The sequence below is a fragment of the Hymenobacter sp. UYP22 genome, assembly GCF_040547285.1.
Classification (GTDB): Bacteria; Bacteroidota; Bacteroidia; order Cytophagales; family Hymenobacteraceae; genus Hymenobacter.
In genome coordinates, this window is sequence record NZ_JBEPPK010000016.1 from 56277 (window position 1) to 113947 (window position 57671).

Consider the following 57671-nt stretch of genomic DNA (forward strand, 5'->3'; position numbering starts at 1 on the left):
CGCTGCTGGCCGCCATTGTCACGGACGTGGGCAAGGAGCGGCCCGGGCAGGCCATGGGCCTGAACGTGTTCGCCCTGTTCGTGGGCTTCGGCATGGGCAGCTGGCTGTTCGGCGAAGCCCTGCGCACGGGCTTGCCCGCCGCGCTTCTGTATTTCACCGTTTTCGAAGCGGGACTGGCCCTGGCGGCGGTCCGCTTGTTCCGCACTGAAACCCGGGCGCCGGCACCGGCTTGACCGAAGCTCCAACCAGTCTTCTCTAATTTACTACTTCCTCATTCCCTCCCCATGTTCGCATTCAACGCCTCTAAATCCGTCCTGTTGGGCGCCCTGTTTACCCTGAGCCTAGCCACGTCCGCCTGCGGTCAGCAAACGCCTTCGCAGGCAGCGCCGGCGGCTAAAACACCCGCCCAGCTAGTGGGCTACACCACCGCCACGCTGCCCATCGAAGGCATGTCCTGCGGCTCGTGCGTCTCCAACGTGAAGCAGACCCTCAAGGGCCTCGACGGCATCTCGACGGTGGCCGTGAGCCTGGAGCAGCGCACGGCCACGGTGGCCTACGACCCCAAAAAGGTCAAGCCCGAGCAGATTCAGGCCGCCGTCAACGCCAAGGGCTACAAGGCCGGCGCGCTGACCACCGTCACCGGCAAATGAGCTTAGAAGATTTCCTGCACGAGTCGGCCGCGTCGCTGGCCGGCGGCCTGGGCTTCTCCGCTCTGCTGGCCGTGGTGGCCGGCGTGGTGGCCTGCAGCGTGTGCCCGTGCTCGCTGCCCGTGGGCCTCGGGCTGGCGGGCCTGGTGAGCACGAACTCGGAAACGGCCAGCAAGCGCAGCGGGTTGCCCGTGGCGGTGGCCTTCTTCCTGGGCATCGTGGTGAGTTTGACGGTGCTCGGGGCCGTGGCCGGCCGGCTGGGCGTCATCCTGACCGAGTCCTTTGGGCGGTACTGGGCCCTGGCCATGGCGGGCATTTCGCTGCTGGCCGCGGTTGTGGCTTTCTACGGGCCCTACCTGAAACCCCACCAGCTGCAAACCCTGCGCAAACCGGGGCTAAGCGGCACGTTCGTGTACGGCTTCATCTTTAGCCTGGGCACCTCGGCCGCGCCGCTGCTGCTGCTGCTGGCCGTGGCGGCGGGGCAGGCCAGCGTGGGGCGGGGGCTGCTGCTGGCCCTGGCCTTTGGCATCGGCCGGGGCCTACCGTTTCTGCTGGCCGGCGTGTTTGCCAAGTCGCTGACGGCGCTGGCGCAGTCGACCCGCTGGCGGCGGGGCATCCAGCTGGTGAGCGGCATCGCCCTGCTGTTTGTGAGCGGCTACTACGTGCGGGTGTTCGTCAACTTGCTCGACAACTAAGCCAGCTGACTATTAAGATAGGGGCGGTGGGGAAGCGAAATCCTGCAACTCCCCTGCTTAATTCTGCACCATCTGCGCGCACGCCCCCGCCGGGCGCGCTGTTACTTACTTGAAACGGCCGCTGCTGGCTCCACCTTCTTCTCTCTTATGAACACGCTTCAATTCAAAACCAACATCAACTGCGCCAACTGCGTCCGCGCGGTGACGCCGACCCTGAACGGGGAGCCCGCCATTGCTTCCTGGCAAGTGGACACGGAGAACCCCAACAAGGTGCTAACCGTGACCACCGACCTAAGCGAGGCGCAGGTCCTGGCGCTTGTGGCCGACGCCGGGTTCCAGGCCGAGAAAGCCTAACCGACGCAACGCTTTTACTTAACGGCGCCCGGTCCGTTCTCCCGCTAACATCATCCGCTGGGCCGGGCTGTTGCGTTTTAACCACCCAGCCAGGAAAGGCAAAGCGTTGATGTTCAGTGCTGCGGTGCTGCTCTCTGGCGGTGTCCTGTTCGGCTTTACCAGCCCGACCGCTGCCGACTGCCCCCTGAAAGGCACCCCCGAGTGCCCCTTGGTGAAAAACTGCCCGGACAAGGGCACGGCCTGCACGTTGGCAGGTGTGCCCGCTTGCTGCACCAAAAAATAGGTAGCTAGTCATTCGCTTGAAATAGGCTTGAGCCGTGTCGTCCATGCAGTTGCGCGGCGCCGGCTCAGGCTTTTTTTTGGCCTTGTGAAAAATATTTTCCTTATGTCGTAAACTTGCGACATAATATGTCGTATATTTACGACATAGTTACTGACCTCTTTATGACAACCGCGAAAACCACGGCCTTTACGACTGAGCAACAGCAGCTGGCCCGCGTGGCCAAAGCCCTGGCTCACCCCGCCCGGGTGGCCATCATTCAGTTGCTGGCCAGTAAGCAAACCTGCATTTCCGGGGACATTGCGGCGGAGTTGCCGCTCTCGCGCACCACCGTCTTTCAGCACCTGCAGGAGCTGAAAGCCCTGGACCTGATTCGCGGGGAAATTGATGGCCTCACCGTCTGTTACTGTTTGAATACCGAACTGCTGCGCCAGGTGCACCAGCAATTCACGGCCTTTTTCATCGAGGCCACGACGAGCGCGGCCTGCGGGCCGGCCGACGCCTGTGGCTGCTAACCATATCCTTCACCAAACCGCTCCAACCCATGAAAATCTCCGAAATGAAGCAGTCCCTGGCCGGACTCGACGCCGTTAACTTCCGCCTGCCCACCGGCGATTACCTGCCATCCCACTTCCACGTGACGGAAGTAGGCTTAGTGAGCAAGCATTTCATCGACTGCGGCGGCGTAGAACGTCGGGAAACCGTGGCCAACTTTCAGCTGTGGGAAGCCGGCGACTACGACCACCGACTGGCCCCACAGAAATTCCTGCACATTCTGAAGCTCTCGGAGAAGATTCTCGGCAGCGAGGACCTGGACATCGAGGTAGAATACCAGCAGGACACCATTGGCAAATTCGGCCTTGCGTTCGACGGCACGGACTTCGTGCTGACGCCCAAACAGACGGCCTGCCTGGCACAGGATGCCTGCGGCATTGCGGAACACCAGATTGCGCTCCCGCAACTGCAAACCGCCTGCTGCACCCCAGGCGGCGGGTGCTGCTAACCGCTCTTAACGGCGCTACCCTACAGGGCAGCGCCGTTTTGCTTAAATCCCCGCATTTCTTCTTCGTTTCTGATGACAATTGCCTTTTTCTCCGACGTGCACGGCAACCTGCCGGCGCTGGAAGCGGTGCTGGCCGATATGGAGCAGCGCCGCCCCGACATGATTTTTTGTTTGGGCGACTTGGTGGGCTACGCCCCCTGGCCCAACGAGGTGGTGAACGAGGTGAGGCGGCGCGGCATCCCGACGCTGGCCGGCAACTACGACCAGGGCATCGGGCTGGCCAGCGAGAACTGCGGCTGCGCCTACAAAACCGATGTGGAAAAGGGACTGGGTGCGCAGAGCATTGCGTACACGAATCACATCGTCGGCCCGGACGAGCGGCGCTACCTACGCTACCTGCCCAAGCACATGCGGCTGGACTTTCAGGAGGAGCCCTACACGCTGAGCCTGCTGATGGTGCACGGCTCCCCACGCAAAATTAACGAGTACCTGTTCGAGGACCGGCCCGAGGCCAGCTTCCTGCGGGTGCTGGCCGATGCCAACGCCGACATCCTGCTATTTGGGCACACCCACAAGCCCTATCACCGCACGTTTGCCTACGAGCACGAGGGTGAAACCCGCTACCGCCACGCGCTCAACATCGGCTCGGTGGGCAAGCCCAAGGATGGCGACCCGCGCGCAGCCTACCAGCTGGTACACTTGGACGAGAACACCCAACTGACGGACCCCAACAGCGTGCGCTCGGAGTTGATTCGCGTGGAGTACGATGTGGAGAAAGCAGCCCGGGCCGTGGAGGCCTCGCCGCTGCCCAACGAATACGCGGACATGCTCCGTAACGCCTATTAAACGGATTCTGCCATGACGATTATTCCGATGACGGACGCGCACTGGCCGGCGGTAAAGGCCATTTACGAAGCTGGCATTGCGACGGGAAATGCCACGTTTGAAACGCAGGCACCGGCCTGGGAAGCATGGGATACCGCCCACCTGGGCCATAGCCGGCTGGTGGCGGTGGACGAGGCTGGCACGGTGCTGGGCTGGGCGGCGCTCTCGCCGGTATCGAGCCGCTGCGTGTACGGCGGGGTGGCCGAAATCAGCATCTACATCGGGGCCGAGGCGCGGGGCCAAGGCGTGGGCCGGCAGCTGCTGCAGGCCCTGATTGCGGATTCGGAAGCTCATGGCATCTGGACGCTGCAGGCCGGCACGTTTGAAGAGAATAAAGCCAGCATCGGCCTGCACACGCAGGCGGGGTTCCGGGTGATTGGGCACCGCGAACGAATCGGCCAGCACCACGGCGTGTGGCGCAACACGGTGCAGATGGAGCGGCGCAGCCCGACCGTCGGCATCGCTTAATACAACTGCTTTTTATGACGACTTTGAATCAACATTTGCCCGCCGCGCCGGCTCCGGCCGCGCTGGCGGAAAAGAAACTCTCGGGCCTAGACCGGGGGCTGACCCTGTGGATATTCCTGGCCATGGCGCTGGGCGTGGCCCTGGGCTATATGGTGCCGGGCATCAACGGGGCTATCAACTACTTCTCGGTGGGCACGGTGAACGTGCCGCTGGCCGTAGGGCTGATTCTGATGATGTACCCGCCACTGGCCAAGGTGAAGTATGAGCAGCTGCCGACGGTGTTCAAGAACACGCGCATCATTGGCCTCTCGCTGTTCCTGAACTGGATACTCGGCCCGCTGCTGATGTTCTTTCTGGCTATCTGGCTGCTGCCCGACAAGCCCGAGTACATGATGGGCCTGATTCTCATTGGCATTGCCCGCTGCATTGCCATGGTGCTGGTATGGAACGACCTGGCCGACGGCTCGCGGGAATACGCGGCCGGGCTGGTGGCGCTGAACTCCATTTTTCAGGTGCTGTTTTACTCGGTGCTGGCCTGGCTGTTTATCACGGTGTTGCCGCCCTACTTCGGGCTGAAAGGCTACGCGGTGAACATCGGTATTTGGGACATTGCGCAGAGCGTGCTGGTGTACCTGGGCATTCCGTTCGCGGCGGGTTTTCTCTCGCGCTTGGTTCTGCGCCGGCTGAAAGGCAACGAGTGGTACGAAACGGTTTTTATTCCCGCGATTAGCCCGATTACGCTGGTGGCACTGCTGCTGACCATCGTGGTCATGTTCAGCCTAAAGGGGGAGGCCATCGTGCAGGTGCCGCTGGACGTGCTGCGCATTGCGTTGCCGCTGGCCCTGTACTTCGGCATCATGTTCGTGCTCAGCTTCGCGGCGGGCAAGTACCTGGGGGCCGATTACGCCGAGAATGCCAGCATTGCCTTTACGGCGACGGGCAACAACTTTGAGTTGGCCATTGCGGTGGCCATTGGCGTGTTCGGGCTCAACTCGGGGCAGGCGTTTGCGGGCGTAATCGGGCCGCTGATTGAAGTGCCGGCACTAATTGCACTGGTCAACCTAGCCTTCTGGTTTCGGCGCCGCTGGTACGACGGGAACAGCGTGGCTGCGCAGGCGTAATGGGGGCAGACTATCCAAACAATAAAGCGCCTTACCTCACGAGTCAGGCGCTTTTTTGCGTCCATGCGGCCGCATGGTAACCGCTGCCTAAGAAGCCTACTTTTTAACGGCTTCCGCAGCAGCCGGGGTCACCACGGCGGCCGTGGTTGGCTTTTTGGCGCAGCAGCTGGCCCCGGGCTTCTCGTCCTTCGAGCACTGCATGGTGGCTTCTTTAACCGCTTTTTTGTTCTTTTTGCCGGGTTTGCCGTCATGGGCCGCGGCGCTGCTGATGGTGGCAAACAGGGTCAGGGCAAGCAGGAGATTTTTCATGAGATGGAAAGGTAAAGGAGTGAGTAGGCGAAGGAAAGGCATCTAGCAGCAGCCGCAGGCCCCTGTGCCCTGCTCCTGAATGGGCGGGCAAGGCACCGTGCCGTAGGAGCAGAACACGCAGCAGTCGCCGGCCAGGGGCTTGAGCACGGTGTGGCAGCTGGTGCATTCGTAAAACCACTGGCAGGCGTCGGTGGGCATCTGCTCAGCTTGGGCATGCTGGCAAACCGGACAGGTAAGCACCGACGTCAGCGTGACCAAGGGGGTAGGGGCAGAAGGCGTGAGGGAAATCATAGCCGGGAGCATTTAGCGGGAAGGATTCAGCACCGAATAGCCGGTGCCGTTGATGGCCTTTTCAATCTGGGCCACGGGCGTCACGGCGGCATTATAGCGCACCTGGGCCGTGCCCTGGTCATAGGACACGCGCACGCTCTGCACGCCCGGCAGCTGCTGCACGTCGTGCTCCACGTGGCGGGCGCAGGCCTCGCAGGTCATTCCCCCGATGCGGTAGGAGCTCGTTTGCCACACCGGCGCCGTATTGGTGGCTGTCACCGGTTTGAGTGCCGCCGACGGGTAGAACCGCGCACTGTAGTAGGGAAAGGTCAACAGCAGGCCGGCCAGCACCGTCACGCTGGCCAGAAAGCCGCGTGACTGCATCAAGGAAGGTTTAGCCGGCACGGGGCAGCCACAGTCATCGTCTGCCACGGGCGCGGGCTTGAGTTGTTGGTACCAAGCAAAACTGAGCACGCCCACCGTCAGGGCCACCAGGTAAGGACGCAGGGGCTCCAGCCACGAGAAAGTGGAGGCGACGCCGCCCAGCCCACCAATGATGGCCAGAAGCGGGGTGATGCAGCACAGCGAGGCGGCCAGCGCCGCCAGCACGCCCGTGCTGGCCAGGGACTTGGAGGAAGTGAAAGCGGGCTGGTTCATACGGCAGCGGCAGTCAAGGCGGGTGAAACGGATGATAGCAGCGACTGCACCAATGGCTGATGCGCGGGGGTCAGCGAGTAAAACACGGTCTGGCCCACTTTGCGGGCCTGAATCACCCCGCCGTCCTTGAGCTTGCGCAGGTGCTGGGAGATGGCCGACACATTCATCTGCAGCACATCGGCCAGGTCGCACACGCACAGCTGCTGGTCGAGCAGCAGAAACAGCATCTTCAACCGCACCTCGTTGCCGGCCAGCGCGAGCACGGCCGCCATGGCTTCGATGCCCGGCGCAGCTGCAGCCAGACGCTGCTTGCTGTGTTCAATGTGGGCGGCGTCAGCAAAGACGCGGATGCAGGAAGCAGCCATAACTTTGAGTTTATACAAAGTTATTGTTTTCTTATTTAAGCAAACGCTTAAATAATTAGCGTAAGACAAAGATGAGGTATAGTGAGTAGTTGACTGTCCGTTATTGAATAGCTGCTTCAGCGTGCAAGGAAGACTCAAGACTACTTCCACAACCGGCCGCATTGAAAAACCGGACTACCCTTACGGGTCAGAATTCTTCCTTGGTTTATCCAACAAGGCACCGGCTCCCAACTACTTTACTTGCCGGTGCGCACTGGCAATTGCGGCAGTACGGTCCTCGCTCATGCCGGCCGTGGCGGCAAACTCTGGCCACCGTGCCACCTGTTGCAGCACGTCGTCTATCAGCTCGTCGGCCCCGCGGATGTTCATCTCCCGGGCCACGGCCCGCAGGTCGGCGCGGGTGAAGCCGTCCCGCTTGCCGTTCAGGGCCATCTGGTGCTGGCTGGTCCAGCGGTTACCGGGCTGGTAGGCATAGGCCACGTCGTAGGCCGGGGCTAGCTGCCACTGCCCGGCGGCGTCCATCAAAAACGAGATGTTCTTGGTGTGGTCGTCCTGGTTGCGGGCCACCACGTTGAACACCATCCGCCGGTAGAACTGCTCGGCCGCCGTGTAGGGCAGGCGCAGGTCGCGCATGACCTGAAAGGCCTGCTCGTAGGAGTAGGCGGCGGGCTGGTTGTAGTCGTAGTGGGCCAGCGCGCACAAGGTCTGCGCGTGGAGTTTTTCGCCCGCGGCCGTGCGGTCGAAGCGCCGGGTCATGAAGTGGGCCCGCGGCCCTTCCTCGTAGAGGCGGCACTCGCTCATCTGCAGGCCGCTGGCGGTGGCCATGAGGTAGTAGGCGTACTCCAGCCGCCCGAAATCCTGGGGGTCGGCCAGGGCCTGGTCGCGCACGCCATCCAGCTTGAGCAGCCAGTAGCCAAAGCCGGGCGGGGCCTTTACCTGGCCCGAGCGTACCTCGCCGCTGTTTTCGTTGAAGGCAATGATGGCCTTGGGCCGGGCGCCACCGGCCGAGGTGCCTACGGCCAGCAGGGCCGCCAGGCTGTCGGCGGCCTCGTCGCGCAGGTTGACGTGGAAGGCCTCGCGCTGGCCCACGACCTGCTGCGCCAGCTCGACCAGGGCGGCCACTTCCACAGGCTCGGCCCCCGCCCCGGCCACGTTGCCCACCTGGGGCTCGAATTCCAGGGCGCCCATGCCGCGGTTGGCGATGTAGCACAGGCGCTCCACCGGCGAGAAGTCTGCGGCGGCGCGGCCCTGCGTGGCCAGCCAGGCGTCGATGAGCTGGTTGCCGAACCGGTCCGGCAGCGCATCGGCCAGCAGCCCGGGCAGGCCGTGGTAGGTGTCGGGGTTGAGGCGGGGAAAGGAATACACCTGGCCGGCGCGGGCCGTCAGCGGCATCTGCAGCGGCGCCACATTCAGACCGGACTTCACAAAGCCGGGGTCATAGGCAAACGTGGCCAGCGACCGGGCCGCATCCCAGCGCACGGCGCCGACCAACTGGCCCCACAAGCGAACAAAAGCGAGGTCTACCATTCAGCGGGTGGGGGCGGCGTGGATGAAGCCGGCGAGGCGTTGCGGCGCTGCTTTTTGGCGAGGCGGGCCAGCGCCAGGGGGTTGATTTCCGCTTTGGTCACCAGCGTATCCAGCAAGTCTAACTGCTCCAGCGTGCGTAGCAGCTGCACAAAGGTGAGCAGCGAGGTAGGACGGCCATGCTCAATTTGGCTCAGGGTGGCCCGGTCGATGCCCGCGGCCTCGGCCACCGCTTGTTGGGACTGGTTGCGATTGAGCCGAATCTGGCGCAGGCTGCTGCCCAGTTCGCGCAGGATGGCCAAGTCGGAAAGAGAGTACCAATTCATGTTGTACAGACGCAACAAACAGGGCCAAATATACCATGTTTGTTGCGTTTGTACAACATATAAGAATCGCCTGCGGCACGGAATTATCCGTAGTTTATTTACCGGCCCTTCCCAATTGCTTAGTACCGCGGCCACTACAAAATCACATAGGTTCCTTGGCTGCCACTGGTTTTATACCTGGCGTGTTTGGCTTCGGCCCTACGGAAACGGAGAACTAGGCCCCGGTTCGCTACAGGAGGCGGGCATTAACGGCGAATAGCTTTGCCAAGGCCGGTGTTACATTCCGGATGAGGGCGTGGGCAGGATTTCCTGCTACCGGGTCGTGGACGCAAGGACACTGATTGTCAAGCGGAACCTTTGCCGCCAGCAAGGCCCCCGTGTGCGTGCTACGGGTGGCAATGGCTTGTTCCAATGTAGTCAGGGCCATGATATCGACAGATAGGCCGCCTTCTCCGCTGCGCATCTTGAAAGCGGCGCTGGTAGGCCGGCGGACACCGTCCGGCATTACTTTAAAAAACTGGGGCTGTAAGATGATTCTTCGGAGTAATTCATCCTCGGAGGTTATCTGATGCACACTCATGTATTGCTTGCTGGGCGCGGAGGATCAATAAAATGCCGCAAGGCAGCAAAGAGGCTAGTGTAAGTGCCAATGAGAGCGCCTTGCGCCGTGAAAAGCAGGTAGTCCTCGGTTCCATCGGGGTGTACCTCGATTTCCATCGAGGCATTGTCTCGGTCCAGTTCCACCTGTATGCCACCATCGCGCATGGGAAATACATGCACGCTTACGGCCGGCGCGTAGACCAACTGCAGCGAGAGGGAATTTAAGAGCTGGCGGGCACGGGCCAGGGCGCGCTCCTCGGTGGGCAAGGCCCCGTACGAATCCCAATTAGGCGACAGGTTGCGGAACGTCTCCAGCTGCGCCAAGAGCTTCGGGATAACCAGGCCCAAGCCGGTTACTGGGTTTCGCTTGGTCTTGATGGCCAGTAACTCAAGGGTCTCGAACAGGGAGAATTTGTTGCTGATACCCCGCGCATTTTTTCGGCTGGCCTGCTCGTTGCGAACAAATTCGTCCGCGTCCATCGACCACATGTCAATGCCTTTCACCGACCGGCGGTCAGAGCGGGCAATTGACTTGCGAATCGTCATTACTTGTGGTTCCATAGCGCTTCTTATACTGCTACTGCACGAAATTCGTACGAGGCTAATTTCAATATCATCGTTAGGACGAGAAAGACGTTTTCTACGCCGTACTCGTCGTCGTCCATCAAGCCATGGGCCACGCGGTTACGCAAGTTATAGCCGGCTTTCTCACTGAGGAAAAACTTGATAAAGAACCGATCCTCTTCTTCAAGCTTCCCTTTCAAGTCGGCCAGCAATTCGTCCAACAGCTTTTCCATGGTCACCTCCGAGCCCTCGCGCATCTTAAAAGTCGGCATATTCAACCGTACGCAGATGTAGCGCAGCAGGTACTCGACTTTCAACGTCAGTGAATCCGTGCTGGCAATGAAGTCGGGTTCATAGTCAGGGTCCTGCCGCCACGCTTCCAGTTCTTGGAAGAGCAGGCGAATGCCCGACATGATCAGGCGCAAAGGGGAAGTCTGGGTTTGCTGCCCGCTCGATTCCACCATACGGGGCTCACCCAGCCAACTGCGCTGCAAGAACGCTTCAATGGCGGTATCCGTCAGCTTTCCAGCTTTAAACGCTTCCAGCATCAGTTTAACCAACGTCTGGGTAGAGAGCTGGGCCAGCAGGCTGTAGGTATTCAAAAACTGAAACTGCTCCTTCTCTTCTTCCGTGTAAAACGTTTGTACCGTGTTGCCGTGCTTGTCCTCCAGGCTTTTAGGCAGCATGTCCATAAAAGAGTCGCGCTGGGCCTGGGCGGCCTCGCTCACCTTATCCAAGCTGTGGAACATGGGCGTCAGGCACAGCTCCGTCAGAATGCCCTCGGCATCTTTGGTACGCACCACTTCATCAATGTACTCCATCAACGCCCGGGTGGCCTCGTCCGGCATTTGGGTGCGGGTCTGCGTCAAGGCAAAGCGCGTCCGCAGGCGCTGATATTCCTGCTCCAGGCGCTGGCTATTAGGCTGGTCTTTCACTTGCCGGTAGATGCGCAGGGCTCGTTCCGTAAAGGTGACGGCTGTCATGTTGTGCTGTGCCTCCGCTTCCTGGGCCAGCGCTTCCAGCTGCTGCGCCTGAAACGTCAACCACCGCTCCCGTTCGCGGCGGGCTTTGACGGCCAGTTCCGCCGCCTCGGCCGCCAGCTCAATGGCGCCATGCCGGTAAGTTTGCGCCAGTTGATGCACCCCATGCCAATCTTGTTCGAGCAAGGCATCGGCCTGCGCCGGACTGTTCAGCGAGCGGTAATACTCGGTAAACAACCGGGTGATGGAGGCCAAGACCAGCAAGGTAGAACGGCTCTCCAACGGCCAGGAAGTGTGCAGGTCCACCAAGTAGTCGACGATTGCGCGCAGCAGCTCTGCAACGCCCGCGTCGTTTTTTCGCGTGTTGGCCAGTTGAAAGGCTTTCCGCAACACCTCAATCGCATGCAGGGCATAATGGGCCCGCTCCCCGGCCACGCGGTGTTTGTCGATATAACTGCTTCCTAATCGAAAGAGCGTAGCCGCCAAGTCCCGAACTTCCTCATTAGTGCGGAGTTGCTTGCGCAAATACAGAAACAAACCGTATTCGCTCTTCAGATAAAGGTTGGGGGAAGCCCGATACCGCTGCTGCACATACGCATACTCGGCCGCGCCATACCCGCTCGTATCCGGCCAGCCGAACTCGTGCTCCACGCCCTGCTCGTCTTTTCGGGTACCACTGATCTGATAGCCTACCCCTTTGTCAAGTTGTTTACTGGCGGCTACTACTTCCTGTTCTATTCGGGCTGACCGGGCGTTTTCGAGGTCCCCAGCCCCCGTAAGCTGCACAGCCATTTCGCCCAGTCGCGAGGTAATCGCGTGATGGTCCTTGACATCTTCGCTGGCAGTATCGAGGTAATTCAGGTAATTCTGAAGGTCTTGCATGTAGTGGCTTTACCGGTGCTTCCTAAACAAGGCGGCGGGAAGATTGGCTCCCATTACAGGACGTTGCGCGCAATCTTGCGCATGGCCGACGGCGTGTCGCCAAACTTGCACAGGGCCTCACAGTGCTGGCTGAGTTCGGAGAACAGAATGTAGTGGATGGTTGCGCCAGCGGCCCGAATGGCCGGGCGTGAGAGTTGGGCCTGTACCTCCTTCTCGCGGGCGTCGGGCACCACTAAATACAAGGCTGTTTCGTGTTCGGGCATGGAAAACGCCAAATCCGTCAGCCGCAGAATGCCGCTGTAGATGCTGGTGCTTTTCTCGACCTCAAAGGCGGCTACCACCCGATTGGTACCGGGTGCAAACCACACCACATCAATGAGGCGAATAGTGGTGGCCACGTCGGCCGGTACCGGCAGCTCGGGGTGCTGGTCGAGGCAGAGAAATGACAGCTTCTGGCCGTGACACAAGCGGTTACGGTCGTTGATGGCCGTGGTCACGTCGCAGCCCAGGGCCTTGCCGATGCGCAGCAGGTGGTGCTGCATCTGGGTGTGCTGGTTTTGCTCCTGGGCCTCGGTCTGCACCTCCTGGTGGCGCTTGCGGGCTTGCTGCTGGTACTTATCGCGGTCCTCGTCGCTGGCAAACTGCTGGTCGCCGGCAATCATCTTCTTCACGCCCACGTCGAAGAGCAAGCCCGCCAGCGCCCCGTAGTCCAGGCTCAGGTGCTGACGGTGCTCCTGGTTCAGGTCGCGTAGCCGCTCGCGCATGCGCAGGTACTCCGCCCAGGAGCCCAGCTTGATTTTCTCCCCGAACAGGGCGTTGAAGCCGTTGACGATGGCCGTGTTGCAGGGCGGCATCAAGGTGGGGTGCAAAAAATACAGGATGCTGGCTACGGCCGGGCCCAGCCCCTTGATTTTGCGGCGGTCCAGCAAGTCTATTTCGCGTAGTAACTGCTGCTCGGTGGTGGCGGCCAGACAGCTTTCCAGAAATTGCCCGAAGGCGCGCTTATTGTCCTCGTGCTCGTAGATGTCGGGAATGCGCAGCTTGGGCTTCCAGTAGAAGGGGTGGGCCGCGCCCTGAAACACCTGCTTTTGCTCGCTGATGACGCTGAGCACAAATTCAAGCGACGTGCCCTTGAAATCGTTGCCGAAGCTACCGGCCTTGATGTCCTTGACCACCTGCTGTACCCCGCGCCGGATGGAGCGAAACGCCTTTAACCGTTCCTCGTTGTTGATAAACCAGGTATTGTAAACGGATTCGGAATCGGCTTTGTACGATTGAATAAGGGGCGGTAGGGCAGCAGACATAAAAAGGAAGTAGAACCAATACAGTAGCTAAGTTGCACAGAAGTCCGGGCCCAATCATCATGCTTCCGGCGCGGGTCCCGGCATTTCGCGAAATGGCGGCTACATCTGGTGTCCGGGCATGTCCATCCCGGGCATTGCATCCATTGGCATACCCGGCCGCATCGACAGGTCCCCGTACTGCGCTGCCAGGTAATATCCCACGGCCAGCAGGAGCAGGGAGAGCAAGGCTACCGCAGCCTTGCGGGATGCCGATATATGCTGACCGCCCATGTTGTGGTGGCCAGTAGCGTGCTGACCGCCCGGCGCTGAAGCATCAGCTGCTACGCGCATGTGCGCGGCAGAGGCTGCGGTGTGAGCTGTGATGGCGGGGTCGGTGGCGCGCTCGGGTGGTGGCCCCCCTTTGCCAAGAGCACGCTCGGTGCCCATGCCGTGCTTAAGCTGGTTTTTCACGAGCCACCAGTTAATGGGGTAAGCCGTGAGGGCTCCTACCAGGGTGGCCAGTGACATAATTCCCCAGAAGCGTACGGAGGCAGGCTCCATAGCCGTCATGTCGCGGGTCATCAGGATAACCATAGTTGGAATCATGCCAGCCATGACCGCATTCATGGACACCCATTCGGGGTAAAAAGAGGCCCGCATGGCCTTGCTATAACTCCCCCCCAGCATGTCTTTCATAAACAAGGCCTGGAAAATAAGTAAGCCAAACAAGAAGCCGGCGGCGTACTCCACCCAGATGTCAATGCCCATGGGCAAGCGCAGCCAGCTGGTAATGATGGCTGCCGCAATGATGCCGGTGGCGTCGCCGGCTAAGCAGTGGATAGTGGAGCCGACGGTTTGCTTCCACAGCGGGGCTACAAACTGCTCGTGGGTGCCGGGGGCCGGCTCGCGGCAGGAAAACCAGTAGATGAGCAGGCCCACCGGCCCGGTGTAGAGCGTCACCAGCACCCAGCCCCATTTCATCACCTTCATTTCCGGGGTGCGGGTAAACAGGTCCCAGGCCACGTAGGCTACGGAAAGGGCGGTTAAAGTAAACCAAATCCACAGCAGGTACTGCGGAAACAGTGGCTCCGACATTGGGTGCATCAGGGGAGGGGAGTAAGTAAAACGGAAAGGAAGTAAAAGACCAAAAAGAAGAATCTTCAGCGGAGCGGCTGGCGCAGCCTAGCCTCCATGGCGGCTGTCAGTGGGTCAGCATACGCGCCGTATGCATTTACCAGCACGCCCCGCAGGTCCAGTCCGATGGCCCTGATGGCGTAAAGGATGGATTGGTCAGCTGGGTCGGAGGGCCCTTCAAAGCGAAACACCGCGTCGACCTGAAACTGCTCGGGCCGGAGCTGCAGGTCGTGGGCCGCGCAGTACAGGCAGTCGGGCCGCAGGTTAAAGTCTTCGGTGTAGCCGCGGCTGCGCAGCTGCTGCAGGGCGGAAGAGAGCGTGTCGGAAGGTTCCATAAGGGTAAGGAAGGAAAACGTACGTCCAGCAGGAGCACGTGGCTTACTGTGGCCAGCGGATACCCAGCTGCCAGCATTCGGCATAATCCAGCGCCATATGCAATAAAAAGCCCACGGCCCACGGGCGGGTTATTGGAGGAAGCAGCACGAACCCATAGATGCCCATCGCCCAGTACGTATGTAGGGGGTGGTAATTGATGCTGCACCGGGTAGGGTCAAACATAGGCGTGGCCAGCACATGGTCTATGTCTAGCAACAGGGCTGCGGCCAAGATAAGCCAGGCCCGGCGCCAGCGCGGCCGGTAGAACAGCAGGGCCACAATACCAGGCACCAGCAGGTGGAGAAGTGCGTGCACCATACGCAGCAAACGGCAAGGAAAAAGAGCGACCCCGTGGGAGCCGCTCTGAGAATGGCAGCTACGCTACCAGTTAGTAGGATTTGTTGGCCAGCAGCCAATCCTGCAACTCCTTAATTTCCATTTGCTGGTCCGTGATGATCTTCCGGGCCATGGCCTTAGGGGTGGCTTCCCGACCCAACTCAATCTCATCCTCGCTCATTTCCAGCGCGCTGGTGTGGTGGTCAATCATGAGCTGGGCAAAGTCCTGGTCCGCGTCGCCGGTGAGCACGCGCAGGTCATTGTTTTTATCCATCATCTCCATGACCATCATGGCGCGGTCCATGAACTCCATCACCATGGGAGCATGGGCCGGATGGCCGGCCAGGAAGGCATTGAACTGCGTGATTTCGGCCTGCTGGGCGGTAATTACGCGCTGAGCAATGGCTTTCATGGTTGCGTTGTCCCCGTCACTGAGTTCCTTCTGGGCCATTTTGATGGCGCCCATGTGGTGCATGACCATCATCTTGGCGTAGTCATTGTCGGGATCCATGGTGGCCGTCATCATATCCATCTCCTTGCTCATATCGTGCATGATAGACATGAAGGCGTTTTTGTCATGAGCCTGCACCTTCAGGCCATCGGCTTCATCTTTGTTACACGAAGTCAGGGCACCGAAGGCAAGTACTGAAGCAAACAGGGTAAAGCGGAGCGAACGTGGCATACTACAGGGTTGAATGGTAGGCAAAGGCAACAGAGGTTGTTACCCTAGCTAAACGATGCAACAGCCTCCCTGTTTGCCCACAATTCGGCCGAAAACCTTGTAAAGTTTCCAGTCCCACGCCTCTAAGAGAGAGTTTCCAGGCCGAGACGACCCGCGCTGCCGGGCCCTAGGGCCTGAAAATCGGAGGGGGACATACCCGTGACCTGGCGGAACTGGTTGGTCAGGTGGGCCGCGCTGCTATAACCCAATTGTTTCGCGACGCTGCTCACGTTCGCGTCCTGGTAGCTGAGCAGTTCCTTGGCGCGCTCCACCTTTTGGCGTATGATGTACTTCTCCAGCGTCAGGCCCTCGCGCACCGAGAACTGGTGTGACAAGTACGCGTAGGCCCGGCCGACCCGCTCGCTGATGAAGTGAGAATAGGTGTGAAATGGCTGCAGCTCAACCGGGGTGTAGTGAATCAGCTCTACCACCAGGGCCTTCACCTGCTCCACCAGCTGATCGCGTGGGTCCTCCACCAGGGCAAAGCCGTAGGCCTGCAGGGCTTGCTGCACCACGGGCTCCTGTAGGGGACTGCCATCCGCCATGCGCACATTAGCTGCCCCCAGGGCCACGTCGTCCACCACCAGCCCGGCCTTCTCCAGCTCGCGCTGCACCACCCGCAGGCAGCGGGGGCACACCATGTTGCGGATGGAAAGGCGAACCGCCCCGGCCGCGGGGGGCGGTAGGGTGGAAGTGGCGGACTGCGTCATGATGTTCATTTTACGACCAGGCTTCCCCGCAGCATGTGCATGCCGCAGGTGAAAGCAAAGGTACCGGCTTGCTGGGGCAAAAACTCAATGGCCGTAGTTTTAAACGGAGCCAGGTCGCGCCGGATGTTGAAGTCGGGCAGCAGCAGCTCCTCGGAGCAGCTGTTTTCCTCATCGCGGTAAAAGTTAAGCTGCACGGGCTTGCCGCGCTCCACCTCAATGACGTCGGGCGAGTAGCCGCCCTTCACCATGATGTCGACCTGCTGGATGCCCGCCGACGAGGAAACGGCCGCCGCCACCCGGTGCGGGGCCAGAAAGAAAAACCAGCCGACAAAGGCCAGCAGGCCCACGCCTGCCAGGGTGACGATTAGCTGAGTAGTATCCATAGGGGAACGTACAAAAAGGAAAGAAAAGGCCGCCTTATGCGGTCCGCTTATAAGCGCGCAGGCGCAGCGAGTTGGTCAGCACCGACACCGAGCTCAGGGCCATGGCCCCGGCGGCCAGCATGGGCGAGAGCAGCCAGCCGGTGAGCGGGAAGAGCAGGCCGGCCGCAATAGGAATGCCCAGCGTGTTGTAGATGAAGGCGAAAAAGAGGTTCTGCTTAATTGTGCGCATGGTTTGGCGCGAGAGGTCAATGGCCGTGACCACGCCCTGCAAATCCGAGCGCATGAGCGTGATGCCGGCCGCTTCCATGGCCACGTCGGTGCCGCCGCCCATGGCCAGGCCGATGTCGGCCTGGGCCAGGGCGGGCGCGTCGTTGATACCGTCCCCGACCATGGCCACCACGCGGCCTTCGGCTTGCAACTCTTTCACCTTGCCGGCCTTATCGGCGGGCAGCACCTCGGCAAAGTAGCGCTTGATGCCTACCTGTTCGGCTACCTTGGCGGCGGTTTGTGGGTTGTCGCCGGTCATCATCACCACCTCAATGCCTTTTTGCTGCAAATGGCGAATCGCGGCCACCGACGTGTCGCGTACGGTATCGGCTACCCCAATCAGGGCCACCACCTGCCCGCCCATCGCGGCGTAGAGCACGGTCTTGGCTTGGTCCAGCAGCTGCGCGGCGGCCTGCTCGGCCGCGGCCGTCATCGGCACCTGGTGCTCGACGAGCAAGCGGCGGTTGCCCAGCAAAATAGCCTGCCCGTCCACCGTGGCACTGGCCCCACGGCCTTCCAAAGCCTGAAACGCGGTGGCCGACAGCGCTGCGGCGCCCTGGGCATCGGCGTAGCGCACTACGGCCTCGGCCAGGGGATGCTCGCTCTGCCGCTCCACGGCGGCCAGCAGGGGCAGCAGGCGGTCAGTAGCTTCCCCGGTGACGGGCACGAAGTCCGTCACGCTGGGCTCCCCGCGGGTGATAGTGCCGGTTTTGTCGAGCAGCACGGTGGTTACCTTCTCCGCTTTCTCCAGGGCCTCGGCATTGCGAATCAGCACGCCGTGCTCGGCCCCCTTGCCGGTGCCGACCATAATGGCCGTAGGCGTGGCCAGGCCCAGGGCGCAGGGACAGGCGATGATGAGCACGGCTACAAAGTTGACCAGCGCCAGCGGCAGGCGCGTGGCTTCGGGGGCAAAGTCAAACCAGAGCACAAAGGTGACGATGGCAATCATAACCACCACCGGCACGAACACCGCGCTGACTTTGTCGGCCAGCTGCTGGATGGGGGCGCGGCTGCCCTGGGCTTCTTCCACCAGCTTTACAATCTGGGCCAGCATGGTTTCGGCGCCCACTTTGCTGACGCGAAAGCGGAACGAGCCGGTCTTGTTGAGGGTGGCCCCGAACACGTTGTCGCCCTGCTTCTTTTCCACCGGCAGGCTCTCGCCGGTGAGCATGCTCTCATCGACGGCCGAGTGGCCGCTGAGCAGCACGCCGTCGGTAGCTACTTTCTCCCCAGGGCGCACCACCACTTCGTCGCCGGGCACGACCTGCTCGATGGGCACGTCTACTTCCTGCCCGCCCCGCACTACGCGGGCGGTTTTGGCCTGCAGCCCCATCAGGGCCTTGATGGCGGCCGAGGTCTTGGACTTGGCCCGGCTTTCGAGCACCTTGCCCAGTAGAATCAAGGCAATGATGGTGGCCGTGGTGTCGTAGTACACCTCGGGCATGATGCCGCGCTGCATAAACCAGTGGGGAATCACCGTGGCGGCCAAGCTGTAGAGAAAGGCCGCCCCGGTGCCCACGGCGATGAGCGTGTCCATGCTGGCGGTGCGGTGCCGGAAGCCGTTCCAGGCCGAGACGTAAAACTCGCGGCCGCTGTAGAGCAGCACGGGCAATGTCAGGGCCAGCAGCACGTAGTTGAGTACCGGCGTCGGGATCAGGTTCATCATCCGGGGCCAGAGCATGAGCATACTCAACGGCATGATGACCACGGCCAGCCCCACCGCTACCTGGAAGCGGCGTTTGAGCTTCTGGTAAGCCTCGGCCTTGCGCTGGTCCAGCTCCTGGTCGGAAGCCAGCACGTTGGGCGAAGCCGGCGCGACCGGCTCGTGCACACCGTAGCCGGCCTGCTCCACGGCCGCCTTCAGGCCGGCGCGGTCAATCTGGCCCGGCAGGTACTCGATGGTGGCCTTTTCGCTGGCCAGGTTTACGGTGGCGCGCTGCACGCCGGGCGTGCGGCTGAGCGCCTTCTCCACAAAGTTGGAGCAGGACGCGCAGGTCATGCCCTCGATGTTAAGCGTGGCGGTCTCGGTGCCGCCAGCGGGCGCCGCTGGCTGGGCGGGTGCCGCCGGGGTGGGGTGATGATGGGGTATGGTTTCCACGAGTAGTAGCGTTGGTGGGGAGCGGTAAGTTGCTCGTTGTGGTCAACACGAAGTAAACTGGCTTCGGTACCCAATAGATGTGCAGAATTGAGCTTTGCGCTTACAACATTTGCATACCCCGTCGTCCAGTGTGCCGGCACGTACACAATTCAGTCGCTGAGCTTATAAGATTTCCAGCATAGCCCGATTGCACTCCCAGCGGGTCAAAACCAGAACGGGGCCTAGGAAGGCCCGCAGACGCTGAAAAGGCCATTTCTGGGGCGGTAGGGGAGGAAAGGGGCTTAGCCGCCGAGCTAGGGAGGCCAGAGTAGCAGTAGAATACTATGTAAACCTTTCCCATAATTTTGCAGTTGACCTGTACCAATGTTCCGACTCCAGACCCATTCCCGACGCGCGGTGGCGACCTCCTTACTGGTGGTCTTCCTCAACGTGTTTTTTGGGCAAGTCTTCTGTGCGTTGGTAATGCCAGCGGCCCCGGCTCAAGCCATGGCGCACAAGCACCCGGCCGGCACGCCGGCGCATGAGCACCCGCAGCCAGCGTCGTCCAAGCACCAAGCGCCCCATTCCCATGGGGCTGGCCTCAACGCGACGGCGGCTCACCACCACGACGAGCGCGAAGCCCCCGCTTCCGGGACCTCGCACCAGCACGGCCCTAAGGGTGCCTGCTGCCAGGATGATGCCGCAACCGTATGGGCCTCGCTGGCGCATCCGCCCAAGGCGGGAATTGAGAAAATGGCGTTCATGCCGGTGGCTCTGCCGCCAGCACCCCTGACCGTAGTGTTCCGCTTTCAGCAGTGGGACCGTTCGCGTCCCGTGCTGCTGGTGGCGCGGCGGCAATTAAAGCCCAAAATACCCGATATCCGCATTTTCATCCAGTCGCTGACTGTCTGATTTTTCCGACGCGCTAAGGCTCGCGCCGGCATAGCTGTGCTATGTCCGGGGCGGGCCTTTTCGTTTGCCCGTCGCGCGTGGTCCGGCCGCGCCCCTTCCCCTTTTTCTTCCTGGTTTTTTCCTCCCGGCAATGAAGAGTTGTTGCGAAGAAGCTGGTACGCCGCCCCGCCGAGGGCCGGGCCGTCGCCTGCTCTCCTACTTGCTCTACGCCGTGCTGGCCGCCACGCTGGGCTTTGTGCTCTGGCAGCAGTGGCAGGCCTAAGCACTGGCTGGAGCCCTGGGCCGCCCTGAGAAGCGCCCCCCATTTTCATCACTCATTTCCTCCCCCATGCATCGCGTACCCCTTTCGCTGCTGGCCCTGGCCAGCGTCCTGACCGTGGCCGGCTGCTCTTCCGAAACCGAGTCGAGTAGCGCCACTAACACCGTAACCACACCCACGGATGCGCCAGCCGGCGCCGGGGCGGATCACGGCGCCGGCCACACCTATGCCTGCCCCATGCACCCCGAGGTGACCAGCACCAAGGCCGGGGAGACTTGCCCCAAGTGCGGCATGAAGCTCGAACACAACGATCAGGCGGCCGGCAACGGCAAAGCCTACGCCATGAAGTTTGAGCCGCAGCCCATGCAACTCACGGCCGGGCAGCCCTCGCAGCTCGTCTTCACCCCCCAGGAAGTCGGCAACGAGGCCGCGCCCGTGCCCCTGGCCCTGGTGCACGAAAAGAAAATTCACCTGATCATCGTCAGCAAGGACCTGGGCCAGTTCTACCACGAACACCCCGACTATACTGCCCAGGGCAACTATAAGGTCACCTACACTTTCCCCAAGGGCGGCGACTACGTGCTGTTTCAGGACTACACGCCCACGGGAGCTGGCCACCAGCTGGGCCGCCAGCCCATCACGGTGCAGGGCCCGAAGTACGCCCCGGTAACGTTCAAAAATGATGACATGCAGTGGGAGCAGGATGGCTACCAGGCCACGCTCTCCTTTGACAAGCCGCTCACCACGGGTCAGCTGCTGGGCATGAGCATCACCATCCAAAAGGACGGCCAGCCGGTCACTGACCTGGACAACTACCTCGGTGCCCTGGGCCACGTGGTGGTCATTAGCCAGGACACGGAGCGCTACCTGCACGTGCATCCCAATGACCAAGCCGACAAAGGCCCGCGGATCGGCTTCAACACCAACTTCGAAGCTCCTGGCCTCTACCGCGTCTTCCTGCAGTTCAACCACGGCGGTAAGATCCATACCGGCGACTTCACTATCAACGTGAAGGGCACGGCCGCTAGCTGAGGCATCCCTGTTTAGTTCCCTTTTTACAAACCATCCAACCCCATGAAAAAAACCACTTTTTTCCTCGCCACCCTCTGTTCCGCGTTGCTGTTGAGCAGCTGCAACAATGAGAAAGCTGATGCCACCACTGCCACGGAAAGCACCATGGAAACCGCCACCACTGATGCTGCGGCGGGTTCCGGTTCGATGGCAGGCATGGATCATTCAAAGGTGAGCAGTGAGACCTCCACCAGTGAATCTCCCATGCTGATGGCCATGAACGATATGATGGCCAAAATGGACGCCATGAAGATGAAGGGCAACACCGACCACGATTTTGCCCACATGATGCTGGAGCACCACAAAGGTGCCCTGGCCATGGCTGACCTCGAGCTGCGCGACGGCAAGGACGCCACCATGCGGCAAATGGCCGAGAAGATCAAGGCTGATCAGCAAAAGGAAATCAGTGAGCTGGAGCCCATTGCTGAGCGGCTAGACTCCGCCCCCAATAACTATAAGCCAATGGATCCGATCGACCCCTTCACCAGCAAGATGAAGGCCTCCATGGACGGCATGATGCAGAACCTGCCCAGCATGGTGGCCGACCCGGACATGAACTTCAACATGATGATGACGGTGCACCACCAAAGCGCCGTGGACATGGCCAAAGCCGAACTGGCTCACGGCAAGGACACCAAGCTCAAGGAGATGGCCCAGATGATGATTGACGCCCAACAGAAGGAAATCGCCGAATTCAAGGCCTGGCACGGCAAAAACGCCGACAAAATGTAATCCGGGTGGCCGGCGGCACTGGCGAAAGAAGCCTATTGCCGACCACCTCACTCCTCCCCACTGCCCATTCGATATTCTTCTCCTCCATGAAGCTTTTCAGCATTTCCCTGACGACCGCCGCTCTGTTTGCCCTGGCTCCCCTGGCCTCGCAGGCCCAGCACTCGCACGCCGGTGGCAAGCCGGATGCCCACACCGCACCTGGCGAAACCCACGCCCACGTAGCCCCGCACGGCGGCGTAGTACGCTCGGCCAACCCCTACCACATGGAGCTGGTGCAGCACACTGGTGAGTTGCACATCTACCTGTTGGCCGATAAAAATGCCTCCGTGCCCAGTAAGTCGCTCTCGGGCACGGTGATGGTGCAAACCACCGACAACAAAACTATGACCGTGACGCTGGTAGCTGGTGGTACCGACCACCTGGTGGCCAAACTGCCCGCCGGGACGAAAGTGCGCACGGCCATCGTCAGCCTGAAAGCCGATGGCAAAGCCATTAACACCCGCTTCGACAAGCTCGACGCGGGGGCTCAGGGTAGCAAGGCGGTTGGCGCCGCTTACGAGTGCCCCATGAAGTGCGAAGGCAGCGCCAGCTCGAAGCCTGGCACCTGCCCAAAGTGCGGCATGGCCCTCGTGAAAAAGGCCTAGGCGGAGCCTGCTTCTCGGACGCCCGGCGTCCGAACCCTCTCCGTCTCGGGCCGCTCGCCGCTGCAACGGTGGGCGGCCCCATGACGGGCTCTAACCTGACAATATGAAGTTTCTAAACCTGAAATGGGCAGCGCAAGGGCTGCTGGTGCTGGCGCTGATTGGGTTGCTCCTAGAAGACGCGCGGGCCCAAACCGCCATCAGCCTCGACAGCGCCGAAGCCCTCACGTTGCGGCGGCACCCACGGCTGCGGCAGTCTGATCGCGAAATCGAGGAGCAGCGCGCGCTCAAACGGGGCTCCTTCGCACCCGCCAACCCGGACTTTCTGTTCTCGGCGCCCACGGGGGAAATGTGGGCCCCCGGCGTAGTACAAACCATCGACTTGCCTAACGTCTACCGGCGCCAGCGCCAAGTGGCCCAGGCAGGTGTTACCCTGGCCGAACGCAACCGCGAGGTGAGCCGGGCCAGCGTGCTGCGCGATACCCGCCTGGCCTACCTCAGCCTGCAGTTTGCCGAGGCGCAGGTGCGACAGCTTACCTATCAGGACAGCCTGTTTCGCGCCCTGCGCGTGGCCACCGAGCGCCTGTTCGCCGCCGGCGAAGTCACCTCCCTGCAGCGCATCAGCACCGACGCCGAGGCGCGGCAGGTGACCGTGCAGCTGCAGCAGGCGACTGCCGACCAGCGCGCCGCCCAGCGCCGCCTGGGCTTGCTGTTGGGCCAACCCACTGCGGCCCTGACCACCACCACCGACCTGCGCCGCACCGGCCCCGAACTGGGGCAGGTGGGTGGGGCGCTGCTCAGCAGTCTGCCCACCGAAGACAGCACCGCCCTGGTACGTAGCCCTACGCTGGCGGCTGCCACCCAGAACGTGGCCTTGAGCCAGTCGGGCATCAGCTTAGTTCGAGCCCGGCGCACACCGGCTCTGACGGTGGGCTATCAGAATCAGGGGTACGATTATTCGCCTACTCGCTACCGCTTCCAGTTTGGGGTATCGGTTCCCATCTGGTTCTGGACCTACCGCTCGCAGCTGCAGGCGGCTACGGCTCGCTCCCAGGCCGCCAACTATCAGCTCCAGGCCCAGCGGCTGGAGTTGAGTGGACAGTATCAGCAGGCCCTAGCTGACTCGCGCAAGTTTGCGGCCTCGCTGGGCTACTACGAACAAACCGGTCTGCCCCAGTCACAGGCCATTATCAGCCAATCCCAGCGCCTGTTCCGCGCCGGGGAAGTCAGCTACCTACAGCTGATTTTGAGCCTGAACCAGGCGTTCGCCATTCAGAATACCTACCTGACCACCATCCGCGACTACCGCCAGGCTTTGGTCGAGCTTAACTACCTGCGGGGCGAATAACCGTCAATCCTCATGAAACAACTCCTGATTTTGCTGCTGGGCCTGCTGCTAAGCGCCTCTGCCTCCGCTCACGGGGGCGAAGACCACGGCGACGGCGCCAAAGCATCGACGCCAGCCGGGGCCACGTCGTTTTCCGTCGCCGCGCTCTCGGAACAGTTTGAGGCGCTGCTGCGCTACGAGCCGCTGGAAGGGGGTAAGCCGGCCGATCTGCGCCTGTTCCTCTCCGACTACGCCACCAACGTCCCTCTCCAAGGCGCCAAGCTCACGCTTACCAACCCGGAAGATGCCAACCTGAAGTGGGCGGTGACCGAACAGGAGCCGGGGGTGTACCTGGTGGAAGGCCAGTTCCCCGCCAACAAGACCTACAGCTTTGCGGCCAACATTGTGGTTGGCGACAAAGCGGACTTGCTGCTGCTGGAAGGTATCAAGGTAGGGGAGAAGCTCCCGGTGGCGGCTGCCACTCCCACTGCGACCCCATCGCTTTTTTCCTCCTGGAAAACCATCCTGGCCGTGGTGGGCGCCTTCGTGCTCGGCATCGCCCTGACAGCGTTGCTGCTGCGCCGCCGGCGCCAATCCCCGGATTCAGTGCTGCACACTTCGGAGCCGGCTTTGACTGCCCGCCACCGCACGCCCATTTCTTAATTATTCAGGATATGAAGACCCACTATAAATTCCTGGCGGCCACAGCCGCAGTTGGCTTCGGATTGACCGTGCTGTTGCCTCCGCCGGGTACGGTACAGGCGCACGGGGGTGAAGACCACGGTGGCGAAGCCAAAGCCAGCACCGGCGTGGCCTTGACCGATGAGGTATTGCTGCCCAAAGAAAGTCAGTTTCTGTTTCAGGTACGGACCAACCTGGCCGAGTACTCCACCACCTATAGCCGGGCCACGCTCTACGGCACGGTATCGGCGGCAGCCGGGGGCGAAGGGCGAGTCGTCGTGCCCCAGGGGGGGCGCATCGTGAGCCTCTCGGCGCAAGTGGGCCAATCCGTGCGGGCCGGGCAGACGCTGGCCGTTATCGAGCAAACCCTGGATGCTACCCAGCAGATTGGACTCAGCACCGAGCGGGCTAATGCCCAGGCCGAATTGCGCGCCGCCCAACAAGACTATGCCCGGCTGCAGAGCATCGCCGACATCGCGGCCCGCAAGGACGTGGTGGCGGCCGAGCTTCGCCTGCGCCAGGCCCGGCAGAACGCCAGCATTTACAACGGGCAGGGTCAGCAGCGCCGAATATCCATTACCTCGCCGGTGAGCGGCACGGTGGATGTATTCAACCTGGCCGTGGGCCAGCAGGTAAACCAGGGCGACGAGCTGCTGCGGGTATTGAACCCGGGTAAGCTGCGGGTGGAAGCTCAGGTGTTTGCCCAGGACTTGGCTAAGATCACGCCCGGCGCGCAGTTCCGCGTGGAAGGCCTGCAGGGGCAGGCCGGTGTACCGGCCCGGCTCGTGGTGTTCTCCAACGTGGTGAACCCCGTGAACCAGGCCCGCCAATTGGTGCTGGAGCTGGACGCTACCGAGAGTAGTGCCTACCGCGCGGGCCAGGCGGTGAACGTGCAGGTCGTAGGTCAGACGGGTGGGGGCCGGTCCCAGCTGGTAGTACCCACTTCCGCTATCACCGACCTCAATGGCAAACCCGTCGTGTTCGTGCACACCGAGCCCGAGCACTTTAAGATTCGCTTTGTGCAGCCGGGAGCGGTCAACGGGCAGCAAACGGTACTGCTGCAAGGCCAGGTCAACGAAAATGACCGGGTAGTGACCGCCGGCACTTACCAGCTCAAGTCCATTTACCTCAACCAATAGTGCCCCCTGCCCGGTGGCCTCACGCTCCGTCCGCTTGCCATGAAAAATCGCTTTGCCTTTGCCGCTTTGCTTGCCCTGCTGACCCTTACCGCCGCCACGGCACAGGCCCAGACGGCCCCCGCCGCCGGCTCCGCTGCCGATGAGGCCGCCGTGAAAATGGTGCTGACCAAGTACCAGCAGGCCGTGCAAAAACTCGATACGACGGGTACCCACCGCCTGTTCGCACCTAACTCCCAGGTGTTTGAGTCGGGCGGGGTGGAAGGCACTTACCGCCACTATGCCGAGCACCATCTGGGGCCGGAGTTGAAAGAGTTCAGCGCCTTCACCTTTAGCGACTACAAGGCCGCCGTGCAGGTCGACGGTCCCTACGCCTTCGCGACGGAGACTTACACCTACACGATCAATCTCAAGAACGGCCCCCAGGATAAGCAGGCCAAGGCGCCTGTTGTCCGCCGCGGGGTGGCCACGTCGGTGCTGCGCAAAAACGCCGCCGGCCAGTGGCAGATTATGAGCACCCACTCCTCGGCTCGCACCCCACGTCCTAAAAAATAAGCAGTCCGGTGGGCCTGGGCTACTTGTCCGGGACGCTGCCGATTCCGGGAGGGGAGGGGCCTTCCGGCCCCCTCGCTTCTTCCTTTTTTGCGCTAACAACCGATGCTCGATCAGATAATTCGCTTTGCCCTGCAGAACCGCCTGCTGATGCTGGCCTTCGCCCTGGGCCTGCTCATTGCCGGCACCTACACCGCGGGCCAGCTGCCCGTGGACGTGCTGCCCGACCTGGACCGTCCTCGCGTGACGGTATTCTTAGAAGCCCCGGGCATGGCGCCCGAGGAAGTGGAGGCCCTGGTGACGCTACCCGTGGAAACGGCCCTGAACGGAGCCACCGGCGTGTCGGCGGTGCGCTCCAACTCGGCCATCGGCCTGGGCATGGTGTTCGTGGAGTTCGACTACGGCACCGATATTTTCACGGCCCGCCAGATCGTGAGTGAAAAGCTCCAGACCACCGGCGAGCAGCTGCCCCAGGGCGTAACGCCCGTGCTGGGGCCCATTTCCTCGGTTATGGGCCAGATTATGCTCGTGGGCCTGACAGGAGGCAAGCAGACCAATGCGGCTGATTTGCGCACGCTGGCCAACTACACCGTGCGCCAACGCCTGCTCTCCATACCCGGCGTGGCCCAGGTCATTCCCATCGGCGGCGACAACCTGCAGTACCAGGTGCTGCTGGACATGCCCCGGCTAAATGCCACCGGCCTGACGGTAAACCAGGTGGAGGAAGCCTTGCGCCAGTCCAACCTGAACACCACGGGCAACTTCTTCGACCGTAATGGCTCGGAGGTGCTCATCCGCAACCTGGGCCGGCTGCGCTCGGTCAAGGACATCGAAAACATTATCGTCGGCTACCGCGACCAGTCCCCGGTCCGCGTGGCGGACGTGGCTAACGTGGAATTCGGGGCCCGCTTCAAGCGCGGCGACGGCAGCGTGAACGGTAAGCCCGCCGTCATCCTGAGCATTGAGAAGCAGCCGGGGGCCGCCACCGTGGGTCTCACGCAGGCCGTGGAGAAGGCCCTGGTCGAGCTCAAGCCCTCTTTGCCCAAGGATGTGCAGGTAAATACGCGCCTGTTCAAGCAGTCGGAGTTCATTGATTCCTCCATTACCAACGTGGAGGAGGCCTTGCGCGATGGGGCCATTCTCGTGGTCATCGTCTTGTTTGCCTTTCTGCTGAATGTGCGCACCACCTTTATTTCGTTGGTGGCTATTCCGTTATCGCTGCTCGTGACGGCGCTGGTGTTTCGCCTGGCGGGCATCTCCATCAACACCATGACGTTGGGCGGGCTGGCCATCGCCATCGGCGAGCTCGTGGACGATGCCATCGTGGACGTGGAGAACGTATACCGCCGCCTGCGCGAAAACCGGCAACGGGCCACTCCCCAGCCGGTACTCAAGGTTATCTATGCGGCCTCATCGGAGGTACGCAACTCCATCGTGTACGCCACCATCATCGTGGTGCTGGTGTTCCTGCCGCTGTTTGCGCTGGAAGGCATGGAAGGACGAATCTTTGCGCCCTTGGGCATTGCCTACATCACCAGCATCGTGGCTTCGCTGTTCGTGTCGCTCACCGTCACGCCGGTGCTATGTTACTACCTACTGCCGAAGATGAAGCAGATGGACCACCCCGAAACGGATGGTCCACTGGTGCGCTGGCTGAAGAAGAAGGATACTCGCCTGCTTACTTGGGGCCTGACCCACCCTAAACTCATCCTGACCTCCACGGCCTTGCTCTTTGTCATGGCCGCGGCCATGGTGCCTTTCTTCGGCACGGAGTTTCTGCCGCCTTTCAACGAAGGCTCGCTGACGGTCAACTTCTCGGCCCCCGCCGGCACGTCGCTAACGGAAAGCAACCGGTTGGGCACGCTGGGTGAGGAGCAAATGCTCAAGATTCCGGAAGTGGCCTACACGGCCCGCCGCACCGGCCGCGCCGAGCTCGACGAGCACGCCGAGTCGGTGAATAACTCGGAAATTGAGGTGGCCTTCAAAACGGAGGAAGAACTGGAAAAGGAGGGCAAAACCATGCGCAGCCGGGACGAGATTCTGGCCGATATGCGCCAGAAGCTCAGCCTGATCACGGGCGTGAACGTGAACATCGGCCAGCCCATCTCCCACCGCCTCGACCACCTCTTGTCGGGCGTGCGTGCCCAGGTGGCCATCAAGGTGTTCGGCAATGATTTGCTGGAGCTGCGCCGCTACGCCAATGAAATCCGCACGGCGGCCGGCACGGTGCCGGGCGTGGTGGACCTACAGGTCGAGAAGCAGGTGCAGATACCGCAGCTGCTCATCCGGCCCAAGGACGACGCCCTACGAGCCTACGGCATGGCCCGGGGCGAAGTGGTGCGTGACCTGGAAACCCTGTTTCAGGGCGCCGTGGTCTCGCAGATGCTCGACGGGCAGAAGCGCTTCGACCTGGTGGTGAAGCTGCCCGAAGCGCAGCGCAACGACATCGCGGCCATTGGCCAGACCCGCATTGAGACGCCCACGGGCGCCATGATTCCCGTGAGCCAGGTGGCGGATGTCATCTACGAGCCGGGGCCCAACACCGTCAACCACGAAAATACCCAGCGCCGCATTACCATCTCGCTTAACGTAGCCGAGCGCGACCTGGGCTCCACGGTGAAGGAGATTCAAGCCAAAGTCAGCCAGCAGGTGAAGCTGCCGGCGGGCTACTACCTCACCTACGGCGGGCAGTTCGAGAGCCAGCAGTCGGCCTCGCAAAAGATTCTGTGGCTGAGCTTGTTTTCGCTGGCCGGCATCTTCCTGGTGCTCTACTCGCACTTCAAGTCCACCTACATGGTGGGCCAGATTATGCTTAACATCCCCCTGGCCCTGATTGGCTCGGTGGTGGCGGTGCTGCTCACGGGCAGCACGTTCAGCATTGCCTCGCTCGTGGGCTTTATCACGCTCACCGGCATTGCCTCGCGCAACGGCATCATGATGATTTCCCACTACATCCACCTCGTGGAGCATGAGGGCGAGACCTTCGGCAAAAAGATGATCGTCCGCGGCTCGCTGGAGCGCCTGGTGCCCGTGCTGATGACGGCGCTGGTAGCGGCCCTGGCCCTGGTGCCGCTCACGCTGGCCAAGGACGCCCCGGGCAAGGAAATCCTCTACCCGGTGGCCACCGTCATCCTCGGAGGGCTGCTCTCGTCCACCTTTCTCGACATCATCGTCACGCCCGTGGTGTTCTGGCTGGTAGGGGAGAAGGCCTTGACCCAGTATTTCGCCGCCCATCGGGAAGTAGGCCTGGATGAGCACCCGCAGGAACTGGATGCGCAGCCGCTCACGCCCCCGGGCGATCAGACCGATTTGTCCCCGGCCCTGTAGCCCTTGTCCCATGGCCTCCACGCTCCTGTATGTCCGGCATATGGTCTGCTCAAAGTGCATCCTGGTAGTGCGCGAACTCCTCGTGGAGTTGGGCCTGGTGCCGTTACGCGTGGAACTGGGGGAAGTGGAACTGCTGGGCACCCAGCAGGTCATTGACTGGGCCCGACTGCAGCAGCGTCTGGAAGCGGAAGGCTTTGCCTTGCTCGACCGGCTCTCCCCCCAGCAGCGCCTCGTAGTGCAAATCAAGGAAGTAATTGCCGAGCTGCTGCGTAAGGAGCCCGCCGCGCTACGTAGCGGACACTTCTCCCGACTGCTGAGCGAGCGCCTGCAGCGACGCTTTGCTTACCTGAGCGACGTGTTTTCGGCCACTGAAGGACTGAGCCTGGAACAGTACGTCATCCGGCAGCGCGTGGAAGAGGCCCGGTGCCTGCTGCGGGATGGTACGCTGCCCGTGGGGCGCATTGCTACAGTACTGGGATTTAGCAATCTGGGCCACCTCTCCAGGCAGTTTCAGCGCGCAACGGGGCTTTCTCCCAGCGAGTACCGCCGCCAGTGCCTTCTGCAGGCTTCCGTCGCTACACTTTCTGATTCGGGTGCAAGCGGCTAAGGCCTTGTAGGGTTCGGGTTCTTGCTAAAATAGCACCTTGACGGGGTAAGCCGAGAAAGCGGCTTGCAAAAGTGGAGCCGAGTAAATTATGCAGGTAATCGGCTTTAATCGTGCACAACTACTGGCTGCACGGCAAGTATATACTGGAAATTATTCATCCTTAACCTTCCAGTATCATGCACACTCAAAACCAGAACCTGCTCGACGCCCTCAATGCCTGCATCGCCTCGTGCGAACACTGCGCTACCGCCTGCCTGCAAGAGCAGGATGTGCGCATGATGGTCCGCTGTATTAGCCTGGACCGGGACTGTGCCGACATCTGCGCCCTCACCGCTCGTCTGCTGGCCCGCGGCTCTGAGCACGCCCAGCACCTGCTGCGCGAGTGCGCCGAAATCTGCAAGGCCTGTGGTGACGAATGCGAAAAGCACGGCGCGCATATGCAGCACTGCCGGGAGTGCGCGGAAGCCTGCCGCCGCTGCGAGCAGGCCTGCCGTCAAGGTTTGAACGCCTAGACTACCTGACACCAAAAAAGCCAGCTCATGTGAATTGAGCTGGCTTTTTGCATTTGTATGAGTGTAATGTTGCAAGCAATAAACCCGATAGTACATTTCTTACTATTTGACGGGATTTTACCTTTGAACTAATCACGCGGTGCCCTAATACCTGTAGCGGCTCACCCCCTTCCCAGACTTGCCCGATACTGCGCAGCCCCGCTGTTAGCTCTTTACGGAGACCAGTGCGGTGACTTGAATGGGACGATCTCCCAAGAATCAGCAACTGGCTCAGCTTCTTATCTGCTCGCTTTTCATCTGCTCGCTTTTCATCTGCTCGCTTTTCATCTGCTCGCTTTGCCACTTAGAGCATGGTCTACAGATGTAAACGCCACTTCTCCCATGGTTTGTGCTCATAATTCGGAGTTTGGGTGTGGCATGCCTGGCAGTAGTGACCCGTGCATTATCCTTCTCTTACCTGCCACTGCCCGATAGGTGGTAATGTCGGGGCGCGCACGCTTGGCTGAAAGCTTACTGATTTTCGATGACTGCCTTTTACCTCTTACCCTTATCACGACAATCGTGTGGGTATTCTACAAAAAGTAGTGTAGCGGTTTCCCCGACTCTTTCTCCACGATACATGAAAAATTTCCTGCTCTTAGCTTGGCTGTTGGTGCTGACTGGTGTTGTGCGGGCCCAGGTGGTCTCAACCGCTCCGGCTTTCTTTGCGGCGACTGACCCAGTTACTCTGTCCTTTGATGCCACGCAAGGCAACCAGGGCCTGAACAACTTTACCGGTGACGTGTACGCTCACATCGGGGTTATCACTAACCTTAGCGCTTCACCTTCGGATTGGAGGTATGTGAAATTTACCAATTTTACCGCTCCTGACCCCTCGGTGCTGCTTACCCGCACCGGCCCTAATACCTACGCGTTAAGCATCACGCCCAGCGTGCGGGCCTGGTTCAACGTGCCGGCCGCCGAGCAGGTTCTGAAGTTGGCCATGGTGTTTCGCAACGCCGCCGGCACCCAGGTCGGCCGGGCCACCGGTGGGGCTGATATCTTCGTGGACGTAAGCCAGAGCAGCGCCCTGGCCGTGCGCCTTACTGCCCCAGCAACGGGTCAGAACCCCATCTTTATCAGCTCGGGGGCACCGGTGAACGTGGCGGGTGTCGCCTCTCAGGCCGCGACTCTAACGCTGCGTCTTAATGGCACCCAGGTCGGCCAGCAATCCAATGCCACGAGCTTTACCGGCAGCGTGACGCCCACCCGGGCGGGCCGCAACGTCATCCGCCTCACAGCTACCCTGGGCACCACGTCCGTGTCGGACTCGGCCATTGTGTACGTGCGCCCGGTTGTAACCACGGCCGCCCTGCCCGCCGGCGTACGCGACGGCATCAACTACTTGGCTGGGGGAGCTTCCGCCGTGCTGGTGCTCACGGCCCCGGGCAAACAGTTCGTGTACGCCCTCGGCGAGTTCAACAACTGGCAGCCCGACCAGCCGGCCTACATGAACCAGACGCCCGACGGCAACCAGTGGTGGGTGCAGCTCAACGGCCTGACGCCGGGGCGCGAATACGCCTACCAGTACCTGGTGGATGGCAGCCTGCGCGTGGCCGACCCGTACGCTGAGAAAGTGCTCGACCCCAATAACGACCGCTTCATTCCGGCCGTAACCTTCCCCAACCTAAAGGCTTACCCCACGGGCCAGACCTCGGGCATCGTGTCGGTGCTGCAAACCAATCAGCCGGCGTACACCTGGCAGGTGCCTACCTTTCAGAAGCCGGCAAAAAGCAAGCTGGTCATCTATAAGCTGCTGGTACGCGACTTCATGGCCCGCCACGACTACCAGACCCTGGTGGACACGTTAGGCTACCTGCAGCGCCTCGGGGTCAACGTCATCGAGTTGTTGCCGGTGGGCGAGTTCGAGGGCAACGAGTCGTGGGGCTACAACCCCTCCTTTCACCTGGCCCCCGACAAGTACTACGGCCCCAAGAACGAACTCAAGCGCTTCATCGATTCCGCCCACGCCCGCGGCATCGCCGTGACGCTGGATATGGTGCTCAACCACGCCTTTGGCCAGAACCCGATGGTGCAACTGTACTTCGACGGGGCAGCCGGCAAGCCGGCCGCGAACTCACCCTGGTTTAATGCTGACGCCACGCACCCCTTCAACGTGGGGTACGACTTCAACCATGAAAGCGCTTTCACCAAAACGTACGCCAAACGGGTGATGGAATTCTGGCTGCAGGAATATCACCTGGATGGATACCGCTTCGATCTGTCCAAAGGCTTCACCCAGACCGTTTCCGGCACCAACGTGGGTCAGTGGAGCCAGTACGACCAGTCCCGGGTGAACATCTGGATGGAGTACAACAATTTCATTAAAACAGTGGACCCGAATGCGTTCGTTATTCTGGAGCACTTTGCCGATAATACCGAAGAACGGGTGCTGGCCAACGCGGGCATGCTGCTGTGGGGCAACCTTAACTACAACTACAACGAGGCTACCATGGGCTTTCTGCCCAACTCCAACTTCAGCGGGGGCTACTACGGCAGCACCGCCCAGGGTGGCCGCGGCTGGGCGCAGCCGGGCCTGGTGACCTACATGGAAAGCCACGACGAGGAGCGGCTGATGTACCGCAACCTCACCTTTGGCAACCAATCCAACCCCGCCCACAACGTGCGCGACCTCACCACTGCTCTGGCCCGCAACGAGGCCGCGGCCGCGTTTTTCTTCACCGTACCAGGCCCCAAGATGCTGTGGCAGTTTGGCGAGCTGGGCTACGAGGTGAGCATCGACTTCAACGGGCGCACCGGCAATAAGCCTATCCGCTGGAACTACTACCAGGAACCCGCCCGCCGTAAGCTCTACGACACCTACCGGGCGCTGATAGCCCTGAAGAAGAGTCAGGCCGTGTTCGACAACCCCACCAGCTATACCCAACAGCTGGCCGGCGCGGGCAAATCCATCCACCTGGGCGATGCCACGCAGCAAGTGACCGTTCTGGGCAACTTCGACGTGACCAGTATCACCATTGACCCAGCCTTTCAACGGCCCGGCAAGTGGTACAACTACCTCAGCGGCGACAGTATTACCGTGACCAACGTGAATGCCCAACTAAACCTGCAGCCCGGGGAGTACCGCGTGTACACCACGCAGCGGGTGCGGCGTGCCGGTATAGTGCTCAGCACCAGGGGGGCGCAACAAGGCACCGCGCTGAACTTGAGCGTCGCCCCGAACCCGGCCGGTACTCGGGCCACCGTGCGACTGACTACGCCTGTTACGGCCCCGGTGACGGTGAGCGTACGTAACCTGCTCGGCGGTGAAGTACACCGGGTACAGTTGTCCCCGCGTCCTGCCGGCACGGTCGTGGAAATACCGCTGAAACTCGATAGTTTGTCGGCTGGAGTATACTTAGTTAACGTGGTAAGCGGTAACCTTACGGCCACTACGCGACTTTTGATCCAACCCTAACAAACAGGCTTTTCTACTACCTTATGGAATGACCATCACAATTTGGTGGCACTGTTCGTAGGGGATTAAACTAGACTCACGGGGCTGAAAAGACTCCAACTACTTGATCCTAACGAAATAGTTCATGGTATGAACTCTCCTGCAAATCATATAAGCCCGAAGCGCAATTCTATACCCCTGGCGCCGCACTGGAGTCTATTTTTGTGCGTTGTACACCCAGTACCGACTAGCTCGGCGACCTTACTTCTTCTTCCCATGAAAACTCTGCAATTCAAGACCAACATTAACTGCGGCGGCTGCATTAAAGCCGTTACGCCGACCCTGAACCAAGAAGCTGGCGTGGGTAACTGGCAAGTGGACACGACTAGCCCCGACAAGATTCTCACCGTCACCTCCGACCAGCTCACGGCGGAGCAAGTGGTTCAGGCCGTTGAGAAAGCCGGCTTTAACATTGCGGCTGCTTAAGCGCCTTCGTTGTCTGCACGTAAAACGCCCGGTTCTGCCGGGCGTTTTTGGTTTTCAGGGTGCCTAGCACTGGAAAGCATGGAAATTATGTAGGCTGCGCGCGCAATAGCAGCAAACACGCCCCCACCCACTCTGCGTAAAGCGAACCGCCGGTCACGTCCTGCTAGCCTGCTGGCACAGCAACACGACTTCTCTGATTTGCTTCGTCGTGGCCGGGAAAAAGCGGCGCTGCACTACCGGAAAATGTTGCGGCGCCGGGAATCCGGAAAGGGCTCCGCTCTTTCGGCGGTTTTCTGCTGTTCAATTCTTTGCCTGCCTCTATGTTCTCAGATTTTCCCAACCTGCACCCCCTGGTGGTGCATCTACCTATTGTCCTGCTGCTGCTCAGCGCGGGCCTGCAGGCGCTGAACGTGTACAAGGACTGGCCACCGGTGAAGTGGATTACCATGGCCGTGATGGCCGGCGGCTTTCTGGGAGCTCTGGCCGCCAGCACCGTGTTTCATGCCATGCCCATGGGTCTGGCACCCCGGGCCGCCGCCGTTTTTGAAGCCCACGAAAAGTTCGCGGGCTACACCCTGTGGCTTTCCGGCATTACCTTGCTGCTGACCGGTGTCGGCACGTTTTTCAAGATTCAGCGGCGGGCCTACGAAATCCTGGTGCTGGTGTTGGCCATAGCCACGGCCGGGGTATTGTCGGTGGCTGGGCACCGTGGGGCGCAGCTGGTGTACGTCGAGGGCGTGGGGCCGCAGGGCCGCCTGCTCGATAAAAGCCACGGCCATGGGGGCGGGGAAGCCATGCCCGCTATGGAGATGGAGGCCGATACGCACAACGAGGCGGCAGGGGGCAACGACCACAACGCGAACCAGGCTCCCGCTTCACCCAACCCACTCGCGGCCCCGGGTTCTGCTGATATGCCCGGCATGGACATGAACGGGCCCGCCTCCACCAGCAAGGACAGCCGCACGGCCCCGGGCGCGATGGACAACAGGGCTATGCCCGGCCGCCAGCCGGCTGGTCCGCCAGCCCCCGCTAACAGCACCATGCCGGACATGCCGGGCATGCGCATGCCCGCTGAAAAGAGGAGTCAGCCCATGCCCGCGGGCATGGATAGGAGCCGCCCGGCCCGGCAGAAACCCATGAACGATATGCCCGGGATGGAGAATATGCCCGGCATGAGCCCGCCGAAACCAGGCGCCATAAAGCCAGCCAAAGCCCCATCCGGCATGGCGGGCATGGGCACTATGGCCGATATGCCGGGCATGAAGGCGCCGGGTTCAAAGCAGCCCAAGCAAGCCACGCCGCCAATGGACAACATGAGCGATATGCCCGGTATGGAAAAAGGCCAGCCCATGCCCGCCATGGGCCCGATGCCGGGCATGCGCATGCCCACCAACCCCCTGGACAAGTTCCGCTTCGAGGACAACAACCCCGCCCGTAACAAACCCAAGCATGCTAACCAGTAGCGACCCGATGAGATTATTTGCCCTTCTACTCTTTCTGCTTGGTTCGCTTTCCCTGGCCGCCCAAACGCCCCAGCACCAGGCCATGCCCAAAAGCAAGGCCGCCAATGGCCCGGCCACCCCGCCCCCGGATCAGGACCTGCGGGGCCACGTGGTGGCGCCCCGCACGGGCCACGCCGGCCACCGGGTCGAATATGACCTGTACGTGGATGAGCGGGAGGTAAGCTACACCGGCAAAACCCGCCTGGCTATTGCCATCAACGGGCAGATTCCGGCCCCCACGCTGCGCTTCACTGAGGGCGACACGGCTATCATCCGGGTACACAACCAGATGAGCGTGGAAACCAGCATTCACTGGCATGGGCTGCTGCTGCCTAACGACCAGGACGGGGTGCCCTACCTTAACACGGCCCCCATTGAGCCGGGCGGCATGCACACCTTCACGTTTCCGCTGATCCAGAGCGGCACCTATTGGTACCACTCCCATACCATGCTGCAGGAGCAGAACGGGCTGTACGGCTCCATCGTCATTCAGCCCAAGCAGGTGAAGTACGAGCTCAAGGAGTACGTGCTCCTGCTCTCCGACTGGACCGACCACCCACCCAAGGAAGTGCTGCGCTACCTCAAGCGGGCCGGCGAGTGGTTTGCCGTGCAGAAAGGCGCGACGCAGAGCTACGGGGAGGCTATTGCGGCCGGCTATTTCAAGGACAAAGTCCGGCAGGAGTGGGGCCGCATGCCGGCCATGGACCTCACCGACATCTATTACAACAAGTTCCTCACCAACGGCCGCGAGCAGAGCTACTACCCTGACGCCAAGCCCGGGGAAGTGGTGCGCCTGCGCGTCATCAACGGCAGCGCCTCCTCCTACTTCTACCTGCAGTATGCCGGCGGCCCCATGCAGGTCATCGCCGCCGATGGCATCAACGTGGAGCCCTTTCCCGTCAGCAAGCTTGAAATTGCCACGGCCGAAACCTACGACCTGCTGGTGACCATTCCACCCGCGGGCGCGGCCGAACTGCGAGCCACCGCCAACGACATCACGGGCTACTCGTCCAGCTTCTTTGGAGCCGGCGAGCCGATGAAAGCGCCCGATTTGCCGCGCATTAACTACTTCCAGATGATGCGGGAAATGGGCAGCATGGGTAATATGACCGGTATGGACATGGGCGGCAACGGCCAGATGGACCCTAACGGCGGCATGAAGGGCATGGATATGAAAGGGGGCAGTGGGGAGATGAAAGGCATGAACATGCCGGCCGGCCGGCAGTCTACGCAGCCCGCGGACCCCTCTATGAAAGGGATGGATATGAAAAACGGAACCATGCCCGCCAGCACGGCCCCCTCTCCCCAAAACCGGCCCATGAACATGCAGGAAAAGAGCGGTAAGAGCATGGGCAATACGCAGGACATGGGTAGTATGGCCGGCATGGACATGGGCGGTGGAATGGCCGGCATGAGCATGGGGGGCGCGGGCGGCGACTTTAACTACAACCAGTTGCGGGCCCTGAATCCGACCACCCTGGATTCTACCCGGCAGTGGCGCGACATCAAGCTTACGCTCACCGGCAACATGCTGCGCTACATCTGGTCGTTTGACAACAAAACCTTGTCGGAAGCCGACAAAATTCCCATCCGCCGGGGTGAGAACGTGCGCATGACCTTCACCAACCTGACCATGATGCGCCACCCGCTGCACCTGCACGGGCACTTCTTCCGCCTGGTCAACGCCCAGGGCGCTTACTCGCCCATGAAGCACACCTTCGACATCCCGGCCATGGGCACGGTGACCATCGAATTTGAGGCCAACGAGTACCAGGACTGGTTTTTCCACTGCCACATCCTCTACCACATGATGGCCGGCATGGCCCGCATCATCAGCTACGACGCCAGCCCCCAGAACGAGTACGCGAAGGGGAATTACAAGATGCTTAAGCGCGAGGACAATGCGGTCTACCCCTGGCTCGATTTATCGGTCCACTCTCAGGGGGCCTTCCTGGAAGGCAATCTTTCCAATAACCGCAACGCGCTGGAATTCGAGGGCCGGGTCAATTACCAGGGAAACTACGAAACCGAAACCCACTTGCTGCGCTACCTCGATAAGCGGCAATTCTGGGCGGCCTTCGTGGGCTATGATTTTCGGGACAACAAGACGTTACGTGGGTCGCCCCTGGAAAAAGGCCGTCCTCGAGACAACAACATCAATTTCCGCCGGCAAACCGAACTCGGCGTGTACTATCTGCTCCCCCTACTTGTGCGCGCAGAGTTACGCTCTGATCTGACTGGTCAGGTGCGTCTGCAACTCGAGCGCCGGGATTTGCCCCTGAGTAATAATGTGTTTATGGACATCCGGGGCAACACGGACCGGGAGTTTACGCTCGGCTTCCGCTACATGGTCAGCAAGTACGCCTCGCTGAGCACCAACTACGATAACCAGTATGGCTGGGGCGCCGGTCTGACCTTTCATTACTAGCAAAGCGCCCCTCAAGAGCGTTGCTTTGCCCGCTGCCTCCTGAGCCGCTACTTGAGTGGTCTATCCTGGCGCGGCTGATTTACCCCATTATGTACATTCGCAAGCACATTCATTGGCGCGTTATCTGGCGCCATTCCTGGAAGGACGTGCTCCTTTTCCTGACTTACGATCTGCTCTTGGCCGTACTCTACGGACCGCTGCACTGGCATTGGCTGGACGTGCCCTGGCAGCTGGTCAGCATCGTGGGCGTGGCCGTGTCGTTCTACGTGGGCTTCAAGAACAGCAGCTCTTACAACCGCTTTTCCGAAGCCCGCCAGCTGTGGGGCGGGATTGTCAACCGCAGTCGCAGCTGGACGATGCTGGTGCTGGGCCATACCCAGCCGGCCAACCTGGTGACGACCACCCTAGCGCAGCTGGCGTTTCAGCGACAACTGGTGTACCGGCAGCTGGCCTGGGTCAATGCGCTACGCCTGCACCTGCGTCGTCAGCCTGAGCGCTGGCAGGCGGAGGTGGCACCCCTGCTCGACCCGGCCGAGGCCACGCAGCTGCAACAGCTGGCCAATCCACCCGCTCAGCTGCTGCTGCGGCAAACGCAGGCCCTGCGCGAGGCCGAAGGGCTGTTCAGTGAGTTGCAGCTGCGTACTCTGTGTGAAGAGCTACGCGAGATGACCAACCTGCAGGGCGGCTGTGAGCGCATCAAGAATACGCCGTTTCCCCGGCAGTATGCTTTTTCCAGTCTGGTGTTCGTGTGGCTCTTTATTGCCCTACTGCCCCTGGGCTTGCTGGCCGAATTCGAGAAGCTGGGTCATGGCCACTACTGGCTGACCGTGCCGTTCTCCGTGCTGGTATCCTGGGTGTTCATCACCATTGAGCTGGTGGGCCACATCAGCGAGGACCCGTTTGAGAACCGCATGAACGACGTGCCCATGACGGCGCTCTGCCGCAGCATCGAGATTGATTTGCGCCAGATGCTGGGCGAACAGCAGGTGCCCGCGCCCGTGCAAGCTGAACATGGCATACTTTACTAGCCGCCCGTACTACACCCTGCTTTCTCCTTGCGCCTGACAGAAAGGTCCATATCCCTACGGACTGTAGCTACTCCACCTGCTAAAAGGTGTTTAAAGTTAGAAGATTGACAACCGAGGGAAGCTTGCCAAGTCAAACCGGTTCACCGGTCCGGCTTCGGGTGCGTAGGCTGTTGCGGCCAGGGCTTGTAAGCCGGTCTACCTGCGGTGGCAACTAGAGCAGGCAGGCAGGTAGGCCTGATATCGGATACACCATCCCCGGAATTTGTTGCATAGTTTATCCTTAGGCAACCGGGAAGGGAGCGTAACGCGAGTAGCTCTATAGCAAGCTTCTTTTTTCGCGTATTGTTTTTACTATTGACCCTTCCCTATATGAAGATCAACCAGCTTGAAAATGTAGTGTGTAGACTGGCTGCCAGGGGGGCCAACGTATCAAGGGCAGAGATAACCAATGGTTGGCAGCAGTTGGCACCCCGCCTCGATGCACTGCAACTATCTGCTCGGAGTGGTGAGCAGGTAACTCAACACTACGTGGACCGGCCGGGGCCGCACGGCAGTCTGTCGAGTAAGGAAAAAACGGTGCTGGCTCCCCTTGCCCCCTGAACGCAGGCAAGGGGTGGACAGCATTACTGACAGGATTGTAGCAGTGCCGTTACGCTGAGCGTAGCAGTAGCATCGGTGGTATAGTTGTCATTGTTCACGCACACGTAGAGACGGCGGGTACCGGCCGGCAGCGCAAGGGGGCGGGTTTCCTGGGGGGTATTTTCTGCTGCCCGAAAGCACACTTTGTCCCGGGTAATGGTGCCCTTGGTAGCGAGAAACTGCTGGGCCGCGCGCTCGTCGGGGGTAATGTACCAGTGACATTTGGTGCTCACCGTGGGCGGAGCATTGTTGCCTTGCTTGGTCAGGGCCGTGGCCGCGGTGCTCAGCAGGGTGGGGGCCGCAGTTCCCCCACTGCTGGCCACGGCTGCCACCGCCAGCGCCGTTGACCAGGAAATAGGAGGCTGGCCTTCGTCGCGCACGTCCAGCTTATAGATAATGCCGACCGTGCCGACCGGCAGGTCTACCGTGAATACTTTCCGGCTGGTGTGCATGCAGTTGCTGCAGTGGAGGGAAGCCGTGCTTAAGGGCAGCGCGTCCTGCAGCACGGATGTACACTTGATTTCGCGGCCGTCCTCATGCCAGCTGCGAAAATCAGCTTGTTGTACGCCATTCACGTACGTTCCGCGAAAACTCATCTGGCCGTTTTCGTGCCAGCCGCAGCACAGCCCGGTGGGCTTGTCCGGGGCTTCACTGGCCATTTTTCCTTCCCACTGTTTTTTCCAGGAAGGATAGAAGTAGTCGCGCACGGTGCCCACCGTTTTGCCGGCAGCATCATGGCGGGCAATCCGAGCATAGGAAACCTCTTCCAGGGTCTCGGTGCGCTCCCAGTCACGGTCAAAATACACGGTGTCGGCCGGCGGTAAGTTGACAGCTGCCGGCTTGGGTCGCTGGGCCAGCACGGGCAGGCAAATAAAGCAGAACAAGGCGTGTAGAAAGTAATGTTTTGCCATACAGGAATAGGAGGTAGAACAAGCCAAAATGCGGTAGGTAAATATACCGGGCTGCCGACTATTCACGGCTTTGACCCACACAGAAAAGGGGGTACTCAACGGAGCACCCCCTTTCGCGTAATTGGTAGGACGCTGTTTAAAGCGTGAGGCCCAGCCCCGCAAACCAGGTGCGGCCGTCGGCGGGCAGGATGCCAGGGCCGGGGTAGCCACCCGAGCGCCGGGTAAAGTAGCGCGCGTCGAACACGTTATTCACGCCCCCGCTCAGCCGGTAGCGGTTGTCGCGGCCCAGCTTCCAGGTAGCGGAAAGGTCAGCGACCTGGTAAGCCGGGATGACGCCGGTCTGGGCACTAGCCGGGGCAGTCTCCGTGTTACTGGCATCCGCATACACTTTGGCGACGTGGCTGAACTGCCCAGTAATGGACACGCCCTTGTGGGCGAAAGTCAGACCCGTGCGCAGGGTCTGACGCGGGGCATTCTCCACGTAGTTGCCCTTCAGGTTGGTTTCCACGATTTGGGTGCTGGTGCCCGTGCCCGTGAGCGTGGTCACGGGCAGGTTCCCGTAGCGGGCGTCCAGCAGGCTGAGCGCGGCGAATAGATCCAGGTGGGGTAGGTTGACGTTGCTGGTCAGCGAGTGAAGTAGGTCCAACTCGGCATAGGCTTCCAAGCCGTGGGTCTGGGTACGGCCCAGGTTGGTTCGAAACTGTTGGGTCTGGCCAGTCGTGCCACCGGGTACGGGACGACGGATGACACCGATACGGTCCTCGTAGTTGAGGAAGAAGTAGCCTACGTCGAAACGCAGCCAGGTCCGGAAGCTGCCGCGGTAGCCCACCTCCGCCGTATAGCCGCGGGCATCCTGCAGGTTGGGGTCGATGACATCCGAGGTAGCTGGTGGCACCAGGTCACCGAACAGCACGGGACGGAAGGCGCGGGAATAGTTGGCGTACAGATTGGTCGTGGGCGACAGCTGGAATTCGGTGCCCAGACCGTAGAGCAGCACGTTGCGGCGGCTGGCCTGGTCAGCAAGGCGGTTTTTCGTCCCATCGGCCGCCCGGCCCAAGTAGCCGCTGCCGGTATTGCGCAGGTAATCATAGCGCAGCCCAGGGGTAACGCTCAGCCGCGTACCGGCGCGGAGCAGTAACTCGGCAAACGCTGCGGCATTGGTAGTCGTGAAATCAAACTCGTTGGTGAAGCGCCCATTACCGGTTAATGTCAGGTCGAAGTCCGACCCGGTGGTGCCCGTACCACGCTGGCGACGGGAGGTGGTGGCGCGGTAGGCCCGCAGGCCCGAGGCCAGCGTGTGGGTGCGGCCCAGGAAACGGACCTCCTGCGTCAGCCGCAGCTCGGCGCCAAGGTTGCGGTAGTCGTCGCGGTCCACCTGGCGGGCGGCGAACTGCCGGGTGCGGCGGTTTACCGTGTCGGGCGCGGGTAGACCAGCCACGAAGCCTACGCTGTTGCGGGAGGCCACCAGGCCAAAGGTTTTCACGCTCAGGCGGGTCCGCTCGCCGGCCTGGTAGTCCAGCTTCAGCGCCGGAATCAGCCAGGGAGTGCTCAGCCAGTTGCGGGCGCGGGTACTTTGGCGGCTATCCTGAGCAAACTGCGCATCGGTCAGGCCGCCCGGCTGCTGGAGTTTATCGGTCAAATAGCTGACTTCCGCGCCCAGCGTCAAACGCTTGGTCAAGGCCACGTGTACGTTGGCATGCACATCGTCGACGGTGAACTGATTAAAGGGACGCCAGCCGTCGCCCTGTCGGTGGCGGTAATATGCATAGTAGTTCACTTTGCCTACCGTGCCACCTACGGCGTTGTAGGAGTTGAACAGGCCGTTGGAGCCAGCTGTATTGCTGGTTTCCACCTCCACCTTTTTATCCTGGGGACCACGTTTGAGCTCGTAGTTGAGCAGACCACCAAACTGGGGTCCAAACTGCAGGCCGGCCCCGCCGCGCAGCAGCTGAATGCGCTCCACCGCTTCCATCGGCGGATTGTAATAGGCCTCGGGGTAGCCAAAGGCGTCGGCGCTCATGTCGTAGCCGTTCTGCCGGGTGTTGAACTCCCAGCTACGATTAGGGCTCAGGCCCCGGGTGGCAATGTTAATTTGCTGACCGGATCCGTCGTTTTCCCACACCATCAGGCCGGGAACGCGGGCCAGCACCTGCCGCACATTGTTCTGAGCCAGGTTGGCATTCACGTCGCGCGGCCTGATAAGCTCGTTGCGGCGGCCGGCCGTGAGCGTGGTGCCCTCAACGGGAGCGGCGAAATGGGGAGCCGTGCCGGTAACGGTGACCTCGCTCAGCTTCTGGTGATGCGTAGTGTCGGGCGCCGGCAGCCGCTGGGCCAACCCGGGCTGGGAAATAATAGAAAAAGCAAAGCTGGTCAGTAGGCCAGCCATGGTCGGGTAAAAAGAACAGCTCATTAGGAGACTTCAGGTGGAATAGTGGCACAAAGGTATATTTGTTTAGAAAGATTATAAATAACACTAATCACCCTGGTTACTTACATAATTTCCAGCCATGAGGGGTAATCTTTCGCCCGGGAAGGCCTCGGGCACTGCGGGGCGCGCTACATGGCCCGGATGAATGGGTAGCTTAGGCAAACGGCAGCACCAGATCCGTGCGTATGGCCGGGGGAAAGCGCGACTGCGTCGCATCCTCTGCCTACAAGCCTCGCCAGTACAGTAGTGGGGACGCAGCCGCCCGCCCGGTACTTCTCATTAACGAAAGCCAAAGCCGACGCCTAACGCTACGAAAGCGGCCGGCATGAGGCCCCAAGCTATCATCATGGTCGTTGCCACAAAGAAGGGCAGGGCGCGGATCAAGCCTTCAGAAGACTTTTGGGAATGCAACAGGCTCCTTTCTGCCTATTCACTTACCCTTCTCACGGGCTAGGAGCCGCTTTAGCCAGCTGCGCAAGGCATAGATACGGGAGTTGAGGTAGCACGCGCGGCAGTGGCTGAAGATCCACAAGCAATCCACCGTATCCGTGAACAGGTGGAACAGCAGGCCTACGGCGGCAATCCGCGTGACTGGTAGCAGGAGCAGCAGCGTATACACCGGGATGGCATAAAAAGAGTGGAGCGGGTGATACCCGATGCTGCAGCGCAAGGGGTCGAAGATAGGCTTGGCCAGCAGGTGGTCCAGGTCCATGATCATGGTGGCAAGCATGATCAGGTAGGCGGTTTGCCACACCGCGGGAAAGAAAACAAGCGCCAACACAGCCGGAAAAAGAAAGTGCAGCCCATAATGCACCAACGTTTGGACGCTGAAGAACTTGGGGGAGGCGTACTGCCGGGGCCTGCGCGAAACCAAGGGCTGAGTGGTGCCACTTACCGTGTCCCTAATCGTTGGCTTGGGCTGAAAGCTACCCAGCCGATTCGGCTGCCCCCTTTTTTTCGAAGAAGGGTGGGCCGAAGTGTTTGTGGTCGCAGGCTGGACTTCAGGCTGTACCCGCTTCTGCGGCGCAGAGGGGAGCTCAGGAGCTAGGAGGGAGTTCGCCGTGTCGCAGTGCTGTACCGGCCGCGGGGAGTGGTACCCGGCAGTAGCCGCAAACTTGGGGGGCAGAGCGGATGACCGGCAACCAGCAAGCGCCAACATCAGGCCGGCGGCGCTATAGCGAATGAAGCTGAAAACAGGCAAGAGAAGCTAGGAAACGTGTTGGGGACGAGTAAACAGGCTTATCCCGAGCAACCATCCTGCGGGCGGCCTCGTGGCTCGGCACCATCGAAGCAGCATAGTTGAAGATGGAATCATCCGTTTTGAGCGGGGCATCCAATGTCGTTACCCTGCTTGCTACGATGCCTATGTCCTTACCGGGCTTAAAATACCCAGGTCGTGAACAGATTGCTGCTATCCCCTCCAGGCAAGAACGGCAACACAGAGTCGGCTATTCGGTGGGAATGACTAGGTGAGCTTACGCACTTTGCCCGTGCATCGTGTGGCCGATTTACTTGCATAATTTCCAGGTCCTGAACTGCCTCGAGGCAGCGTGGCGGTTTAAAAAAATCATTCGGCCAAACTGAGAAGTATACACGAACAGGAAAGGCGGTGATTAAGCACTGCACTCCTCTCACGGATGGGGTATAATTCACCGTTGCTCGATAGATAGGCCTGCAAACAGTGCTCTTCGTTTGCCAGCCGGTCAGGCAACGGGTTGTCGAAGGTGGCAATGCCCCGAGCAATACGGGCAACACTAGGAGCAGGCTACCATGGGCCTCCGTTCATAGCATGGGGTGTTGCCAGAAACATATTTTATATTTTTAGAAACGATTTTCAATATTTCAGAAACGATTTTCGTATATTTGAGTACGTATAAAGCACTCATGTTCACAGAAATCATAAAAATCATTGAAGGCGGCCTCAACAAGGATTCGCAGAAGGTGCTTAGTTACGCCACGCTGCTAGCCGAAAACCTCCGCAAAGCCGGTGACACGAAAGCGGCTGACCGCATCCTGCGCGCCTTGCACAGCAAGCAGGCCCAGCCCGTGTACCTCGACCAGCTTTTGACCGCTCCGGTTGATCAGGAGACCCGCATGAATATTGCTGACCTGGTGATGCCCCAGCCAGGGTTGGAGCTGCCAGTTATTCTTTCTGATAACCTGCGCCATAAGCTCGACGGCTTTGTGAATCGATTGCAGCATCGTTCTGAACTCCAGGCCGCGGGCGTAGCTCCGCAGGCTTCTCTCTTACTCTACGGCCCCCCCGGCGGCGGCAAGACCACCATTGCCCATTACATCGCTCAGCAAATGCACCTCCCGCTGGTGGTGGCTCGGCTCGACTCGCTGGTTTCCTCGCTGCTGGGTAACACGGCCAAGAACATCCGCAAAATTTTCGAATTCGCCAGTCGCCAGCCCTGCATCCTGTTTTTGGATGAGTTTGATGCCATCGCCAAGGCCCGGGACGACCAGCACGAGCTCGGGGAACTGAAGCGGGTGGTCAACAGCTTGCTGCAAAACATTGATGAGTTTGTGGAATCCAACATCCTGATCGCGGCCACCAACCATCAGGAATTGCTGGATAAGGCCATTTGGCGCCGGTTTAACAGCATCATCGACGTGTCCCTGCCCCAGCCGACCGACATTCAGCGTCTGCTACAGCTATTTCTGAAGTCCGTGGAGTTGGGATTTGACCTGGACAGCAAAAAAGGGGAGGCCCTGGCCGAACTGCTACAGGGCAACAGCCCGGCCGACATCAAGTCCATCTGTCAGAATGCCATTGCTCAGAACGTGCTGGCCAAAAAGCCAAAGCTGGAGTACGAACACCTGCTGCTGCAATTCTACTACTACAAGCACCATGAAGCAGCCTCTCAGGAAGCCCTGCTCGGCTTTTTGAGTGCCCATGGGGTATCACAGGCCGCTATTGCGGAGTTACTCGACATTTCTCTACGCCAGGTGCGCAACTACTTTAATCCGAAAGGCTAGGTATGGAACCCAAGAATCTTCCCATTAAGCTGTTCAGCAAGCGCGGCACCCAGGACGAGCGCAAAACCGAAGCTGGGGGCGGCGGCCCCCAACCCAGCTGGCTATTGCCCGAAGACATACTGGAAGCCCGGGCCACCGAGTTTCGGCAATCATTGGGCGCTACGGCCCAATCTATTGCTGCGCGGCGGCCGGAGCGCAGCTTTATTCCGGCCGTGGTACAGGTAACAGTGCGGGAAGATGCCATGGCCAAGTCACACCGGGGCGAGGTAGGTAAACTCTTCAACCGCAAGGAAGAATACAACTTCATCGGGCTGTCCGAAGACCTGGACTTCCTGGTAAAAGTGGACTCGCCGGAGCACGTGGCCTTCATCGACCATAACCTGGAGCGCCCGCTGGCTTTCTCCATCGGTTTATCCGCCATTGACGAGATTCGACCATTTCAGCCGCGCATTGATTTACCCCAGGATACCTCCACGCCGTTAAAAGTCAAGCTGGTGAATTATCAGGATCGGCAAATGAATGCCCAGGTGGAAAGTGCCTTTGAGCAAACCCTGCGCGAGGGCCAGGTTGCCTACCGTAAAACCCGCTACACTTCCGGGTTGACCGTTTTCAAGCTGGAGCATGTCCGGCCCGATACCCTCGTGACGGTGCAAGAGTTTGAGGCGCTGTATTCGATCGACCCCATGCCGGCTTACCGCATCACGCTCGACGAGCTGAGCAGTGGCCTGGAACTGCCGGTAAAAACCCCGGTGCCGGGACAGGATTACCTGACCGTAGGCGTACTGGATTCTGGCATCGCCCCCATTCCCCACTTGGCCCCGTGGCTGGATTCGCGGCGTTACTCGGCCTACAACGAACCGGAAGTGGACCGTTCCCACGGCACCTTCGTAGCCGGTGTGCTGCTCTACGGCGACGAGCTGGAGCAGCGCAGCTGGGTGGGGGTGGGGGAATTCAAGCTGCTCGATGCCACCGTGTTTCCGCGGCCGGGGCTGGAAATTGATGAGGATGAGTTGCTGGAAAACATTCAGAACGCGGTGCTGGCCCACCCCGACGTGCTGCTGTGGAGCCTGTCCGGCGGGGGCACGATGGAATGCAGCGCCCGGGACTTCTCGGACTTCGGCAAGTCGCTCGACGAGCTGCAGCAGCGCACGGGGGCCCTGATCTGCAAATCGGCGGGCAACTGCACCAACTTCGTTTCAGCTGCCCCCAAGCGACGCATTCCTGTTTCGGCCGATTCCGTGCGCTCCTTAGTGGTGGGCAGTGTAGCGCACAGCCAGGGGCCGGACGACCTGGCGGCCGAAGGCCACGCCTCGCCCTTCTCGCGCTCGGGATTTGGTCCTAACAAGCTCATCAAGCCCGAGCTGGTGCACTACGGGGGGAATGGTGGCGTCACGGCCGGCGGGCGCATGAAACTGACCGGCGTCAACTCCTTTTCCCTCACCGGGGGCGTGGTGCAGCAAGCCGGCACGAGTTTTTCCACCCCCCGGGTGTCAGCGCTGATGGCCGGCCTCTCGCACCGCGTGGCCGGCGACTTCAACCCCCTGCTGCTGAAAGCCCTGGCCATTCACTCGGCTAAATACCACCCGGGCCTGAGCCTGAGTCCGAGCGACCGGTTGCGCGAATTGGGCTTCGGCTTGCCGGGCTCCGTGGACGACATCATCTTCAATTCGCCCCACGAAAGCACGCTGATCCTGCAGGACAACATCGTGCGCGGGGGCTACATTGAGATCCTCGACTTTCCATTTCCCGACGTCTTACTCAACGACGAGGGCCAGTTCTACGGGGAGGTTACGGTCACCTTGGTCACCGACCCGCGCCTGGACGGCAACCAGGGCGCCGAGTACTGCCAGTCCAACATTGACGTGTCTTTCGGCACCTACGACCGGATTCGCCTGCGCGACACGACCAAGCGTACCGTCTCCAACCCCATCGGCAAGCTTAATCCCTACAATCTGCTGCTCTCCAGCAACTACGCCGCCAAGTTCCAGCGCTACATCGACCACCCGTTCACGGCCGAGCGGCAACTGCGCGACGACTTGGGCAAGTACCACCCGATTAAGAAATACGCCATCAACCTGCAGGAAATGACCGAGGCGCACCGGGTACGCGGGCTGACGGCGCCCAAGAAGTGGTACCTCGAGCTCAAGGGCCTGTTTTCGCACGCGGCGGAAGCGGCGGCCGCGGCCGACGGCGAGGTGCTCTCCCAGGAGTTCTGCCTCATTGTGACCATCCGCGATCCCCTGCAGCGCCACGACGTGTATAGTTCCGTCACCCGCAGCCTAACGCTTAACAACTTCCAGCATAACAACATACAGCTGCGCAACGAGGTCAGTTTGAACTTACGCAACACCAGTGGCGGTTCGGCTCCCGAGCCAGCCCCCGAATAAGCCAAGTCAATACCTGCATTACTTAAATGCCCTGGCTAATCCACCAACTCATGTGGAGGCATAGGATTTTTTTCACTGTTCATATTTTTTCTAGTTATGGCAAACGCTACCATAAAATACTACCCCGTCGGCAACGGCGATTGTTCGCTGGTTACTCTTGTTGACGGTACCACGATGCTCGTCGACTGCAACATCCGTGAATCAGCTTCGGGTGACACGGACGATACCAAGTTTGATGTAAAACAGGACTTGCTGGCCTCGCTCAAGCGTAATACAGCGAACAATCCTTTTGTCGATGTGTTCGTGCTCACCCACGGTGACCAAGATCACTGCCGGGGTTTCGCAAAGAACTTCTTCCAAGGTGACCCAGCTACCTATAGCGCCGACGATCGTGAAGCTGGTCGCATTCTTATCGATGAAATTTGGTTTTCGCCAATGGTTGAGGAAGTAAGCACCAACCCAGACGAGGACGTATTCGAAGCCGAGGCCATGCGGCGCGTCAAGCTCCACCGCGACAAAGCTGCGAACCGGGACGAGCCCGGCAATCGAGTGGTCATCATAGGCTACGATGGGCGCGGCAGCTTCAAGGACCTGAACCACTTGCGCCAAACGCCAGGTAATATAGTTACCCGGTTTAACCAGAAGGAACAAACTCTATTCTCAGTATTTTTGCATGCACCCTTTAAAGAGCAGTTATACGACGAAGAAAAGGATAAAAACTTTGCCAGCATTGTGTTCCAGGCTCGGTTTAAACAGCGCGCAACGGACACTGATTTTGCTTGCTTAGCACTATTCGGCGGCGATTCCGACCACTGGGCTTGGTGCGTTATCCTGGACAAAACTACCCGACACAAAAATGATGTAACGCATAAGGCCCTGGATTGGGATCTATTTCTTGCGCCTCACCATTGCTCGTGGTCTTACTTCAATGACCGGCCTCAAGCCGACAATCCTACCCCAAAGGCCGAACCTTTAGCCGTACTAGATTATGCCCGAACTGGGGCACGCGTAATCGCGTCCAGCAAAGAAGTGCTGGATGATTCTAGCAACCCACCGCACTACGAGGCCAAGCTGGAATACATCAAGAAAGTGGGCAAAGCCAATTTCCTCAACACGGATACACACAAGAAAAAGGGCAATACTCCCCAGCCCATTGTGTTTGAGGTAACTTCCCAAGGGCCGGTGCCCGCTAAACTGGTAGAAAGCACCGCTACGGTAGCAGGTACGGGGGCGCTGGGGGCGTTGCATAAACCATCAGGCTATGGCGCGGAAGCTATTTAGCCATTTCTTGCGCCGTGACAAGCGTCCCATCACGAATCCCCGGCTGGAAGCCTCGTTGCGTGAGTTGGCAAGTCACTTAGGCGTGGCTGTACTGAAACCGCTGGCTTGGGATAACGACCATATTGGCCTGGCCTTAACCGTAGCGGTTGAATTACCTCCCCGGGGCAACTACGCAGGGATTGACATTCGGGCCCAGGAACCGGTGCTGCTAGTGCTTAGCCGCACCGGTTACCCCACTGCGACGCCGGTGGTATATGCTGACCGACTTGATTTCCCTAAAGACCAACTTGCTCATTTGTACGTGGCAGTGCCGGGTAAACCGCCAGCATTTTGTCTGGTGCGTGGCGACTTCACGGAATGGTATGCTAACCGCCGGCTCCCCGACGTCGTAACCCGCACCCAAAACTGGCTACGCGACGCGGTTACTGGCGAGCTGGCTGTTGACGGGCAGCAGTTTGATCCGCTTCGGTTGGAAGGGTACCAGGGCTCCGTTATTTATCCCTACGACCATCTGGCCCAGGTTGTGTTAACTAGGCCAGCGTCTGGAGTGGCCAATTTTTCCGTAGCTCTGTTTGAGAATACAGCCCCAGTCGGGACTTCTCCCGCTTTTAGGCTTGACAGGTTGGTCACGCCTGAAAATATAGAGGAAATCGTAGAAGAGTTTCTGCGCGGCATGCGGGCAGTGGCCGCCAATTCCTTACAGGCCCGCCGCTACCACGCCGGTTACGTGGTGTGGTCACCTGCAGACACCACCTATTCCGATTACTGCGTGGATTTGCCCCGCAGTTGGCAAAAATTACTGGCCTTTGGTCAATCATTTGGCATTGACTTTGGTCCCTTGGAACGGCACTTAGCCGTGCACGACATCAATTTCTTCCCAGAAGTACCCGTGCTATGTGCCCTGAAAAGGCCCAAACCACTCATTGGATTTACAGCAAATCTGGAGTTTGTCAACTTTTACCTCACGCTGCAAGACACCGACAAGGATCCAACTACAGGTCGCATTATAAACGATCTGCCTGTAAGCTTTCAGGTGCACAATGAGCCCTTAACCCTGCAGAAGGCCCAGGTGGTCTCTGGGGCGGCGGTCGTACCTGTTGGCTCGATCTGGGTGGCAGGTTGCGGGGCCTTAGGTTCGAAAGTGGTGATGCATTTTGCTCGTGGTGGCATTACCGATTTTGTGCTACTGGATCCCGACAAGCTCTCCCCTCATAACCTAGTTCGCCACACTTTATTTGCCCAGCATGAGGGCCTGAACAAAGCACTTGCTTTAGAGCAAGTCATTCGGGAAATGTATAGATATGAAACCGGTTTGGGTCTGATTGCCCTTGCCCGTTCAGCTGATTTCGTGTTAGCGCCCGTCGTGGGGAATGTGCCTGTTACTATCCAACGAGTATTTGACTTCACTGCATCGGAAGCCTTTTTCCATACCCTTTTGGCTAGTCCAATACTTGCTCAGACAGTAATAAGCCGAGGGCTTATTTCGGACCAGGGGCAGCTCGGCATTCTATCCTTGGAGGGGGCCAACCGCAATCCGCGATTGGATGACTTGCAAACTATGCTTTACGCCGAATATGCCCACCGTCCCGCAGTGGCCGCATGGCTGGCGCGGGAAGTGGCTTTAGCTCAAACCGACGGTCCGCTGTTAAGCGTAGGGATAGGCTGTAACTCCGAAACCACAGTCCTAGCCGATGAAACCATCTCGACCCACGCAGCCTATTTCGCCGAAGTGCTCAAGCAAGACGCGGTAGTTAGGGAGCGGCCCGTTCACGGCCAAGTGTTTCTTAGCCGCGTCGCCATCGAAGACGGCTACCCCAGTATTTCCACCGAGCGCTTGGTAGTAGAGCCCATGCATGTGTTCAACGCGGTGAACGACGCGAGTTGGCAGGTGCGCATGACGGCAGCGGTGCTGCAAACTATTAAACAAGAGTTGGCGCTTGCAGCCCCTCACGAAACGGGCGGCGTATTTATTGGAAGGGCTAATTTTAAAACCAAAACCATCCACGTAGTAGGGGTGGTGCCAGCGCCACCCGACAGCCGAGCCAACTCCGTGTGCTTCTTTCGCGGCGTACAGAATCTGCCGGAAACGGTAAACAAGATCAACCAGGCCAGTGGCGGGCAACTCGGCTACATTGGCGAGTGGCATACTCATCCAGTTGGGCCTGAGTGCATGAGCCCAACCGATGCGGCCACGGTGCAACGCTTCCAGCAAGAGTTTGCTGACCTTACAAGCCCCTTACCAGTTTTCTTGCTTATTGCCACGCCCTCTGCCATCCTGCCTTTTGTCTACTGAAACGCGTAGCGGAAACTCCTCACAGGTTATGGACTACCCGCTTGACCCGGTCAAGGCACGATTACTTCATTAGTGGCTTGTTTGTTAGGCGAAGCGTTAGGCCAGAATTAGAGCCCGCCGGCAGTTGGCTGCCCCTTTGGCTGCCATCTATGCTATTTTTCAGGTAGAGGAGCAGTCTTCGAGGATCTTCCAGATTTCCTTCGATCAACTTGGAGGACCTTCGTGGTACCATAGAGGATTTGGCTCGATATACTTCTACTGCGTTTCCTTCCCCAATGGCCCGGTGGCAAATGCCACGCATATAAAAGGCGTTGAATTCTCCTTCCGCAAAAATCAGCGGTGCATTCGCCGGTACTTTCCGTAATACGATTCCATGCTTCTCGTGCGTCTGAAAGCAATTATGCTGTTGCAGTGCTGTGGCCAGTGTTTCTTCATTCCCATCTATCACTGCTTGGCGCAGAAGTTTTGGGTAAAGAGCCTTTCCCTCTTCGGTGAACCGCATGCTAATGTAGAGTTGGCTGGTTTTGATGGCAGCCTCTACTTCGAGCAGCATGTAGTCTCTGGTTTTCTGGTCTAGATTATCGAACTGAAACATATCGTTCCTAAAAAGCGTGGGCCCACTAGCCGGATGTTGTGAGCAAAATGGAATGCTGGATTGAGAGGTATTCCCTACACTGGCGCAGGTTATGAAGCACTAACCGTTAGCCTTTCCAAGGCAGCTGCTACGTTGACGGGCTTGTAATCGGGTAGGGCTCTTATTCGCTGCAGTACACTCTCATCAATTGTTTCATTGCTGCCCTGACCGACACCGATTTCACGCACGTGCGTGCCCAGCAGCCGGTAGAGCCACGTCATGGAATTGCGCAGTTGGTCACCATACCACGGCTTGTAATACGCCAAAAAAGCTTCGTCGACCTCTAGGCCCAAAGCGGTAGCTTTTTCTTTAAGCCAATGCAAAGGAATATTAGCTAACCCATCTTTCTCATAGCCACCTCCTACGTTGGTATGTACGCCAGCGAACCAGCGTTGCTCCAATACCTGTGAGGTTGTTACATGTTCCCACAGCGTTGGTCGAAACGTTTTTCGCTGCTCATCCACTGCCAACGCTTGGTAGGCGTGCTGGATGCAGGGGCTGAGGCTGGAATCGTGGAACATATAACGCCGACGATTGAAAAGATTGAACAGGTTCAACGGCAGGCCCAGGGCTCCTACAGTATCCCACACGCCAACAAAATGGATAGGAATGGGTTGGGCATGGTGCCTTGTTCTAAACGCAGCAATTTGGTGTTGCCACGCTTCCTGTGGGTCCCCTTTGGTGGGCCGCTGCCGATACAGACCGTACGCTTCCGGCACATAGAAGTCCTCCTGCTTGGGTAGCAAACCAATGTGCTGAATCAATCCGGCCAAGCTACGGACCGTGTAAGCCCCCCGGCTAAAGCCGAACAGAAATATCGCATCCCCGGGCTCATAGTTGTAGAGCAAAAACCGGTACGCTTCAACGACGTTTTTAGATAATCCCAGCCCTAAGCCGCCCCCAAGAAACCGGTCCAGTCCCCAATGATTGCCCACGCCCTCGTCGTAATAGGTTACTTGCACGGTGTTATCAGCGGTTAGCGGTTTGATTGACCGCACCATCTTCATCACGTTGGTAGGTTTGCGCTTGCGGTTATCCATGTTTTCGGCCCGATTCCAGGTGCCGTCACAAAGGACAATTAGGCGTTTTGACATGAGATGTAAGATTGGAGCCAGCAAACTTGGAAAAGGCGTGTAGCAAGCTGCAAGTGAAGATTAGTTAAAATTATTGTGCAAAGCTGCATATTACCTTTTCATTGCAGCTGGGTGCCAGTTGGCCACTTTGGCGCTTGGCGCCCTGAGAATATTACTGCCAGCACACTCCAATCACTTCGAATAGCGCTTGGCAATGGCCATATAAACAGCTTTTAATCAATGTCTTTACCAATCCAACATCGCCCGCGCATCGCGGAACCTGGGCACCGAAGTTTACGGGCGTACAGCTTCGATCCTTCGTTGTCTCTGCGCTTGGACACAGTGGCCATAAACCGACTTACCTATCAGGTGGATTGGGAATCTGTGACACCGGGACCGGTGGGTGAGTACCTGGAGGTATTGGACTACGATCCTACCGTGCGACGGTTCTATTTACCGGTCGATCTAAACGACCGGAACTTGCTCGCTCAACACGGGTTAGAGCCCAGCGAAAGCAATCCGCAGTTTCACCAGCAAATGGTGTACGCGGTGGCCATGACAACAATTAAAAATTTTGAAAAGGCTCTTGGCCGTAAAATTCAGTGGTCCCCGCGGCGCACGCTTGATGGCCCCGGGTACGAAGAGTATGTGGCGCAACTGCGCATTTACCCGCACGCGATGCGAGATGCCAATGCGTACTACAGTCCTTTAAAGAAGGCTATTCTTTTCGGGTACTTTTCCTCCACCCCTGCGGATGATACCCAGCAAATGCCCGATTCACTGGTTTTTACCTGTCTGAGCCATGACATCATCGCCCACGAGGTGACGCACGCCATTCTCGACGGCATCTACACGCATTACAACGAGCCAACCAACCCCGATGTGCTAGCTTTTCACGAAGCTTTCGCGGACATCGTAGCCCTGTTTCAGCACTTTACTTTTCCGGAGGTGCTCAAACACCAGATTGCTCGCACGAGGGGTGATTTATCCGCGCAGAACTTACTGGGTGAATTGGCACAACAGTTTGGTACGGCTATCGGCGGCTACGGCAGCTTGCGCGACGCCATTGGACGCCAGGACCCCAATACCCAGCAGTGGCGGCCTTTGGAGCCTAACAGTGACGAATATCGGCAGCAAACCGAGCCGCATGCCCGCGGCAGCATCCTGGTAGCAGCAGTTTTTGAAGCCTTTACCTCGATTTATAAGGTGCGGATCGCGGACCTGTTGCGCATCGCCTCGGGCGGCAGCGGCATCTTAGCCCAGGGCGAACTGCATCCGGATTTGGTCAACCGCCTAGCGGATGAAGCGGCTAAGGCTGCGAATCATGTGCTGGGCATGTGCATCCGGGCACTTGATTATTGTCCGCCCGTAGACATCACTTTCGGTGATTACCTGCGAGCCATCATCACGGCTGACGTTGACTCCGTACGGGACGACCGGTATGAATACAGGCTGGCTTTTATTGATGCTTTCCGTCGACGGGGCATTTATCCGCAGGGCATCAAGACGCTGAGCGTGGAAAGCCTGCGTTTACCCGGAATAGGAACTATTGCGGAGTACAATTCAGATTCAGCTTCTCAGAAGGTGTTGACGAAACTCATCGGACGACTGCGGGAATACGCGATAGGAATCAAGTACGAAAACGACCGGGCTAAGATAGATGCCTTCACCCGAAATTTTATTGGTAAGCTGCGGAAGGAAGAGACGGGAGAAACGGAGGGGATTCACCAGTATATCAGTGAGCAATTTGCCACTTCTAAGGAGTTTACCAGCTTTACCGGAATAGCCTTTGTGTTGGCTGACTCGCTTCACGCAGCTGTCGTCCACCAAACTACCTATTCGTCACGCCCCTCTTTTCAAGTTCAAAACCTGCGGCTAGTCAGCCGATCCGGACCAGATGGTTTACAAATTAACCATGTTGTTTTTTGCCTGGTGCAGCGTAGCGGCGTTGTATTTAGAGAGGGTAAAGTGGTAGGACATTACAATTTGAAAGAAGGCATCCGCACCAATCCGGGCGACACGGAGCAGCGGATGGAGTTCCGCGGGGGCTGCACGCTTATTCTGGATCTGGACACGCTCAGTCTAAAGTACGTGGTGAACCGGCCTTTGCTCAACATGCAGGTGTGGGAGCAATCGGGAGGTGAAATAGCCGTGCTCGACACAACCCGGGCTGAGCGGCAGTACCGCTATACGCGCCAAGGGCAGCACCACCACCACAATGCCTATACCCAGTACTTCGGCCAGCAAGTGCAGCACCTGAGCGAGCCGTTTGCCTTCTTGCACCAACACTAGCCGTCGGCATGGAACATAATAGAAACACTACTGCTCTAGAAGGGGCATCCATGTCGCCAGCCGTGCCCACTACCCGGGTTGACGTGCGCATGTACTGTCTGGGTACAGGCGATTGCTTCGTGCTCAAATTCTTTGCGCAGGAGGAATTGCAATTCACCATGCTGATTGACTGCGGAAGTTGTATGGGCACGCGGGCCGACTTTTTACCCTACATCGAAAACCTAGTTGACTACGTCGAAGGCAAGCTGGACTTGCTGGTCATTACTCACGAACACCAAGACCATGTCAATGGGTTTGACAAGTGCCTAGAGGAGTTTGAGCAACTTGAAATTGGGGAGGCTTGGTTTGCGTGGACTGAGGATCCTGATGACCCACAAGGACGGGCCCAAGACCTGCTCCAGAAAAGACAAAAAATGCGCCTGGGTCTCCGAAATGCCATCACCCAGCTGCATACGAACAGAGGTGCCATTCACGCCGAGCAAACCAATCTGAAAGCCAATGAGCAGGCACTGTTGGCTCTAGATGCTTTTCTTGATGGGATGGACACGCTCGGAGCCGTGAATTTAGACGAAGCGCTGCCTGCTGCGGGGGGCCTGGCCGGGATGCGAAAAATCAAGCAACTGCTGAAAAACAAGCAAGTGCGTACCCGCTACCTACTGCCCGGAGCTTCGCTTCCCATGCCCCAGGTGCCTGGCGTCCGGTTTCATGTATTGGGCCCGCCACTAGACAAGGCGCATATTTTTGCCGATGGCAAAGAGGGCCGCGATACGCACCCTCGCCACACCACTCCAGGGGAAGGTATTCTGGCGATGAACAGCTTTCTTACTATTGATGGAGATATCTCTCCAGGCGACCTACCATTCTCGGATAAGTATGCTGTGGGGGCTCAGGGACTCGT

General features: G+C 59.6%; 53 protein-coding genes (2 of these 53 cut by a window edge). 32 read left to right on the forward strand and 21 right to left on the reverse strand.

The features are described 5' to 3' along the window. The 9 genes from ABIB60_RS19400 to arsB all read left to right on the forward strand — a co-directional run. On the forward strand, window positions 1–233 hold the 3' portion of the coding sequence (locus ABIB60_RS19400) for an MFS transporter (protein ID WP_081910967.1). The gene continues 1003 nt to the left of window position 1, outside the view; the window shows 233 of its 1236 coding nt (coding positions 1004–1236); its start codon lies beyond the left edge, outside the window; it ends in the stop codon at window positions 231–233. 51 nt (window positions 234–284) lie between these two features. After that, a complete protein-coding gene (locus ABIB60_RS19405) occupies window positions 285–650 on the forward strand; it encodes a heavy-metal-associated domain-containing protein (protein WP_081910968.1) in 366 nt (121 codons plus the stop codon). Then, the gene (locus tag ABIB60_RS19410) at window positions 647–1342 is read left to right on the forward strand and encodes a cytochrome c biogenesis CcdA family protein (RefSeq protein ID WP_044019214.1); all 696 of its coding nucleotides are present in this window, start codon (window positions 647–649) and stop codon (window positions 1340–1342) included. The genes ABIB60_RS19405 and ABIB60_RS19410 overlap by 4 nt, the downstream gene beginning before the upstream one ends. A gap of 147 nt (window positions 1343–1489) precedes the next feature. Continuing rightward, window positions 1490–1696 (forward strand): heavy-metal-associated domain-containing protein, encoded by a 207-nt coding sequence (locus ABIB60_RS19415; RefSeq protein WP_044019215.1) that lies wholly within the window; start codon window positions 1490–1492, stop codon window positions 1694–1696. A 444-nt stretch (window positions 1697–2140) separates the two neighbouring features. Next, on the forward strand, window positions 2141–2491 hold the full coding sequence (locus ABIB60_RS19420) for an ArsR/SmtB family transcription factor (protein ID WP_044019299.1): 351 nt from the start codon (window positions 2141–2143) through the stop codon (window positions 2489–2491). Window positions 2492–2520: 29 nt separating this feature from the next. Further along, on the forward strand, window positions 2521–2979 hold the full coding sequence (locus ABIB60_RS19425; protein ID WP_044019216.1) for a DUF6428 family protein: 459 nt from the start codon (window positions 2521–2523) through the stop codon (window positions 2977–2979). A 72-nt stretch (window positions 2980–3051) separates the two neighbouring features. Next, window positions 3052–3825, forward strand: a complete 774-nt coding sequence (locus ABIB60_RS19430; protein ID WP_044019217.1) for a metallophosphoesterase family protein — start codon at window positions 3052–3054, stop codon at window positions 3823–3825. A gap of 12 nt (window positions 3826–3837) precedes the next feature. Then, entirely contained in the window at window positions 3838–4332 is a 495-nt protein-coding gene (locus tag ABIB60_RS19435; RefSeq protein WP_044019218.1) for a GNAT family N-acetyltransferase, read from the forward strand. 14 nt (window positions 4333–4346) lie between these two features. Continuing rightward, entirely contained in the window at window positions 4347–5453 is a 1107-nt protein-coding gene (arsB, locus tag ABIB60_RS19440; protein WP_052381916.1) for an ACR3 family arsenite efflux transporter, read from the forward strand. A 96-nt stretch (window positions 5454–5549) separates the two neighbouring features. Here the strand turns inward: arsB and ABIB60_RS19445 are convergent, their stop codons facing one another. The 16 genes from ABIB60_RS19445 to ABIB60_RS19520 form a co-directional block, all read right to left on the reverse strand. Next, window positions 5550–5762, reverse strand: a complete 213-nt coding sequence (locus ABIB60_RS19445; protein ID WP_044019220.1) for a hypothetical protein — start codon at window positions 5760–5762, stop codon at window positions 5550–5552. A gap of 42 nt (window positions 5763–5804) precedes the next feature. Beyond that, window positions 5805–6053 (reverse strand): GDCCVxC domain-containing (seleno)protein, encoded by a 249-nt coding sequence (locus tag ABIB60_RS19450; protein WP_052381937.1) that lies wholly within the window; start codon window positions 6051–6053, stop codon window positions 5805–5807. 12 nt (window positions 6054–6065) lie between these two features. Continuing rightward, window positions 6066–6689: a mercuric transport protein MerTP gene (merTP, locus tag ABIB60_RS19455; protein WP_052381917.1), complete on the reverse strand. Its 624-nt coding sequence runs from the start codon at window positions 6687–6689 to the stop codon at window positions 6066–6068. After that, a complete protein-coding gene (locus ABIB60_RS19460; protein WP_044019301.1) occupies window positions 6686–7054 on the reverse strand; it encodes an ArsR/SmtB family transcription factor in 369 nt (122 codons plus the stop codon). Before ABIB60_RS19460 ends, merTP begins: the two co-directional genes overlap by 4 nt. Window positions 7055–7285: 231 nt before the next feature. Next, a complete protein-coding gene (locus ABIB60_RS19465; protein ID WP_044019223.1) occupies window positions 7286–8581 on the reverse strand; it encodes a type II toxin-antitoxin system HipA family toxin in 1296 nt (431 codons plus the stop codon). Then, window positions 8575–8904, reverse strand: coding sequence for a helix-turn-helix transcriptional regulator (locus ABIB60_RS19470; RefSeq protein WP_071884651.1), 330 nt, complete (start codon window positions 8902–8904; stop codon window positions 8575–8577). The genes ABIB60_RS19465 and ABIB60_RS19470 overlap by 7 nt, the downstream gene beginning before the upstream one ends. Window positions 8905–9480: 576 nt before the next feature. Continuing rightward, window positions 9481–10065, reverse strand: coding sequence for a hypothetical protein (locus tag ABIB60_RS19475; RefSeq protein WP_044019229.1), 585 nt, complete (start codon window positions 10063–10065; stop codon window positions 9481–9483). Between the two features lie 8 nt (window positions 10066–10073). Continuing rightward, a complete protein-coding gene (locus ABIB60_RS19480) occupies window positions 10074–11930 on the reverse strand; it encodes a DUF4209 domain-containing protein (protein ID WP_044019230.1) in 1857 nt (618 codons plus the stop codon). Window positions 11931–11983: 53 nt separating this feature from the next. After that, window positions 11984–13234, reverse strand: coding sequence for a type II restriction enzyme NmeDI-related protein (locus ABIB60_RS19485; protein WP_044019232.1), 1251 nt, complete (start codon window positions 13232–13234; stop codon window positions 11984–11986). Between the two features lie 99 nt (window positions 13235–13333). Further along, the gene (locus ABIB60_RS19490) at window positions 13334–14317 is read right to left on the reverse strand and encodes a DUF4396 domain-containing protein (RefSeq protein WP_044019233.1); all 984 of its coding nucleotides are present in this window, start codon (window positions 14315–14317) and stop codon (window positions 13334–13336) included. A gap of 56 nt (window positions 14318–14373) precedes the next feature. Beyond that, a complete protein-coding gene (locus ABIB60_RS19495; RefSeq protein ID WP_044019234.1) occupies window positions 14374–14682 on the reverse strand; it encodes a hypothetical protein in 309 nt (102 codons plus the stop codon). Between the two features lie 43 nt (window positions 14683–14725). Then, a complete protein-coding gene (locus ABIB60_RS19500) occupies window positions 14726–15040 on the reverse strand; it encodes a DUF6122 family protein (RefSeq protein WP_044019236.1) in 315 nt (104 codons plus the stop codon). A gap of 70 nt (window positions 15041–15110) precedes the next feature. Beyond that, on the reverse strand, window positions 15111–15740 hold the full coding sequence (locus ABIB60_RS19505; protein WP_044019237.1) for a DUF305 domain-containing protein: 630 nt from the start codon (window positions 15738–15740) through the stop codon (window positions 15111–15113). Between the two features lie 122 nt (window positions 15741–15862). Continuing rightward, window positions 15863–16489: a helix-turn-helix domain-containing protein gene (locus ABIB60_RS19510; protein ID WP_052381938.1), complete on the reverse strand. Its 627-nt coding sequence runs from the start codon at window positions 16487–16489 to the stop codon at window positions 15863–15865. Between the two features lie 5 nt (window positions 16490–16494). Then, window positions 16495–16872 carry a cupredoxin domain-containing protein gene (locus ABIB60_RS19515; protein ID WP_044019239.1) on the reverse strand — a complete coding sequence of 126 codons (378 nt, stop codon included), beginning with the start codon at window positions 16870–16872 and terminating at the stop codon, window positions 16495–16497. 34 nt (window positions 16873–16906) lie between these two features. Continuing rightward, on the reverse strand, window positions 16907–19237 hold the full coding sequence (locus ABIB60_RS19520) for a heavy metal translocating P-type ATPase (RefSeq protein WP_316963318.1): 2331 nt from the start codon (window positions 19235–19237) through the stop codon (window positions 16907–16909). 363 nt (window positions 19238–19600) lie between these two features. Between ABIB60_RS19520 and ABIB60_RS19525 the strand changes: the two genes are divergently transcribed. The 17 genes from ABIB60_RS19525 (at window position 19601) to ABIB60_RS19605 (ending at window position 39853) form a co-directional block, all read left to right on the forward strand. Beyond that, window positions 19601–20128, forward strand: coding sequence for a hypothetical protein (locus ABIB60_RS19525; RefSeq protein ID WP_044019240.1), 528 nt, complete (start codon window positions 19601–19603; stop codon window positions 20126–20128). A gap of 130 nt (window positions 20129–20258) precedes the next feature. Beyond that, window positions 20259–20390 carry a hypothetical protein gene (locus tag ABIB60_RS19530; protein ID WP_257883438.1) on the forward strand — a complete coding sequence of 44 codons (132 nt, stop codon included), beginning with the start codon at window positions 20259–20261 and terminating at the stop codon, window positions 20388–20390. Between the two features lie 66 nt (window positions 20391–20456). Next, window positions 20457–21419 carry a DUF8832 domain-containing protein gene (locus ABIB60_RS19535; protein ID WP_052381918.1) on the forward strand — a complete coding sequence of 321 codons (963 nt, stop codon included), beginning with the start codon at window positions 20457–20459 and terminating at the stop codon, window positions 21417–21419. A gap of 42 nt (window positions 21420–21461) precedes the next feature. After that, complete coding sequence (locus tag ABIB60_RS19540) at window positions 21462–22190, forward strand: DUF305 domain-containing protein (protein ID WP_052381919.1); 729 nt, start codon at window positions 21462–21464, stop codon at window positions 22188–22190. Window positions 22191–22276: 86 nt separating this feature from the next. Beyond that, window positions 22277–22834, forward strand: coding sequence for a heavy metal-binding domain-containing protein (locus ABIB60_RS19545; protein WP_052381920.1), 558 nt, complete (start codon window positions 22277–22279; stop codon window positions 22832–22834). 103 nt (window positions 22835–22937) lie between these two features. After that, on the forward strand, window positions 22938–24179 hold the full coding sequence (locus ABIB60_RS19550) for a TolC family protein (protein ID WP_044019241.1): 1242 nt from the start codon (window positions 22938–22940) through the stop codon (window positions 24177–24179). 12 nt (window positions 24180–24191) lie between these two features. Further along, entirely contained in the window at window positions 24192–24821 is a 630-nt protein-coding gene (locus tag ABIB60_RS19555; RefSeq protein WP_044019242.1) for a hypothetical protein, read from the forward strand. A gap of 11 nt (window positions 24822–24832) precedes the next feature. Next, window positions 24833–25978 (forward strand): efflux RND transporter periplasmic adaptor subunit, encoded by a 1146-nt coding sequence (locus ABIB60_RS19560; RefSeq protein WP_044019243.1) that lies wholly within the window; start codon window positions 24833–24835, stop codon window positions 25976–25978. A gap of 39 nt (window positions 25979–26017) precedes the next feature. Next, window positions 26018–26530, forward strand: coding sequence for a YybH family protein (locus ABIB60_RS19565; protein ID WP_044019244.1), 513 nt, complete (start codon window positions 26018–26020; stop codon window positions 26528–26530). 102 nt (window positions 26531–26632) lie between these two features. Beyond that, window positions 26633–29854, forward strand: coding sequence for an efflux RND transporter permease subunit (locus ABIB60_RS19570; RefSeq protein WP_044019245.1), 3222 nt, complete (start codon window positions 26633–26635; stop codon window positions 29852–29854). A gap of 10 nt (window positions 29855–29864) precedes the next feature. Continuing rightward, window positions 29865–30461, forward strand: a complete 597-nt coding sequence (locus ABIB60_RS19575) for an AraC family transcriptional regulator (RefSeq protein WP_071884652.1) — start codon at window positions 29865–29867, stop codon at window positions 30459–30461. 176 nt (window positions 30462–30637) lie between these two features. After that, window positions 30638–30973 (forward strand): four-helix bundle copper-binding protein, encoded by a 336-nt coding sequence (locus ABIB60_RS19580; RefSeq protein WP_071884653.1) that lies wholly within the window; start codon window positions 30638–30640, stop codon window positions 30971–30973. Window positions 30974–31592: 619 nt separating this feature from the next. Then, window positions 31593–34430, forward strand: coding sequence for an alpha-amylase family glycosyl hydrolase (locus tag ABIB60_RS19585; RefSeq protein WP_135437007.1), 2838 nt, complete (start codon window positions 31593–31595; stop codon window positions 34428–34430). Window positions 34431–34685: 255 nt separating this feature from the next. Continuing rightward, entirely contained in the window at window positions 34686–34895 is a 210-nt protein-coding gene (locus tag ABIB60_RS19590) for a heavy-metal-associated domain-containing protein (RefSeq protein WP_044019248.1), read from the forward strand. 320 nt (window positions 34896–35215) lie between these two features. Then, the gene (locus ABIB60_RS19595) at window positions 35216–36358 is read left to right on the forward strand and encodes a DUF2231 domain-containing protein (protein WP_052381922.1); all 1143 of its coding nucleotides are present in this window, start codon (window positions 35216–35218) and stop codon (window positions 36356–36358) included. A gap of 7 nt (window positions 36359–36365) precedes the next feature. Continuing rightward, entirely contained in the window at window positions 36366–38825 is a 2460-nt protein-coding gene (locus ABIB60_RS19600) for a multicopper oxidase domain-containing protein (RefSeq protein ID WP_156109487.1), read from the forward strand. Between the two features lie 89 nt (window positions 38826–38914). Beyond that, window positions 38915–39853, forward strand: a complete 939-nt coding sequence (locus ABIB60_RS19605; protein ID WP_044019249.1) for a bestrophin family protein — start codon at window positions 38915–38917, stop codon at window positions 39851–39853. Between the two features lie 623 nt (window positions 39854–40476). Here ABIB60_RS19605 and ABIB60_RS19610 read toward each other — a convergent pair. The 3 genes from ABIB60_RS19610 to ABIB60_RS19620 form a co-directional block, all read right to left on the reverse strand. Next, window positions 40477–41403 (reverse strand): toxin-antitoxin system YwqK family antitoxin, encoded by a 927-nt coding sequence (locus ABIB60_RS19610; RefSeq protein WP_156109488.1) that lies wholly within the window; start codon window positions 41401–41403, stop codon window positions 40477–40479. 136 nt (window positions 41404–41539) lie between these two features. Beyond that, on the reverse strand, window positions 41540–43789 hold the full coding sequence (locus tag ABIB60_RS19615) for a TonB-dependent receptor family protein (RefSeq protein ID WP_052381924.1): 2250 nt from the start codon (window positions 43787–43789) through the stop codon (window positions 41540–41542). Window positions 43790–44261: 472 nt separating this feature from the next. After that, window positions 44262–44990 carry a DUF6122 family protein gene (locus tag ABIB60_RS19620; protein WP_354582099.1) on the reverse strand — a complete coding sequence of 243 codons (729 nt, stop codon included), beginning with the start codon at window positions 44988–44990 and terminating at the stop codon, window positions 44262–44264. A 725-nt stretch (window positions 44991–45715) separates the two neighbouring features. On the opposite strand from ABIB60_RS19620, the gene ABIB60_RS19625 reads away from it, so the two are divergent. From ABIB60_RS19625 to cap2-3, 4 genes are all read left to right on the forward strand, one after another. Continuing rightward, a complete protein-coding gene (locus ABIB60_RS19625; RefSeq protein ID WP_044019251.1) occupies window positions 45716–46813 on the forward strand; it encodes an AAA family ATPase in 1098 nt (365 codons plus the stop codon). 2 nt (window positions 46814–46815) lie between these two features. Next, window positions 46816–49200 (forward strand): S8 family peptidase, encoded by a 2385-nt coding sequence (locus tag ABIB60_RS19630; RefSeq protein WP_044019252.1) that lies wholly within the window; start codon window positions 46816–46818, stop codon window positions 49198–49200. A gap of 96 nt (window positions 49201–49296) precedes the next feature. Next, window positions 49297–50481 carry an anti-phage 6A-MBL system MBL-fold protein gene (gene mblB / locus ABIB60_RS19635; protein WP_052381925.1) on the forward strand — a complete coding sequence of 395 codons (1185 nt, stop codon included), beginning with the start codon at window positions 49297–49299 and terminating at the stop codon, window positions 50479–50481. Then, entirely contained in the window at window positions 50462–52774 is a 2313-nt protein-coding gene (gene cap2-3, locus ABIB60_RS19640; protein WP_044019253.1) for an anti-phage 6A-MBL system cap2_3 protein, read from the forward strand. Before mblB ends, cap2-3 begins: the two co-directional genes overlap by 20 nt. Window positions 52775–52835: 61 nt before the next feature. Here cap2-3 and ABIB60_RS19645 read toward each other — a convergent pair whose 3' ends face one another. Beyond that, window positions 52836–53369, reverse strand: coding sequence for a hypothetical protein (locus ABIB60_RS19645; RefSeq protein WP_044019254.1), 534 nt, complete (start codon window positions 53367–53369; stop codon window positions 52836–52838). Window positions 53370–53458: 89 nt separating this feature from the next. Next, window positions 53459–54502 (reverse strand): T6SS phospholipase effector Tle1-like catalytic domain-containing protein, encoded by a 1044-nt coding sequence (locus tag ABIB60_RS19650; RefSeq protein ID WP_044019255.1) that lies wholly within the window; start codon window positions 54500–54502, stop codon window positions 53459–53461. A 399-nt stretch (window positions 54503–54901) separates the two neighbouring features. Between ABIB60_RS19650 and ABIB60_RS19655 the strand changes: the two genes are divergently transcribed. After that, entirely contained in the window at window positions 54902–56773 is a 1872-nt protein-coding gene (locus tag ABIB60_RS19655) for a gluzincin family metallopeptidase (protein ID WP_125433358.1), read from the forward strand. 50 nt (window positions 56774–56823) lie between these two features. Then, window positions 56824–57671: the 5' portion of a ComEC/Rec2 family competence protein gene (locus ABIB60_RS19660; protein ID WP_044019256.1), read on the forward strand. The gene runs 658 nt beyond the window's last position; the window shows 848 of its 1506 coding nt (coding positions 1–848); its start codon is at window positions 56824–56826; its stop codon lies beyond the right edge, outside the window.

What these genes read in the sequence shown, in the direction of transcription:
- ABIB60_RS19545 (WP_052381920.1), top strand. Translation starts at nt 22,277, where the DNA reads ATGAAGCTTTTCAGCATTTCCCTGACGACCGCCGCTCTGTTTGCCCTG.
- ABIB60_RS19535 (WP_052381918.1), top strand. Translation starts at nt 20,457, where the DNA reads ATGCATCGCGTACCCCTTTCGCTGCTGGCCCTGGCCAGCGTCCTGACC.
- ABIB60_RS19555 (WP_044019242.1), top strand. Translation starts at nt 24,192, where the DNA reads ATGAAACAACTCCTGATTTTGCTGCTGGGCCTGCTGCTAAGCGCCTCT.
- ABIB60_RS19410 (WP_044019214.1), top strand. Translation starts at nt 647, where the DNA reads ATGAGCTTAGAAGATTTCCTGCACGAGTCGGCCGCGTCGCTGGCCGGC.
- ABIB60_RS19495 (WP_044019234.1), bottom strand. Translation starts at nt 14,682, where the DNA reads ATGGAACCTTCCGACACGCTCTCTTCCGCCCTGCAGCAGCTGCGCAGC.
- ABIB60_RS19470 (WP_071884651.1), bottom strand. Translation starts at nt 8,904, where the DNA reads ATGAATTGGTACTCTCTTTCCGACTTGGCCATCCTGCGCGAACTGGGC.
- cap2-3 (WP_044019253.1), top strand. Translation starts at nt 50,462, where the DNA reads ATGGCGCGGAAGCTATTTAGCCATTTCTTGCGCCGTGACAAGCGTCCC.
- ABIB60_RS19500 (WP_044019236.1), bottom strand. Translation starts at nt 15,040, where the DNA reads ATGGTGCACGCACTTCTCCACCTGCTGGTGCCTGGTATTGTGGCCCTG.
- ABIB60_RS19490 (WP_044019233.1), bottom strand. Translation starts at nt 14,317, where the DNA reads ATGCACCCAATGTCGGAGCCACTGTTTCCGCAGTACCTGCTGTGGATT.
- ABIB60_RS19420 (WP_044019299.1), top strand. Translation starts at nt 2,141, where the DNA reads ATGACAACCGCGAAAACCACGGCCTTTACGACTGAGCAACAGCAGCTG.
- ABIB60_RS19405 (WP_081910968.1), top strand. Translation starts at nt 285, where the DNA reads ATGTTCGCATTCAACGCCTCTAAATCCGTCCTGTTGGGCGCCCTGTTT.
- ABIB60_RS19450 (WP_052381937.1), bottom strand. Translation starts at nt 6,053, where the DNA reads ATGATTTCCCTCACGCCTTCTGCCCCTACCCCCTTGGTCACGCTGACG.
- ABIB60_RS19505 (WP_044019237.1), bottom strand. Translation starts at nt 15,740, where the DNA reads ATGCCACGTTCGCTCCGCTTTACCCTGTTTGCTTCAGTACTTGCCTTC.
- ABIB60_RS19460 (WP_044019301.1), bottom strand. Translation starts at nt 7,054, where the DNA reads ATGGCTGCTTCCTGCATCCGCGTCTTTGCTGACGCCGCCCACATTGAA.
- arsB (WP_052381916.1), top strand. Translation starts at nt 4,347, where the DNA reads ATGACGACTTTGAATCAACATTTGCCCGCCGCGCCGGCTCCGGCCGCG.
- ABIB60_RS19540 (WP_052381919.1), top strand. Translation starts at nt 21,462, where the DNA reads ATGAAAAAAACCACTTTTTTCCTCGCCACCCTCTGTTCCGCGTTGCTG.
- ABIB60_RS19630 (WP_044019252.1), top strand. Translation starts at nt 46,816, where the DNA reads ATGGAACCCAAGAATCTTCCCATTAAGCTGTTCAGCAAGCGCGGCACC.
- ABIB60_RS19575 (WP_071884652.1), top strand. Translation starts at nt 29,865, where the DNA reads ATGGCCTCCACGCTCCTGTATGTCCGGCATATGGTCTGCTCAAAGTGC.
- ABIB60_RS19510 (WP_052381938.1), bottom strand. Translation starts at nt 16,489, where the DNA reads ATGACGCAGTCCGCCACTTCCACCCTACCGCCCCCCGCGGCCGGGGCG.
- ABIB60_RS19480 (WP_044019230.1), bottom strand. Translation starts at nt 11,930, where the DNA reads ATGCAAGACCTTCAGAATTACCTGAATTACCTCGATACTGCCAGCGAA.
- ABIB60_RS19565 (WP_044019244.1), top strand. Translation starts at nt 26,018, where the DNA reads ATGAAAAATCGCTTTGCCTTTGCCGCTTTGCTTGCCCTGCTGACCCTT.
- ABIB60_RS19600 (WP_156109487.1), top strand. Translation starts at nt 36,366, where the DNA reads ATGAGATTATTTGCCCTTCTACTCTTTCTGCTTGGTTCGCTTTCCCTG.
- ABIB60_RS19620 (WP_354582099.1), bottom strand. Translation starts at nt 44,990, where the DNA reads ATGTTGGCGCTTGCTGGTTGCCGGTCATCCGCTCTGCCCCCCAAGTTT.
- ABIB60_RS19525 (WP_044019240.1), top strand. Translation starts at nt 19,601, where the DNA reads ATGTTCCGACTCCAGACCCATTCCCGACGCGCGGTGGCGACCTCCTTA.
- ABIB60_RS19415 (WP_044019215.1), top strand. Translation starts at nt 1,490, where the DNA reads ATGAACACGCTTCAATTCAAAACCAACATCAACTGCGCCAACTGCGTC.
- ABIB60_RS19430 (WP_044019217.1), top strand. Translation starts at nt 3,052, where the DNA reads ATGACAATTGCCTTTTTCTCCGACGTGCACGGCAACCTGCCGGCGCTG.
- ABIB60_RS19595 (WP_052381922.1), top strand. Translation starts at nt 35,216, where the DNA reads ATGTTCTCAGATTTTCCCAACCTGCACCCCCTGGTGGTGCATCTACCT.
- ABIB60_RS19550 (WP_044019241.1), top strand. Translation starts at nt 22,938, where the DNA reads ATGAAGTTTCTAAACCTGAAATGGGCAGCGCAAGGGCTGCTGGTGCTG.
- mblB (WP_052381925.1), top strand. Translation starts at nt 49,297, where the DNA reads ATGGCAAACGCTACCATAAAATACTACCCCGTCGGCAACGGCGATTGT.
- ABIB60_RS19585 (WP_135437007.1), top strand. Translation starts at nt 31,593, where the DNA reads ATGAAAAATTTCCTGCTCTTAGCTTGGCTGTTGGTGCTGACTGGTGTT.
- ABIB60_RS19605 (WP_044019249.1), top strand. Translation starts at nt 38,915, where the DNA reads ATGTACATTCGCAAGCACATTCATTGGCGCGTTATCTGGCGCCATTCC.
- ABIB60_RS19425 (WP_044019216.1), top strand. Translation starts at nt 2,521, where the DNA reads ATGAAAATCTCCGAAATGAAGCAGTCCCTGGCCGGACTCGACGCCGTT.
- ABIB60_RS19560 (WP_044019243.1), top strand. Translation starts at nt 24,833, where the DNA reads ATGAAGACCCACTATAAATTCCTGGCGGCCACAGCCGCAGTTGGCTTC.
- ABIB60_RS19475 (WP_044019229.1), bottom strand. Translation starts at nt 10,065, where the DNA reads ATGGAACCACAAGTAATGACGATTCGCAAGTCAATTGCCCGCTCTGAC.
- ABIB60_RS19650 (WP_044019255.1), bottom strand. Translation starts at nt 54,502, where the DNA reads ATGTCAAAACGCCTAATTGTCCTTTGTGACGGCACCTGGAATCGGGCC.
- ABIB60_RS19465 (WP_044019223.1), bottom strand. Translation starts at nt 8,581, where the DNA reads ATGGTAGACCTCGCTTTTGTTCGCTTGTGGGGCCAGTTGGTCGGCGCC.
- ABIB60_RS19625 (WP_044019251.1), top strand. Translation starts at nt 45,716, where the DNA reads ATGTTCACAGAAATCATAAAAATCATTGAAGGCGGCCTCAACAAGGAT.
- ABIB60_RS19645 (WP_044019254.1), bottom strand. Translation starts at nt 53,369, where the DNA reads ATGTTTCAGTTCGATAATCTAGACCAGAAAACCAGAGACTACATGCTG.
- ABIB60_RS19580 (WP_071884653.1), top strand. Translation starts at nt 30,638, where the DNA reads ATGCACACTCAAAACCAGAACCTGCTCGACGCCCTCAATGCCTGCATC.
- merTP (WP_052381917.1), bottom strand. Translation starts at nt 6,689, where the DNA reads ATGAACCAGCCCGCTTTCACTTCCTCCAAGTCCCTGGCCAGCACGGGC.
- ABIB60_RS19485 (WP_044019232.1), bottom strand. Translation starts at nt 13,234, where the DNA reads ATGTCTGCTGCCCTACCGCCCCTTATTCAATCGTACAAAGCCGATTCC.
- ABIB60_RS19615 (WP_052381924.1), bottom strand. Translation starts at nt 43,789, where the DNA reads ATGGCTGGCCTACTGACCAGCTTTGCTTTTTCTATTATTTCCCAGCCC.
- ABIB60_RS19590 (WP_044019248.1), top strand. Translation starts at nt 34,686, where the DNA reads ATGAAAACTCTGCAATTCAAGACCAACATTAACTGCGGCGGCTGCATT.
- ABIB60_RS19515 (WP_044019239.1), bottom strand. Translation starts at nt 16,872, where the DNA reads ATGGATACTACTCAGCTAATCGTCACCCTGGCAGGCGTGGGCCTGCTG.
- ABIB60_RS19570 (WP_044019245.1), top strand. Translation starts at nt 26,633, where the DNA reads ATGCTCGATCAGATAATTCGCTTTGCCCTGCAGAACCGCCTGCTGATG.
- ABIB60_RS19530 (WP_257883438.1), top strand. Translation starts at nt 20,259, where the DNA reads ATGAAGAGTTGTTGCGAAGAAGCTGGTACGCCGCCCCGCCGAGGGCCG.
- ABIB60_RS19445 (WP_044019220.1), bottom strand. Translation starts at nt 5,762, where the DNA reads ATGAAAAATCTCCTGCTTGCCCTGACCCTGTTTGCCACCATCAGCAGC.
- ABIB60_RS19435 (WP_044019218.1), top strand. Translation starts at nt 3,838, where the DNA reads ATGACGATTATTCCGATGACGGACGCGCACTGGCCGGCGGTAAAGGCC.
- ABIB60_RS19610 (WP_156109488.1), bottom strand. Translation starts at nt 41,403, where the DNA reads ATGGCAAAACATTACTTTCTACACGCCTTGTTCTGCTTTATTTGCCTG.